Annotated in this window: 31 protein-coding genes, 2 tRNA genes and 2 pseudogenes (1 of these 35 only partly in view); 9 read left to right on the top strand and 26 right to left on the bottom strand. The window is 47.7% G+C overall.

The genetic code is table 11. The features are described from left to right. Positions 1-10 precede the first annotated feature (10 nt). A tRNA-Met gene (locus tag Q1A40_RS12125) sits at positions 11-87 on the top strand. A gap of 54 nt (positions 88-141) precedes the next feature. Then, positions 142-218 (top strand) — tRNA-Met (locus Q1A40_RS12120). A 108-nt stretch (positions 219-326) separates the two neighbouring features. On the opposite strand, the gene amiC is transcribed toward Q1A40_RS12120, so the two are convergent. Next, a complete protein-coding gene (amiC, locus tag Q1A40_RS12115; protein ID WP_300000406.1) occupies positions 327-1,577 on the bottom strand; it encodes an N-acetylmuramoyl-L-alanine amidase AmiC in 1,251 nt (416 codons plus the stop codon). Between the two features lie 223 nt (positions 1,578-1,800). On the opposite strand from amiC, the gene argA reads away from it, so the two are divergent. After that, positions 1,801-3,132 (top strand): amino-acid N-acetyltransferase, encoded by a 1,332-nt coding sequence (gene argA, locus Q1A40_RS12110; RefSeq protein WP_300000404.1) that lies wholly within the window; start codon positions 1,801-1,803, stop codon positions 3,130-3,132. 69 nt (positions 3,133-3,201) lie between these two features. Here argA and recD read toward each other — a convergent pair whose 3' ends face one another. From recD to rppH, 12 genes are all read right to left on the bottom strand, one after another. After that, complete coding sequence (gene recD / locus Q1A40_RS12105; protein WP_300000402.1) at positions 3,202-5,043, bottom strand: exodeoxyribonuclease V subunit alpha; 1,842 nt, start codon at positions 5,041-5,043, stop codon at positions 3,202-3,204. Next, a complete protein-coding gene (recB, locus tag Q1A40_RS12100; RefSeq protein ID WP_300000400.1) occupies positions 5,044-8,586 on the bottom strand; it encodes an exodeoxyribonuclease V subunit beta in 3,543 nt (1,180 codons plus the stop codon). Continuing rightward, positions 8,586-11,474 carry a pitrilysin gene (gene ptrA, locus Q1A40_RS12095; protein ID WP_300000398.1) on the bottom strand — a complete coding sequence of 963 codons (2,889 nt, stop codon included), beginning with the start codon at positions 11,472-11,474 and terminating at the stop codon, positions 8,586-8,588. The genes recB and ptrA overlap by 1 nt, the downstream gene beginning before the upstream one ends. Before the next feature lie 144 nt (positions 11,475-11,618). Beyond that, on the bottom strand, positions 11,619-14,993 hold the full coding sequence (recC, locus tag Q1A40_RS12090; protein WP_300000396.1) for an exodeoxyribonuclease V subunit gamma: 3,375 nt from the start codon (positions 14,991-14,993) through the stop codon (positions 11,619-11,621). Positions 14,994-15,000: 7 nt separating this feature from the next. Beyond that, positions 15,001-15,321: a prepilin-type N-terminal cleavage/methylation domain-containing protein gene (locus Q1A40_RS12085; RefSeq protein WP_300000395.1), complete on the bottom strand. Its 321-nt coding sequence runs from the start codon at positions 15,319-15,321 to the stop codon at positions 15,001-15,003. Between the two features lie 2 nt (positions 15,322-15,323). Next, positions 15,324-15,758, bottom strand: coding sequence for a DUF2509 family protein (locus tag Q1A40_RS12080; protein ID WP_300000393.1), 435 nt, complete (start codon positions 15,756-15,758; stop codon positions 15,324-15,326). Then, a complete protein-coding gene (locus Q1A40_RS12075) occupies positions 15,755-16,306 on the bottom strand; it encodes a prepilin peptidase-dependent protein (RefSeq protein WP_300000391.1) in 552 nt (183 codons plus the stop codon). Before Q1A40_RS12075 ends, Q1A40_RS12080 begins: the two co-directional genes overlap by 4 nt. Then, entirely contained in the window at positions 16,306-16,770 is a 465-nt protein-coding gene (locus tag Q1A40_RS12070) for a prepilin peptidase-dependent protein (RefSeq protein ID WP_300000390.1), read from the bottom strand. Before Q1A40_RS12070 ends, Q1A40_RS12075 begins: the two co-directional genes overlap by 1 nt. A 204-nt stretch (positions 16,771-16,974) precedes the next feature. After that, complete coding sequence (thyA, locus tag Q1A40_RS12065; RefSeq protein ID WP_300000388.1) at positions 16,975-17,769, bottom strand: thymidylate synthase; 795 nt, start codon at positions 17,767-17,769, stop codon at positions 16,975-16,977. Between the two features lie 6 nt (positions 17,770-17,775). Next, complete coding sequence (gene lgt / locus Q1A40_RS12060) at positions 17,776-18,651, bottom strand: prolipoprotein diacylglyceryl transferase (RefSeq protein WP_300000387.1); 876 nt, start codon at positions 18,649-18,651, stop codon at positions 17,776-17,778. A 297-nt stretch (positions 18,652-18,948) separates the two neighbouring features. Beyond that, positions 18,949-21,195, bottom strand: coding sequence for a phosphoenolpyruvate--protein phosphotransferase (ptsP, locus tag Q1A40_RS12055; RefSeq protein ID WP_300000386.1), 2,247 nt, complete (start codon positions 21,193-21,195; stop codon positions 18,949-18,951). Between the two features lie 12 nt (positions 21,196-21,207). Next, positions 21,208-21,738: an RNA pyrophosphohydrolase gene (gene rppH / locus Q1A40_RS12050; RefSeq protein WP_300000385.1), complete on the bottom strand. Its 531-nt coding sequence runs from the start codon at positions 21,736-21,738 to the stop codon at positions 21,208-21,210. Positions 21,739-22,425: 687 nt separating this feature from the next. On the opposite strand from rppH, the gene mutH reads away from it, so the two are divergent. The 3 genes from mutH to Q1A40_RS12035 all read left to right on the top strand — a co-directional run bounded on the left by mutH (position 22,426) and on the right by Q1A40_RS12035 (position 24,884). After that, positions 22,426-23,112, top strand: a complete 687-nt coding sequence (mutH, locus tag Q1A40_RS12045) for a DNA mismatch repair endonuclease MutH (RefSeq protein ID WP_300000423.1) — start codon at positions 22,426-22,428, stop codon at positions 23,110-23,112. Positions 23,113-23,389: 277 nt separating this feature from the next. Continuing rightward, positions 23,390-23,608 (top strand): YgdI/YgdR family lipoprotein, encoded by a 219-nt coding sequence (locus Q1A40_RS12040; protein ID WP_300000383.1) that lies wholly within the window; start codon positions 23,390-23,392, stop codon positions 23,606-23,608. A 232-nt stretch (positions 23,609-23,840) separates the two neighbouring features. Next, a complete protein-coding gene (locus Q1A40_RS12035) occupies positions 23,841-24,884 on the top strand; it encodes an NADP(H)-dependent aldo-keto reductase (RefSeq protein WP_300000381.1) in 1,044 nt (347 codons plus the stop codon). A 46-nt stretch (positions 24,885-24,930) separates the two neighbouring features. Here the strand turns inward: Q1A40_RS12035 and lplT are convergent, their stop codons facing one another. The 5 genes and pseudogenes from lplT to Q1A40_RS12010 all read right to left on the bottom strand — a co-directional run. After that, a complete protein-coding gene (gene lplT, locus Q1A40_RS12030) occupies positions 24,931-26,145 on the bottom strand; it encodes a lysophospholipid transporter LplT (RefSeq protein ID WP_300000379.1) in 1,215 nt (404 codons plus the stop codon). Next, complete coding sequence (gene aas, locus Q1A40_RS12025; protein ID WP_300000377.1) at positions 26,138-28,297, bottom strand: bifunctional acyl-ACP--phospholipid O-acyltransferase/long-chain-fatty-acid--ACP ligase; 2,160 nt, start codon at positions 28,295-28,297, stop codon at positions 26,138-26,140. Before aas ends, lplT begins: the two co-directional genes overlap by 8 nt. A gap of 20 nt (positions 28,298-28,317) precedes the next feature. Continuing rightward, positions 28,318-28,503 carry a hypothetical protein gene (locus tag Q1A40_RS12020; protein ID WP_300000375.1) on the bottom strand — a complete coding sequence of 62 codons (186 nt, stop codon included), beginning with the start codon at positions 28,501-28,503 and terminating at the stop codon, positions 28,318-28,320. Positions 28,504-28,580: 77 nt separating this feature from the next. Next, positions 28,581-29,396: pseudogene (locus tag Q1A40_RS12015) on the bottom strand (RNA-guided endonuclease InsQ/TnpB family protein); the annotation flags it as partial. Between the two features lie 122 nt (positions 29,397-29,518). After that, positions 29,519-29,836: pseudogene (locus tag Q1A40_RS12010) on the bottom strand (helix-turn-helix domain-containing protein); the annotation flags it as partial. Between the two features lie 515 nt (positions 29,837-30,351). Between Q1A40_RS12010 and galR the strand changes: the two are divergent. Further along, a complete protein-coding gene (gene galR, locus Q1A40_RS12005; protein ID WP_300000373.1) occupies positions 30,352-31,365 on the top strand; it encodes an HTH-type transcriptional regulator GalR in 1,014 nt (337 codons plus the stop codon). Here galR and Q1A40_RS12000 read toward each other — a convergent pair. Both Q1A40_RS12000 and lysA read right to left on the bottom strand, forming a co-directional pair. Further along, on the bottom strand, positions 31,307-31,807 hold the full coding sequence (locus Q1A40_RS12000) for a GNAT family N-acetyltransferase (RefSeq protein ID WP_300000371.1): 501 nt from the start codon (positions 31,805-31,807) through the stop codon (positions 31,307-31,309). The genes galR and Q1A40_RS12000 overlap by 59 nt on opposite strands. Positions 31,808-31,882: 75 nt before the next feature. Beyond that, entirely contained in the window at positions 31,883-33,145 is a 1,263-nt protein-coding gene (gene lysA, locus Q1A40_RS11995; protein WP_300000369.1) for a diaminopimelate decarboxylase, read from the bottom strand. A 113-nt stretch (positions 33,146-33,258) separates the two neighbouring features. On the opposite strand from lysA, the gene Q1A40_RS11990 reads away from it, so the two are divergent. Beyond that, positions 33,259-34,194, top strand: a complete 936-nt coding sequence (locus Q1A40_RS11990) for a LysR family transcriptional regulator (RefSeq protein ID WP_300000367.1) — start codon at positions 33,259-33,261, stop codon at positions 34,192-34,194. Positions 34,195-34,464: 270 nt separating this feature from the next. Here Q1A40_RS11990 and Q1A40_RS11985 read toward each other — a convergent pair whose 3' ends face one another. From Q1A40_RS11985 to kduD, 3 genes are all read right to left on the bottom strand, one after another. Beyond that, a complete protein-coding gene (locus Q1A40_RS11985) occupies positions 34,465-35,631 on the bottom strand; it encodes an MFS transporter (RefSeq protein WP_300000365.1) in 1,167 nt (388 codons plus the stop codon). A 194-nt stretch (positions 35,632-35,825) separates the two neighbouring features. Beyond that, positions 35,826-36,533 carry an amino acid racemase gene (locus Q1A40_RS11980; RefSeq protein WP_300000363.1) on the bottom strand — a complete coding sequence of 236 codons (708 nt, stop codon included), beginning with the start codon at positions 36,531-36,533 and terminating at the stop codon, positions 35,826-35,828. Between the two features lie 263 nt (positions 36,534-36,796). After that, positions 36,797-37,558 carry a 2-dehydro-3-deoxy-D-gluconate 5-dehydrogenase KduD gene (gene kduD / locus Q1A40_RS11975; protein ID WP_300000361.1) on the bottom strand — a complete coding sequence of 254 codons (762 nt, stop codon included), beginning with the start codon at positions 37,556-37,558 and terminating at the stop codon, positions 36,797-36,799. A gap of 107 nt (positions 37,559-37,665) precedes the next feature. Between kduD and Q1A40_RS11970 the strand changes: the two genes are divergently transcribed. Next, a complete protein-coding gene (locus Q1A40_RS11970; protein ID WP_300000360.1) occupies positions 37,666-37,956 on the top strand; it encodes a hypothetical protein in 291 nt (96 codons plus the stop codon). Here Q1A40_RS11970 and Q1A40_RS11965 read toward each other — a convergent pair. The 3 genes in view from Q1A40_RS11965 to mdtN are tightly spaced (each overlapping or abutting the next) and all read right to left on the bottom strand, a layout consistent with a single transcriptional unit that may run on beyond the window. Next, positions 37,910-39,412, bottom strand: coding sequence for a TolC family protein (locus Q1A40_RS11965; RefSeq protein ID WP_300000358.1), 1,503 nt, complete (start codon positions 39,410-39,412; stop codon positions 37,910-37,912). The genes Q1A40_RS11970 and Q1A40_RS11965 overlap by 47 nt on opposite strands. After that, positions 39,409-41,301 carry an FUSC family protein gene (locus Q1A40_RS11960; protein ID WP_300000356.1) on the bottom strand — a complete coding sequence of 631 codons (1,893 nt, stop codon included), beginning with the start codon at positions 41,299-41,301 and terminating at the stop codon, positions 39,409-39,411. The genes Q1A40_RS11965 and Q1A40_RS11960 overlap by 4 nt, the downstream gene beginning before the upstream one ends. Then, a protein-coding gene (gene mdtN / locus Q1A40_RS11955; RefSeq protein WP_300000353.1) for a multidrug transporter subunit MdtN crosses the window boundary here: on the bottom strand, positions 41,285-42,316 show its 3' portion. 18 nt of this gene lie beyond the right edge of the window; the window shows 1,032 of its 1,050 coding nt (coding positions 19-1,050); its start codon lies beyond the right edge, outside the window — the gene reads right to left on this strand; the stop codon is at positions 41,285-41,287. The genes Q1A40_RS11960 and mdtN overlap by 17 nt, the downstream gene beginning before the upstream one ends.

The raw sequence follows: 42,316 nt of genomic DNA, 5'->3' as shown, positions 1-42,316 counted from the left end.
AGTAGACGGACGCGGGGTGGAGCAGCCTGGTAGCTCGTCGGGCTCATAACCCGAAGGTCGTCGGTTCAAATCCGGCCTCCGCAACCAATTTATGCCACGGCATAGACAGCAGTAAAAATAGCAGTAACAGCAGTAGACGGACGCGGGGTGGAGCAGCCTGGTAGCTCGTCGGGCTCATAACCCGAAGGTCGTCGGTTCAAATCCGGCCCCCGCAACCAATAATCAAGGCACCGAAAGGTGTTTTTTTATGCCTGTTATTAACAGATGCTCAATATATAGCCAGCCCTGGCCATTGAACTCCCTTTTTCATATTTTCTCTATTGGGTCTATCCAAGCCGTGCCAGTGTGGATTGGTCAGCAAAGTAGGCTTTGATTCCTGCCAAAATCGACTCTGCAACTTCCTGCTGAAACTTTGCGGTACGCAGTTTACGCTCTTCCTCACGATTGCTCAGAAAGGCGGTCTCTACCAAAATAGAAGGAATATCAGGCGCTTTAAGCACCGCAAAACCAGCCTGATCGACACTGCTTTTATGTAGTTTATTTACGCGCCCCATACGCTGTAAGACTTCTTTACCAAACTTTAGGCTGTCGTTAATAGTCAGCGACTGCACCATATCGAACATCGTGTGGTCAAGATAGCGATCGCCACTTTTACTCACCCCGCCGATTAAGTCAGCAGCATTCTGGGTCTGAGCGAGATATTTTGCAGCAGTACTGGTTGCCCCTTTAGTGGAAAGAGCAAATACCGATGATCCACGCGCTGCTTCAGAGGTAAAAGCATCCGCATGGATAGAGATAAACAGGTCAGCACGCTGCTTCTGAGCCTTGGCAACACGCACTTTTAATGGGATAAAGATATCTTCATTACGCGTCATATAGGCTTTCATATTGCCTTCTTTATCAATCAGCGCTTTCAGCCTGCGTGCGATACTCAGGACAATATCTTTTTCTCGCGTTTTATTCGGACCAATGGCTCCAGGATCTTCACCACCGTGACCAGGATCGAGCATGATAACAATAGGTCTGTCACGCCCTGCTTTACCGGGCTGTGGTCCCTGCTGAGCTGGCATTTTTTTCTCCAGCTGACCGCTATTGTAATCTTCCAGCAAGGCTAACAGCGGATCTTGCTGATTATTCATATTGGCAGGATAAAGATCCATCACCAGCCGCTCTTTAAATTCCGCTACCGGTGCCAGGGCAAAGACTTGTGGTGTTACATTTTGTTTCAATTCAAACACCATGCGGACAGTCTTAGGGTCAAACTGCCCGACTCTTGCCGACCGAATAAAAGGATCGTCCGCCCTGATTTGGCTGCCTAATCCCTTCAGAACGGAGTTCAAATTTACCCCTTCGATGTCCACCACGACGCGTTCAGGATTACTGAGTGCAAACTGGCGATATTTAAGCAACTGGGTCGATTCCAGTGTAACCCGCGTGTAAGTGGATGCCGGCCAGACGCGCACAGCCACCACCTGGCTTGAAGCCGCAAAGCCAACTTTGCTGACACTCAATAGCCACACGGCACCTGCCCCCTGAAGTAAACGGCGACGACTAACGAACGAATTGGAATCTGACATAGCTCCCCTGAACAAGAGTGGGCATCTGATAATAATTTTTTGAGCCGAAAACTTTAACGAAACACGGTATTACTGTCATCTATAAAAGGGTAAACATTCGGAAAAGGATCTGCATGGATAATGAAAATAAATTTACGCTTTGAGGGAAATTGCTGCTTGCACCCGAGGTCACAATAGAATAAAAATACATTAAATACGAATATTCATGCAGTGAGGTTGTGTTGTGGTAAAGGAACGTAGAACCGAGCTAGTCCAGGGTTTTCGCCATTCTGTTCCCTATATTAATGCCCACAGAGGTAAAACCTTTGTCATTATGCTTGGGGGTGAGGCCATTGCACATGAGAACTTCTCCAGTATCGTGAATGATATTGGTCTGTTACATAGCTTAGGAATACGATTGGTCGTGGTGTATGGCGCACGTCCACAGATTGATGCCAATCTTGCCTACCATCATCATGAACCGGTTTACCATAAGCAAACACGCGTGACCGATGCCAAAACACTGGAGCTGGTAAAACAAGCGGCAGGTTTATTACAGCTCGATATTACCGCCAGACTTTCTATGAGCCTGGGTAATACCCCATTACATGGGGCTCATATCAACGTGGTCAGTGGTAATTTTATTATCGCTCAACCGCTTGGGGTTGATGACGGGATTGATTACTGCCACAGTGGCCGTGTACGCCGTATTGATGAAGAGGCCATTCATCGCCAGTTAGATAACGGAGCCATTGTTCTGATGGGCCCGGTGGCCGTTTCGGTAACAGGCGAAAGTTTTAACCTGACGTCAGAAGAAATTGCCACTCAGTTAGCGGTCAAACTCAAGGCAGAAAAGATGATCGGTTTCTGTTCATCTCAAGGGGTAACTGACGAACTGGACAATGTCATTTCCGAACTCTTCCCAGCCGATGCAGAGGCGCGCATCAAGACTATCGAAAGCACAGGTGATTATCACTCTGGTACCGTGCGTTTTCTTCGCGGTGCAGTAAAAGCTTGTCGTAGTGGGGTTCGCCGCTGCCATTTGATTAGCTACCAGGAAGACGGAGCGTTGTTACAGGAGCTGTTCTCCCGGGAGGGTATCGGTACCCAAATCGTGATGGAAAGTGCCGAGCAGATCCGCCGCGCCACCATCAATGATATTGGCGGTATCCTGGATCTCATCAGCCCGCTGGAACAGCAGGGTATTTTAGTCCGTCGTTCGCGCGAACAGTTGGAAATGGAAATCGATAAGTTCACCATTATTCAGCGTGATAACCTGACTATTGCCTGTGCTGCACTCTACCCGTTCCCGGAAGAGAGCATCGGTGAAATGGCCTGTGTTGCCGTTCATCCTGATTATCGCAGTTCGTCACGCGGTGAAGAGCTGTTGCAGCGTATAGCAATGCAAGCACGCCAAATAGGCCTGAACAAATTATTTGTACTGACAACGCGCAGTATTCACTGGTTCCAGGAGCGGGGCTTTATGCCAGTTGACGTAGACCAGCTTCCAGCCAGTAAAAAAGAAATGTATAACTATCAGCGTAAATCAAAGGTATTGATGGCAGATTTAACCTGAAAAACATGCGAGTAAAAGAGGGAACCCTGTTCCCTCTGAGATTGTCGACAAAGAGAACCCTGTATTCTCTTAAATGGCAGAAAAAATGGCCATCAGTCCGCTACGTCGTTCCGTTCCTGTCACGACAGCCTTATTCAGCACTTTTTTGTCCGCATACAGTGACAGACGTTTTTTAGCCCGGGTGATGGCGGTATAGACCAGCTCGCGGGTCACTACAGGAACAAACTGATTCGGTAGCACCAATGCTGCATGGTCAAATTCAGAGCCCTGCGATTTATGAACGGTCATCACCCAGGCCGTATCGTGCTGCGGCAGCCGACTGGGCTGCACCGATTTCACCGTACCATCTGGCATCGGGAACCAGACACGCAGCTCTTCCCCACTTTTCAGAGCGATACCGATATCGCCATTAAAGAGCCCGAGGGCACTTTCATTACGGGCAATCATCACCGGGCGACCGCTATACCAGCGACTCGCGGATTTTGCTGGCAAATGAATCAAATGCTCGCGCATCAAGGCCAGTTCAATGCGCTCATTCAAACCACTGACACCAAAGGGACCTTCACGCAGTGCACAGAGCAATTGGTAACGGCTAAAAGCTTCGAGGATAGCTGAGGGTTCAGCCCGAGCGTTAACCAGTTGCAAATAGCGACGATAACCCTCAACCACATCCTCTATCATCCCTGCATAGTCTTCGGTTTCCAATAAAATCCGATGAGAAATATCCTCGAAACCTGCGGAAAAAACGGCAGCAACACGTGGCAAATCACTATTATTCACAGCCAGAGCTAACTGACCAATACCTGAATTGTCACCAAACCGATAACTCTTACGCAGCAAACACAAACCGTCCTGGAGCCCACCTTCAGATACAGTTTCTCCCACGGGCACTTCACAACCCGTCAGGCGCCATAACTGCCCGGCACGTCCGGCTGAATAACCTTTATTCACATAATGGCAAATATCACCGAGTACCGCACCTGCCTCTACCGATGCCAGCTGATCCCTGTCACCCAAAAAAATAACCTGAGCATGTTGTGGTAAGGCGGCAATTAAACGAGCCATCATTGGCAGGTCAACCATTGACGCTTCATCTACTACCAGCACATCAAGATGGAGTGGGTTGCCAGCATGATAACGAAACTTCTGGCTTTGACGCTGTGCTCCGAGTAACCGATGTAAGGTACATGCGTCCCCCGGTAACAGATTTTTCTGTTTATCATTAAGCGGCAACTGACGCAGCGAAGAACCTAATGATTCAGTCAATCGGGCTGCCGCTTTACCGGTTGGTGCAGCCAGTTGAATGCGTAATGGCTTATCCACAGAGAGCTGTACCAGAGCGACCAGTAGCTTAGCAACCGTGGTCGTTTTACCGGTTCCCGGCCCACCAGAAATAACAGATATTCTTCGGGTTAAGGCGACAGCCGCCGCAACTTTCTGCCAGTCTGTTTGTTCGCTGGAGCCAAATAGCGTATCCAGCACAGCCCGCACCCTGGATTCATCCCACATAATTGCGCGGTTATGCGTTCCAAAAAAATCAGCCACTCGCTGTTCATTACGCCACATCCGGTTCAGATAGAGACGGTTATTAACAAGTTTAATCGGTGTTGCACTGTCATCATCGCTTACGGCATGGGAAGCCAGTAGCAGCGGAGCCCAGTCCTGAGGGTTGCCAGCCTCAGCAAATAGCTGAGAAGCCAGCTCAGGGGCACGTCCGGCAAACAGATACTCAGGGCAAAGACGAGACAGAGGCAGGCAAACGTGCCCCTCACCCGCATCACTGCTTAACAGCGCAGCGGCCAGCATCACCGCAGGTTGATCATCACTGGCCACCATCATGGCAAACTGTTCGTCTAATGCACTCAGCAGTTTGAGTTCTACGGCCTGATTAAGTAACTGCGACAGACTCATTTATACGACCTCTTCGCTATTACCAGCAAATAAACGATCCATTGCCTCGACCAGCGCCCAGTCCGGGCAGGTGGTAAAAATCCCTTGGCCTGGTTTATCTTGCTCTATTCCCCGTAAGAACAGATAAATGACCCCACCAAAATGCTGCTGATAGTCATATCCCGCAAGGCGATGGCGTAGATAACGATGCAGTGCCAGACTATAGAGCTGATATTGTAAGTCATAGCGATGAGACTTCATGGCCTGCTCCATTGCCTGCGGACTATAGGCACTTCCCTCTTCACCTAACCAGTTGGATTTATAGTCCAGCAGGTAATATTTACCTTGCCAGCAGAAAACAAGGTCAATAAACCCTTTCAACATGCCTTTCACTTCACGGAAATCCAGTGCCGGACAATCAGCCGACAGAGGATCATAATGCCTTATCAGTCTGTCGAGTTTGACTGACTGTAGCTCGCTGACAATCGGCAGATAAAACTCAAGTTCAGCATGTCGCTGTCGGGAAGTTAACTGTTGCAGGCTGACTCCGCTCGCATTCAACGGAGCCTTAAGAATCTCTGCCAGCCACCGGGTCATCATCGGTTGCCATTCATCACCGAACCCTTGATTACGTAGCTGTTCGGCAACCCATTCGCTGTCTACTGGTTGGTTAAAATCAATATTTTCAAACAGGCTATGTAAAAAAGTACCAGGTGAAGCTCCGCGTGGGAACGTATGTACCGTCAGTAACTGCGAACCTTCAGCAACGACATCACTCGCGGCATCAACATCAAGACGAGGCATTAGCTCCAGCAGTGAATGTCCGCCACGCTGCTGAAGCCCTGAATAACTGGTAACACGCCAATTATCGGCGACTGGTCGAGTTAAATAACGCACTGCCAGTTCTGGCCGTACTGTGACAATCGGTTGCCAGGGGGTATCATCCGGCGAGGATAACGTTTCAACGCTAATGGCATCACCTTCCAGTTGCTGTAACTGACTCGCAAGCCCTGAAGCATCCATCGCCGTGCCTTGTTGCAGTAAATATCCCAAAGCACTGAGATGCACATCAGTCAGTCCTTTTTTAGATCGAGAACCACGGAATAAAGGCGCGATACCGATACTGCAGTGCCAGACTGAGCGCGTCATCGCAACATAGAGCAAACGTAAGTCTTCCGCCAGACGCTCTTCTTCCACCATACGCTGGCTTTCTTCATCATCACTTAAGTCGAGCAGAGAGTTATAAGTGCTGCGATCGTGGTAGATACCGCTCTGTTGTTGGCGATAATTCGTCACAAAAGGTAGCCAGACCAGTGAATATTCCAAACCTTTTGACTTATGTATCGTCACCACTTGCACCAGATGTTTATCACTTTCAAGGCGCAATTGTTGGCTGGAGGCATTGTTATCGGGCTCAGCAATATGCTGACCCAACCAACGAACCAATGCATGTTCACTTTCAAGCTCAATGGATGCTTCTTGCAGTAATTCGCTGATATGCAAGATATCGGTTAAACGCCGCTCCCCGGCGGGAGTAGCCAGCAAATCTTCGGCAATTCTTCGTTTTTTAATTAAGGCCCGTAACATCGGCATTACGCCACGCTGATTCCAGAGCTGACGATAAAATAAAAACTCTTCAACCAACCTGTCCCAGTCAGTCTCACTCTGATTCAGTGCATCCAGCTCATGGGCATCCAGTCCCAGCATGCTGGTTGCCATTGCACTGCGCAACGTAGACTCAACCTCCGGGGCCAGTACCGCCTGTAAAATCCATAACAACTCACGAGCTTCCGGGGTGGCAAACACCGAGTCACGGCTGGAAAGATATACCGAAGGGATATTCAAGCGGCTTAACGCATCGCGGATAATTGTTGCCTCATGGCGGCTACGAACCAATACCGTAATATCAGAGGCAGCAACGGCAGCGGCGGTATCACCTTGCCACAACAACGCTTCCCCCTGCTGGCCCGCGGTCAGCCAGTCACGTATTTGTCTCGCACACTGCATAGCCATTGCTTGCTGATAGTCATTAACCCCTGTCCCTTCCCCTGGCTGGAGCCAGAATTTAAGCGCAGGCTGTGTTTCACCATACAGAGTAAATCGCGCTTTTTCGTTTTTCTTTGCAGATAAGACAGGTAAAAAAGGGATCTGGTTAAACAAAAAAGGCGATTCCACTTGCTGAAATAACCTGTTTACTGCCGCGATCATCGCCGGTGATGATCGCCAGTTGGTATCCAGCGTATAGTGCACACTTATCTCATTTCGTGCTTTGATATAGGTAAAAATATCAGCACCACGGAAGGCATAAATAGCCTGTTTAGGATCGCCTATCAGTAACATAGCGGTCTGCGGCTGTTGCAGATACAGGGAACGAAAAATACGGTACTGCTGTGGATCGGTATCCTGAAACTCATCAATCATTGCCACCGGGAAACGCTGGCGAATAGAGGCGGCCAGCCCCTCACCTCCCGGTTGATGCAAGGCGTTATCAAGACGACTGAGCATATCATCAAAGCCTAGCTCTCCCCGACGTGCTTTCTCGAACTGTACCTGGTCACGAATTTCTGCCAACGCACGAGTAATAACCAGGTTACGCAGCGTCAGTGGCTGAGCCAGCAAACTTTCTACCGCCACAAATAGAGGATGGCTGGGCACATCCCCCTTTTTCGTTTTTTCCGCAAGCGTTGCCTGAGAGAATTTTGCCAGTGCGTCCGGAAGCTGATAACTCAGCGTTTCTGCCTGCGCCCAGTCACCGACGATAGTAAGCCAGTTCGGCAAATGTTTACTGCTGTAACTCCGTTTATCCACACCCGAGTTTTCAATCAACGCCTGTAATTCGCCTGCAGCAACAAGCCACTGTTGTTTCAACGCATCGATACTGGCAATAATTTTGTTATGCAGACTGATCAGAGTTTCATCATCTGACGGACGCTGTTTAAGCGCCGGTTTTTCACCCTGTAGCCAGTGACTGATATCCCGTAATAAGGCATCAGGCCCGGACCACTCTTCACTGACGGCCAGAGCCACAGCTTTCGGTAACGGATAACAATGACGACGCCAAAAATCAGCACAAGCCTGGCGACGTAACGACGCTTCATCCTCCAATAGCTGCTGTTCAAACAGCATCCCTGATTCAAAAGCATTCAGACTCAACATGCGCTGACAAAAACCATGAATAGTAAAAATTGCCGCTTCGTCCATCTGTTGTTCCGCTAACAACAGCGTTCTCGCCGCCAGATTTTTATCTTCGATTTGAGCCAATAAACTGACCAGTAGCGGATTCCGGGTATGATTACGAATACAGGCGATTCGCAATTCATGAATATTCGAACGAATACGGCCACGTAACTCTTCAGTTGCGGCCTCAGTAAAGGTTACTACCAGCAACTCCTCCACCGAGAGGGGGCGTGGAAAGGCCTGAGTGCCCCCTAAGCCCAAAATAAGTCTTAGATAGAGTGCAGCGATAGTAAATGTCTTTCCTGTTCCTGCAGAGGCTTCTATTAACCGTTCACCGTGCAGTGGCAAGACTAAGGGATCAAGTGACTGAACGGTGATATCGGACATTATTTTTCTCTGGCCTCAGGTAAAGTTTGTTGTAACTCACTGACGGTATCCCACACTTTCCAGCCTTCAGGCTTGGCATAATCTGCAACACCACCTTCGCTACCAGAAACTTGTGACAGCATCGCCATACCCTGTCGGGCAATCACGGCTGAGTGGAAAAAATCAGCCAATTTTTGTGGTGTCAGCGTTTTAATTTGCTCGACTATTTTTTCCCTGGAGTCATAGGCGCTGTTACGTCTGTCGAAATCTCTGCTCAACTGAGACGCTTCTTCCGCCAGAGTTTGCGGAGCCTGTTGAATCAGGCCAATGACACTCTGCTTAATTTGTGCAAAATCCTCCGGGCTGATATCACGTAACCGTTGTTCAATCACCGGATAAAACTCAGTAAAACGCTGGTAGAGGTAGGCTGGCTGTTTATCACTGCTTTGAAGGACAAACCCCACGCCCCACTGCTGACCGATAGCCACAGGAAAAGCAGAGGCCACATAACCCAGCTGTTCTTGAGTTCTGAGCTGATTATAGAACCATGGCTGGATAATCTGACCAATCATTAAGCTGTAGGCTTCGCTGGTCGCTTCATCATAACCTGTTGGCACATAAACAGCCGACAGAGCAGAATCACTGCTGCTTCCTGGCTGCTGAAAAATAACCTGATTCTTTTTATCGATAAGAAGAGTTTTGTTTCGAGTCCATTCAGACCCCTTCAGCTTCAGCGCATCTCTGACATTAAGTGCAAGTGCTTTTGTCTGTTCCGGGGTGATATTACCCACTATCAGGAACTCTGCACGTGAGTTACTTTTTAAATTTTCACGATACTCCAGGAGGTCTTTCAACGTTAATGTCGGTAATAACGCTTTGCGATCCTTGCGTTGAAAATAGGGTAACTGAGAGATAACCTGGGCTGGAAGCAAAGCTTGTTCATAGGCTTTGCCTTTATCCGCGGCATCCAGTATCTGAGCGTACCAGGACTTGGCCTGGGTGAATTGCTCTTCTGTTGGAGTATAAGAAAAGTACCCACTCACTAACTCTTCAAAAAGCTTGGGTAACTGTTGGGTATAACCATTAGCAGTAATCATTAATCCACTATTGGCATGCGAAGAAAAACCAATTCCACCCACCGCAGCCCGCTGGCTCAGTTCATCCAGAGCTAAACCGGCCAGATAGTCATTCAGGGCAAACAGAACCTGGTGTTTCATCGTGTTCATGGCATCAGGGTTACGCAATATCATGGTGACATCCACCTTCGGCTCCCCCGAAAAATAATGACTTGGCATATACATCACCCTGACATTATCTTCATTCAGCAACATTTCCGGGTGCGAGTACTGTTTATCTGCATGATAGACGGTGAAATTATCCGGAATATAGGGGTTCAGCACCGGCAAGTCGAACTTCAGAGCATCTGCTTTTTGCTGCCATGTCGCCATAGTCTGGCTCGAAATTTTATCGACTTTATAGGGCGCATCAACGAAATAAGCGGTTTTATCATGGGGTTCTTCAGGGCTGATATACCAGATGCGTGCATTCTGCGGTGTCATTTCCTCCATGCGAGCGTGGATTGACGCAGGGTCAAATTTATCTGCAATATTTACCGCATCAAGAGCATGAGATACCGGAACACGCAACATCATATCGCCCAACCATTCGACATAATCCATATCACGCGTAATAGAAGGATATCGAAAGTCCAAATCCAGAACATGAGAAAGCTCGTTGAAATAACGCTTATCAATGCCTTCTGTTTTTAACGTATTAATATAGGAGAAAATGGCTGCCACAACGTCATCACGATTAGCCTGTCCTTTATCAGTCAGGGAAACAGTGATAGAAAATACACCGCTATTACCGGTTGCCATAGGATCAGCACTGGCACTAATGCTGTCAGCAAGTCCCTGCTCTTGTAGCCAGTCAGAGAGTGTATTATGGCTACGATTACCTATCATATAGCCGATTAGCTCGTCGGTTTTACTCCGAAATTTATCGCTATTGTTATCGATACGAAATTCAACACGTATTGCTTTGCGCGGTACGGCTGGCACATAGTGAATAAAAATCCCTTTTTGGGCCTCAGTAACCACAGGAACATTAATCACAGGTGGTTCAATATTTTTATTCTCCACCAAACCATAAGTATTTGCGGCAATTTCAGCCAGTTCTGGTAAGGGTTTATTGCTATAGATAATCGCTCGCATCAAATTTGCAGAGTAGTATTTATCCCGGAAAGTTAATAATGCATCCCGCAGTAAGCTGTCTGGTTTATCACTGAGCGTTTCTAGATTTCCACCGGAAAAACGTGAACCAGGATGTGCCGGATTCAACGTTTCAGCACTGACCTGAGCCATACGCATTCCGTCGCGAGAACGCGCCATGGTTAATTCTGAATTAACAGCGTTGCGTTCGCGATCGGCATATTTTTGATCCAGAGTCGGTTCTGCAATAGCATCAGCAAGGCGCTGAACCGCTCCCGGCAAGGCATCATTTTCCACTTCCAGATAATACGCAGTGCGATAAGGTGCAGTACTGGCATTATGGCTGCCACCGTGTTTTTTGAGATATTCAGCCAGACTATCCGGGTCCGGATACTTTTTAGACCCCATTAACGTCATATGTTCAAGATAATGAGCAAGCCCGGGATGCGCATCCGGATCGGCGAGCGATCCTACCGGAACCACTAAAGCAGAAAGTGATTTAACGGCCTGAGAGTCCGACACCAGCAGCACTATCATGCCATTATCTAAACGAATTGCCTGATACTCGCGAGGATCTTTTTCGCTTTTTCGAATGGTGTCAGGAAGCACCTGCCATCCACTCTCCGCATAGGAACTGGGTGCCCAAAGGGCAAAAATAGACAAACAAATAACAGTAAATCTCTTGATGCGTTTCGGCATAAAAAAACCTCGTCTTACGTACCTATTACTCTCAAATTTTGTCGAGTCAGCCGACTGAAATTTTGACTACCTGACATAGACACGAAGTATCAAAATGCATCATAGATGAGCTACAAGCGCTAAATTATCATGACTCACTTTTGTTTAGCTTTGGTTGAAACGAAAAACCGGTAACAGATAGTTTTCAGCCTCACTGATAATCGCTTTGTAGTAATTCTCATCCAATGAGCGATGCAAGCGTTGTAACCAGATATCGGCACCTTCCCCCTCAACCAGGGTATTTCCTTCCCACGTAGAAACAAGCTTGTTTCTTGCTTTTAGCTGAGTCTGTTCATCCCATAGAATGGCATCTTGTTGCGGGTCATAACAAGTCTTTAACCATGCTCCACCACTTTGCGGCAATAGCAGCAGCGGCTGATTAACGCCTTTTTTATAACCTTCAATTAACTGCTCCAGGTAATACTTCGCCTGCTCTTTTTTCATCAGTGGAAAGCTCCACTGTGACTCTTTACGCCCAAACATGTGGCTTTCGCCATTTCCCCCTGATGCAGACCAGACAAGATGTTCAAGCCATAATTGTAAGCCGTGACCAACCGTCAGAATCGAAGGCCGCCAGCGTAACAAACCATGCGGCTGAACATCAGACAGCCATCCCGTAAAACGAACACCGGCAATAGACAGATCCACTTCCCAATTTTCTGTCGGCTGGCGTGCAGCAATGATTTTTTCTGCCAAAACCTGCATTTCTGCTTGCTGTTTTTCCCAGATAATTTCACCGAATGCCCCATAGGGTAACTCGCCAGCAGCCCGATATCGGGTGAAGAGCTGCTGGGGATCGCCCTGTTCAATTAGGGTATTAAGTACCTTTTGATTGAGTAAGAAACTTTCAAGTGAATCAAGCGTAAAAGGCTCGCTATCGGGTAATTCAGTTTCATCAATATGGAAATTAACGCCTAATCTGGTTTGGAAAAATGCGCGTACCGGATGCCGCCAGAAACGCTGTAATTGTTCCAGAGATATTTCATCTAACGGGAGCGTGGGTAAGGGCTCAACAATAAAGGGAACATGCGCATCGCCTTGTTGATTAGCAGCAGCAAACCATTCCTCAGCAAAACTTTGGGCTGCGTCTTCAGGCAGGTAATTTTCACTGGCAAAAGGAGTACGGGAATGCTGCACAACTAAATGTTGTTTCACTCGCTGGCTGCTGGCATCAATATCCAACAGATCATCGCCCGGTAAATAGTGACTATTAACGATATAGTCCAGTAACTCCTCAACTAATACTGAAGGGTAGCGGCGGCTGTTGTCCTGAATAGAACGGCCAATATAGCTGATATATAAACGCTGCTCTGCGGAACTCAGCGCTTCAAGAAACAGATAACGGTCATCATCACGCCGGCTTCGGTCACCACGCTGCGGATTCTGACCTATTAAATCAAACCCTAATGGGGCAAGAGTACGAGGATAAACGCCATCATTCATCCCCAGCAGACAAACCACTTTAAACGGAATGGCACGCATCGGCATCAAGGTACAGAAATTGACCTGCCCGGCCAGGAAGCGCTGACTCATTCTTTGTTGATCCAGCCGCTGTGAGAGCGCACCACGTAACAGAACCAGTGATACTGGCTGGTTATAAGCAGCCTCAACTCCCTGCTCAAGCATCTCCTGCCACTGGGATTCAATTAACGCTAAAGCCTCTTCAGATTCGCTATCAGTCTGGAAGAAACAGGCCAGCATCTCTTTGCATAATGGCAACCACTCTTCCAGTGTTCTCGGTTGAGCCAAAACGTGTCGCCATTGATTAAGGCGCATTAATAACTCAGCCAGCTGCCCGACCAGACGGGCAATTAAACCGCTCGACTCATCAAACGGCAGGACGGAATCCCAGACGCCAGTCTCACTTTCCATGGCATAGCCCAGCAGCATACGTGTCAGACCAAAACGCCAGGTATGTTGCCCTGTTGCCGGTAATGCTTGCTGCCGAACATTGTCGTCATCCAGCCCCCAACGGATGCCGGACTCACTAACCCATTGACGTAAATAACGCAGACCTTCTTCATCAATGGAAAAGCGGTTAGCCAAAGAAGACACCTCCAGCAGCGCCAGTACATCTTCAGCCAGGAAGCGGCTTTCCGGTAACGAAAGTAAACTGATAAAGGCCTGCAGCGCCGGGTGAGCGTGACTGGCACGACGATCGGAAAGAGTAAAAGGTAACCAGCGATCGTCACGAGCGTTACCAAAAACAGCCTGGATAAAGGGGCTGTAGCTGTCGATATCTGCAACCATTACAATGATATCGCGTGGTTTTAAGTTCGGATCATCCTGTAGCATTGCCAGGAGTTTATCATGCAGGATCTCGACTTCACGCTGAGGGCTGTGGCACTCATGAAAGGTCACAGAGCGATCGTTTGGATCCAGCAGTTGCTTACTGTCACTGCGATTAAACTCTTCCTCTGTCAGCCCCAGCACGGCACTATTTTTTAACTCCAGCAGATCGTATTGCAGTTTGTGTAGCAAATTGTCTGGATCAACATCGACAAAGACATCGATCTCTTCAAACTGCTCCAACTCTGATAGCAGATAAACATAATCCCTTCCCAGCTTACCCCATGAGGCCAGCAGTGGATTAGCCGTGTCCTGTTCTCCAAGAATATTAAAGAGTGCTGCCGCACTGTCATTATTTTTAAATAATGCATGCTCATTGTCAGCTAAATGACGACGACGACGGCGCTGAGTCAGGCGCGCCAGAAATGCAGAGTCTTTAATATCCCCCCAGTAATAGCGGCAAGGATTAGTAAATAAGACATGAATATCAATATGTTTACCCAGTGCCTGCAGAGCCTGAAGATAAACGGGAGGAAGTGCAGAGATACCGCAAAGAAAAATACGAGAAGGCAGTCCCGGGGGGCAGGTATCACTCTCCTCAAGTTTGCTGATAAAACGCTGATAAAGATTAGCACGGTGCCATTCAGGATGACCTAAATCGGCAGTATAACGAACTAAAGCCGCCCACAGCGGCGCCTGCCACTGTTGCGCTTCTCCTGCATTATCGACCCACTCTCCCTTTTCCCAGTGACTTAACCAAGCGGGGCGATACACCAGATACTGATCGTAGAGGTCTGCAATACGTGACGCGAGCTGGAAAAGTTTACGGTTATTATCATCTGCCTGGAGATAGTGCTTTAATTGAGCAAAGGGCGCTTCAGTAAGCATCTCCGGGATAAGCGTCATCAATTTCCAGCTCATACTCTGTTTATTAAAAGCACTCTGCTCAGGAATGCCCGGCAAAACAGCGCTGAACATTTCCCAGATAAAGCTCGCCGGTAATGGAAAATGGATATTCGCAGCGATGCCAAATTTTTGTGCCAGCGTCATTTGTAACCATTGCGCCATCCCCGTGCTTTGCACCAGTACGACCTCTGGATCCAGAACATTTTCCAGGGGCTGGCGTTCAACAATGAACTCCATAATTTCTTCAAGCACATCAAGGCGATTGGAATGGTAGACACGCAACATAAAATCGCTACTCCTGATTAGAATGAGGTAACGGACATATCCGTTTTGATAACTGCCCGAAACGTCTCTGGGGGCTGGTTATCGTGACACTGATACAAAGACAATCCCCACAGGATATCTGTTGTTTCTGAACTAGCCACCCGTCCGGCAATGGTGGAGATTCAGGTTCCGTTTGCTCAAGTGCATAGCGCCAAAGTTGCCGGGTCTGCCATTGGGCCTCTCCCCCTTGCTGCAGTCCGCGGTGATAATTCAATAGTAAAATAATGACTACGGCAAACAGCACCAGTGAACATAATGTTTCGGGTAAGCTAAAACCGCGCTGCTGCATGATTATGATGCCAGATTACAGCGTGTTTTATCGCTTAAGGGACAATAATCCAGCCATCCATGGGCGTTTGCTATAAATTTACCTTTTTTCAACCATCCCCATTGCCAAAAAACCAAACTTTCAGACAAATTGCCATCCATTAAGGTTCCTGCCAGTAATACTTCATTCCCTTTTACTTGATACAAACAAGCATGCAGCCCAGAAGATGCTTCAGTCTGGCATTGCCGGTGTTTCTGCGGCGACCAGTGAAGCCCTGTCCCCCATGCCAGTGCCGACTGCGCACCAGCATGGCGGACTATCAATCTGACTTCCTTTATTCCCCACTGCCGTTCGGCAGCAAGATAAGACGATAATCCGGCCAGCATCATCAACCCTAAGAGCAACAGCATCAATACCATCAGGACTGTGCTCAGCCCGGCTTCGCGGGATAAATTCATAAATTTTCGCCTCTGACAATATGCCGCACTGTAATTGATGACGAGCTATGCTGTTGTCTGGCGGTCAGATTAATAACCAGCAATGGCGGCCCCACTTCGCGTAACAGCTTTATGACGGAGAAATGAGTCAGTGTCATCAATTCAGGATCAGAGATGTTTTCCCATAACTCACCGGTAAATTCTTTCGTTCCTTTAAGAATTTGCAACGCTCCCTGGTGTAAACGATAACCTGTCTGTGTGTACTCACCGACGATTGAATTCCCCGGTTCGGGTGCTTGCCACTGAATCAGCACTCGGCTCCCGCCTTGTTCTATTTGCAGAGCCGGGATCCTGCAGACGCCCCGGCAGTATCCTGCTCGTTGAAGATGCTTACCGATACGGTATGCAAGCTGCCACACAGACTCACGCACACAGGCAGACTGATAATCACGCAGAATATTCCGTTGCTGCATGGGGATAAGGCGCATCACCCCCAGCAGCAGTACGCTACTGAGCGCTAATGCCACTAAAACTTCAATGAGCGTAAAACCCTGCTGCCTGAGTCGCATTATGTCTGCTCCGCCAGAGCAAGGATGCGGATACGCCCCCAGACCGAAAGGATAATCTTTCGCCGCCCTGCGGTATTGCTTAAAATAATATGTCCGGGCTTTGCTGTATTCATCACCCCATAAAACCCCAGTCCGGGGGTCATTTCGGTTATCAATACATCTTTAAAGCGTGGAATGAATTGCCGCGGGCTTGTCGTTATACAAGGCTTGTCAGCGTACTGTTCTGTCGTGAGGCACCAGCGATCGCCTTGCTGCCAAAGAGTCAGTATATGGTCACGATTCAATCCGTTAGCATCGCTACGCAAATGGCGCAGAAATTGGCTGAGCTGATGCGCGGTTTGCCAGAGCCGCTGATGGTGCTGCCATTGCTGAAAGCCATAAATAGCACCGGAGCTCAAAATGGCAATCATCACCATAACAACCATCATTTCTATCAGGCTGAAGCCCTGTATCATCTTGTTCATGGCATCAGTATGCCTGTTATGAAATAACTGACCAGTCACTAAACCACAGACACCGAATATCCTCGAAATAACTCGATGCCGTTGCAGAAAATTTCATCATCTTTCTAGGTTTTCTCGAAAAAAAACCCATAAGCCGCTACAGGCTTATGGGTTTTTATACCCGTCATTTTCGGGTGACTTGATGTGGTTCAGAACATCAACAGCTTAAATCGCCACAGGTGCTTTAATCGCAGGATGTGGGTCGTAACCAGTAATGTCAAAGTCTTCAAAACGATAATCAAACAGGGATTCGGGTTTACGTTTGATAACCAGCTGCGGCAGAGGACGAGGTTCACGGGTCAGCTGCAGACGCGTCTGCTCAAGGTGGTTGAGATATAAATGCGTGTCTCCCCCTGTCCAGACAAAATCGCCCACTTCAAGGTCGCACTGTTGGGCTATCATATGCACCAGTAACGCATAACTGGCGATATTAAACGGCAGGCCGAGGAAGATATCGCACGAACGCTGATAAAGCTGACAAGACAGCTTGCCATTCGCAACATAGAACTGGAAAAAGGCATGGCAAGGTGCCAGTGCCATTTGCTCCAGTTCACCAACATTCCATGCGGAAACGATAATGCGTCTGGAATCCGGGTCATTCTTTAGTTGCTGAATAACGGTGGTGAGCTGATCAATATGACGACCATCTGGTGCCGTCCATGAACGCCATTGCTTACCGTATACCGGACCTAAATCGCCGTTTTCATCCGCCCATTCGTCCCAAATCGTCACATTATTCTCATGCAGATAAGCAACGTTGGTGTCCCCTTTTAAAAACCACAGAAGCTCATGAATAATCGAGCGCAAATGACATTTTTTAGTGGTGACTAAAGGAAAACCTTCCTGCAGATTAAAGCGCATCTGATGGCCAAAAACAGACAAGGTTCCGGTGCCGGTACGGTCATCTTTGGGAGTGCCCTCTTCAAGCACCATCTTCATCAAATCAAGATACTGTTTCATATCACCTCAGGATAATTGTGGTTGTGGACGACGGCGATAGGCCCAAACCATCATGATAGCACCCGCCACCACCATAGGAATCGAGAGGATTTGTCCCATGCTGATATATTGTACCCACTCCCCGGTAAACTGGGCGTCAGGTTGACGGAAGAATTCAGAAATAATGCGGAAGATACCGTAACCGATTAAGAACAAGCCGGATACCGCGCCCACAGGGCGGGATTTACGCACAAACACATTCAGAATGATGAATAAGACAACGCCTTCCAGTAACAACTGATACAACTGTGAAGGGTGACGTGGCAAGCTACCGTATTGATTAAACAAGGATTGCCATTCAGGATGGCTGGCCAGCAGACCGATATCTTCTCTGCGTGATTCCGGGAACAGCATTGCCCATTTAAAGTTTGGATCAACGCGGCCCCAGAGTTCGCCGTTGATAAAATTACCCAGACGCCCGGCCCCTAGACCAAAAGGGATCAGGGGAGCAATAAAGTCAGACACCTGGAAAAATGAACGTTTGGTTCGACGCGCGTAAATGATCATCACACAGATGACACCGATAAGCCCGCCGTGGAAAGACATTCCGCCATCCCATACTTTGAATAAATAGAGCGGATCGGCAAGAAACACCGGGAAATTGTAGAAAAAGACATATCCCAGTCGTCCACCAACGAATACGCCGACAAAACCAGCATAGAGCAAGTTTTCAACTTCATTTTTTGTCCATCCACTACCCGGACGGCTGGCACGACGGCCGGCAAGCCACATCGCAAATATGAAGCCGATAAGGTACATCATGCCGTACCAGTGCAGGGAGATTGGCCCGATGGAAAAAAGTACCGGATCAAATTCAGGGAAACGCAGATAGCCACTGTTCATCTGTCACCACAAGCCATTGTTACACCACCAAAAGTGGATGGCGGAATTACAAATACGCATTATATCTCCAAAATAATTCGAGTTGCTTGTAAGCACAGAGCGAGGCGTGACGATGAGCATAGACAAACTATGTAATTCAGCACGCGGAGCTCCGGCAACCCCAGGCAACTTGAAGTATGACGGGTATTAAAGAATGCGCTCCGAAAGCAACGCATCATAGCATAAAGGCTGGAAGTGATTGATTAACGAAGTTGTAAAAGATGTGTAATGCTATTTTTTATAGCCAGACAAACGTACTTAACGGCCACCACGAATCAGGCCGCCCATACCTCTTTTTTCCATAAATTCAGTCACCTGATGACTCACTTCAGCCGTCGTCTGAGCGTTAATACTGGCTATGGCCAATGCTTCAGCGTCTTCTCTTTCAATATTGCGTAGCAAGTATTTAACACGCGCCACTGAGCGACCATTCATGGATAAATGTCGATATCCCAGTCCGACCAGCAGGGCGACACAGCGTGGATCTCCCGCCATTTCACCACATAAAGCGAGATCGATACCGTAGCGTCTGGTTTCTTTAGCTATCATATCTAACGCCTGCAACACTGCCGGATGCAGGCTATCGTAGAGACTCGCTACTCGTGTGTTATTTCTGTCCACCGCCAACAGGTATTGGGTAAGATCATTGGTTCCAACAGAGATAAAATCAACACGGCCAGCCAGATGCTTAAACATAAACAGCATCGAGGGAACTTCAACCATCACCCCTAAACGCAATTCAGGTAGCGCATAACCCAAAGAGGCCTCAACTTCCTGCTCTGCTCGCTGGATAAGTTTGCGTGCCTCATCGAGTTCTTCAATGCTGGTTATCATCGGTAAGAGGATACTAAGGTTACTGGTCGCCGCATTCGCCCTGAGCATTGCCCGCACTTGAATTAAAAAAATCTCGGGTTGATCGAGCGTGATACGGATTCCGCGCCAGCCAAGAGAAGGGTTTTCTTCGCTAATCGGCATATAGGGAAGTGGTTTGTCGGCCCCGACATCAAGCGTACGTAAGGTCACAGGTTTATCATTAAACAGCTGTAGCATGCCCTGATACTGCGCAATTTGCTCTTCTTCGGAAGGGAAACCACTCTGTAGCATAAACGGAATTTCAGTACGATACAGGCCAATACCGTCAATGCGTCGCCCCAGTTTACCTTCATGTTCAGGACTTAAGCCTGCATTAAGCATCACCTGAACCCGTTCACCGCTTTTCAACTGACCAGGTTCATCGGCTTTATCCTCGACCAGGCGACTGAGTTCATTTTCCTCACTCACCAGGCGCTGATACTCTTTTAGCAGTATCTGTTCCGGCTCAACCAGTAATTCACCGCGATAACCATCAACAATCAGCATGCGGCGATGCAAGAGCGAAGGCTGAATATCCGCTCCCGTTATGGTAGGAATACCTAATGCACGCACCATGATCGCAGCATGGGAATTCACCGCACCATCGCGCACAACTATTCCGGCAAGACGATTTTGCGGTAATTCAGCAAGCGTTGCCGCTGAGAGTTCATCTGCCACCAGAATAAAACGTTCAGGCCACGTGTTAGGGCTTTGAATGGTGTCGTCGAGATGAAACAGAACCCGCTGTCCCAGCGCTCTTAAATCACCGGAACGCTCTTTTAAGTAACTGTCCGTCAGACTGGCAAACTGAGCTGCAAATTTTTCAATGACCTTTTTTACTGCCCATTCAGCAACAGAACCGCTGTCAACTTCTGCAAAAAGTTCTCGCCGTAACCGGGTATCACTGAGTAAGTGAGAATATAAGTCAAAGATAGCCGCCGTTTCTTTCTGTGCTCCGGCCGCGAAACGCTTACTATAACGCCGAAATTCGGCCGCCGACTCCTCTAATGCCGTCATCAGACGCTCACGCTCAGAGACAATATCCAGCGTCGAGGCTTCGGATACCTGTTCTATCAGTGGCAGTGTGGCATCAACCCAACCTTCCGCAATGGCCACGCCCGATGAGGCAGGTAGTGCACGAATACGCGTGTGCCGGTACTGCCTGAACAAACCAGTTAGCTGAGACTGAGATAAAATAGCAGCAACTTGGGTCGCAAGCGTAACCAGAAATGACTCTTCGCTTTCATCATATTGGCGTAGCTCACGTTGCTGTACCACCAAAACGCCCAGCAACTGTCGCCGCTGGATAACCGGAACCCCAAGAAAAGCACGAAAATGTTCTTCTTTTACGGAAGGAATGTATTTAAAGCTGGGATGCTTTTGGGCATCAGCCAAGTTAATAGGCTCTGCAAGCCGCCCAACCAGACCAACAATACCCTCATCGAATGCCAGCGTCACCGAACGGCCTCGTGGTTTTTTTAAACCACGTGTGGCCATTAGATAAAAACACTGTCTGTCATTATCGGCTAAGTAGACGGAACAGACTTCTGTATCCATCGCCTCGCAGATTTCAGTCACCAGTGTATCCAGCGCCTCATTAAGGCGCGGGGCACTGGCAACCTTTTCGACAATTTCTCGCAAACGAGTTAGCATCTTCGGCGTAACTTAACCTCTTTTACGTCGCCATACTGGCGCATTATTACGTGGTGGAGTCACTTCCTGCAGTGGCATAACAGAGCTGGAAAACTCTTTCATTACCCGCCGATAGACATCGCGTTTAAACGAAACGACTTGCCGTACCGGATACCAATAACTGACCCAGCGCCACCCATCAAACTCAGGTGTACTGCTGGTTTGCATATTGATCGCGGAGTCATTACTCACCAACTGCAAAAGAAACCATTTTTGTTTCTGGCCGATACAAACCGGCTTTGTGTCCCAACGCACCAGACGTTTGGGTAATTTGTAACGCAACCAATTTCGGGTCGAAGCAAGAATGCGCACATCTTTTCGCTGTAAACCGACCTCTTCGAAAAGCTCCCTGTACATTGCCTGTTCGGCTGACTCGCCGGAGTTAATGCCCCCCTGCGGAAATTGCCAGGAATGTTGACCAAAACGACGAGCCCACATCACCTGTCCTTGCCGATTACATATTACGATCCCAACGTTTGGGCGGTAGCCATCATCATCGATCACCGGACTACCCCAAAACAAACTTAGATTATGATGATTGTTTCATACAAGTGTCAGGCGGTAAACCACTCTATAAATATGCTGCAAACAGAATAACATTTGAATAACTCACAAAAAAACGCAAGGTTATAAACAGGGGGAGACGATTACATGGGGTTTTATTCACTTTTTCTGTGGATATAACTGTGCAGAACCCTAGAATTACATAGGGACAACTTTAAATGAGCTTAAAATTTCCTCGCGTAAAAAAAATAATAAACACATATAAATCATAACCATAAAAAACCAACGCAGTATAAAAAAACCAATATAGTGACACTAATCACATAGCATCACCACTGAGTGATGAAAGATCGTACAACGTTGTTTTTATCCACAGTTTGTGCCAACAAGTTAGGCAAATATTGCTGAAGTATTGTATTTTGTCCCTTCGTCAAGGCTGTAAATGAAACCAGTAGTCTGTCATTTTGTCAGTTATCCCATTTTTCTGTGGATAACTGGGTGTAAGATCCTGTTCATTGCCAGTGACCAGATTGGGAAAAGGTTTTGTTATCTTCCAAGAGCAACGCAGAAACAATAAAAAAAATTCTATAAATCATTATGTTGTCATTTATCTGTAGATAGTGTTTTATAGTCTGTCTATTGTGAATAACTTACGCTTATTTTTTGACCAGAAGTGTCATGTCCATCATGTTATCGATACAACCCTTTACTTCACCTCCAAACAGTGAAAATGCGCTGTTCCATCAAGCCCAGTCGATTGCGGGTTATACCCTGGGCGAACTGGCGGCCAAAGCTTGCATAACTATCCCCAATAATCTTAAGCGGGATAAAGGCTGGGTCGGTGGATTACTGGAATTATGGCTGGGAGCCAGCGCAGGCAGTAAACCTGAACAAGATTTTGCGGCCTTAGGTATTGAGCTAAAAACTATCCCTGTCGATGCGCTTGGCCGCCCGCTGGAAACCACTTTTGTCTGCGTCGCGCCACTGACTGGCAACAGTGGAGTCACCTGGGAAACCAGCCATGTCAGACATAAACTGAAACGCGTCTTATGGATACCCGTTGAAGGTGAACGCCAGATCCCGCTCGCTGAGCGTCATGTAGGTTCGCCTCTGTTATGGAGCCCTAATGCAGAAGAAGAGAAGCAGCTGTGTCAGGATTTCGAAGAACTGATGGATTTGATTGTGCTCGGGCACGTAGAACGCATTACGGCTCGTCACGGAGAAGTATTACAGTTACGCCCTAAGGCCGCCAACAGTCGCGTGCTTACTGAAGCCGTGGGGATCGATGGCAGTCCGATTCTGACCCTGCCTCGTGGGTTTTATCTGAAAAAAAACTTTACTGCCGCTTTACTCGCCAGGCATTTCTATTGCTAAGGTATTAGTACCTGTTTTTTCCCCCATTAAGCCGAGAAAAAGACAGGTGTCTGTACCCAAAATCATTCGAGTTGCTTGTAGGCTTCCAGTTCAGCCCGTCGATGAGTACAGATAAAGCTATGTGATTCGGGTGACTCGGCGGGCTGGACGCTGGCAACACCCAGGCAGCTTGAAATATGACGGAGATATACGTAATCAGAATTAACTGCTTTTCTTACTCGCTTTATTCTATTACTACTAGAGTAACAGGCTTTTAATTCCAGAAAGAGGCTTAAAAATGACAAAATGGGCAGTAGCAATCTCAGCCATTGGTCTGGTATTTGCTGTTTCAGGCTGTAGCAGTGATTATGTGATGGCAACTAAAGATGGCCGCATGATTCTGACCGAAGGTAAACCAAAAATCGACGATGAAACCGGACTGGTAAGCTATCAGGATACTGAAGGCAATGAAATTCAAATCAACCGCCAGGAAATTTCACAGATTATCAAACGTTAATCATACTCAATTCACCTTCAGAGACGTCGATGAACACAGACAGACTGTGTGATTCGGCGTGTTTTACACTCCAGCCCCCCATAGCTTGAAACACAAATACCGATAAAATCCGTTTTTTACAATGATCTCAATGTTTTCTTTCCTTGCCCCTTTTTCTTTGCTCCCGCCTCTGCCATGTTATAGGCCTTAGTCAGGGATATTTCCCGACCGTACACCATTAAGGAAGCTCACTATGCTCTATCATCGTATTCCCTGGAGCTCACTTGAAATAAGTACTTTGGGATTAGGCACCATGACATTTGGCGAGCAGAATAGCGAAGCAGATGCCCATGAACAACTCGATTATGCCGTCAGCCAGGGTATTAATTTAATTGATGTCGCAGAGATGTACCCTGTTCCTCCTCGGCCAGAAACCCAGGGACTCACAGAAACCTATGTCGGTAATTGGCTGAAAGCGCGCGGAAACAGAGAGAAGCTGGTTATTGCTTCAAAAGTAAGCGGCCCGCCACGAAATACCGATGCGGGCATCCGTCCTCACCAGGTCCTTGATCGTAAAAATATTCGCCAGGCACTCGATGCCAGCCTGAAGCGTTTACAGACAGATTATCTCGATCTTTATCAGGTTCACTGGCCCCAACGGCCGACCAACTGTTTTGGACAGCTGGGTTATACTTGGGCCGATACAACGACCTTTCCGGTGACGATTCTGGAAACACTGGAAGCACTGACAGAGTTACAGAGAGCAGGAAAAATCCGCTATATTGGTGTTTCCAATGAAACGCCGTTTGGCGTAATGCGCTATCTGAAGCTTGCTGAGAAACACGATTTACCACGCATTGTCACCATCCAGAACCCATACAGTTTGCTGAACAGAAGCTTTGAAGTAGGCTTGTCTGAAATCACTCAGTATGAAGGTGTCGAGCTACTGGCCTATTCTTGCCTGGCATTTGGAACTCTCAGTGGTAAGTATCTTAATGGTGCCCAGCCCGCTGGCGCACGTAACACATTATTCAGTCGCTTTACTCGCTACAGTGGTGAGCAGTCACAGAAAGCGATAGCCGCTTATGTTGATATCGCCAGACACCATAACCTGGATCCTGCACAAATGGCGCTTGCTTTTGTGCGTCGCCAACCCTTTGTTGCCAGTACCCTGCTGGGCGCAACAACGCTCGAACAACTGAAAAGTAATGTTGGAAGCTTACATCTTGAATTGAGTGAAGATGTGCTGAAAGAACTGGAAGCAGTACACCGCGTGTATACCTATCCCGCACCTTAAATCTCAGTAAAAAGACTACCCGTTTAATGGGTAGTCTTTGCGGCTATCAAAGGTATGCAGAACGTTTTTTCTGATTGTGTTGCCAGATCCATAACGCGGCAATCGCCAGGGCAAAAATCAAACCAAAGCCAATGCCTATCCCGACTGCAGGTAAACCCACTTTCACGGCCAGTGAATAAAGACCCAACATCAGTAACATGGCGGTATTTTCCCCCAAATTCTGAACAGCAATAGCATGGCCTGCTCCGACAGTTTCCTTCCCTTTTTCTTGTAACAGAGCGTTAAGCGGCACGACAAAGAATCCACCACATATCCCAATCAAGGTCAGAAGCAGGTAAGTGGGCAGTAATGACTGTTGTATTGCAAAGAAAGTGACGGCAATGCCCAGCAAAATGCCAGCAGGCATACAGCGCGCAACGCTCTTAAGCGTTACCAGTTTTGCCGCCAGCCCGGCTCCCACTACAATCCCGACGGCAACCATTGCATTAAGATAGGTCGGCGTAGCGTTATCGGTAATACCGAGTGCGACCGGCACCCACAGTACCAGTAAAAAACGCAGAGTCACTCCTGCTCCCCAGAACATGCTGGTTCCTACCAGGGTAAGTCGTGTTTCAGGGTTCTGCCACAATATACGACAGGCTCCGACAAAATGGCGGAACATTGCAGGAAGATGCCAGGACTCGCCGGAACGTGCCGGGGCAAGCTTAGGAATAAACAGGTTAGCAACCACTGCCGCAGCATAAACCGCCACGCAAACCAGTAATGCTGCAAACAGATTTAAATCAGCCAGTATGCCACCAATCACAGACCCTAACAGGATAGCGACGATCGTTGATGCTTCCATCAGCCCATTTGCTTTCACCAAATTAGGACCCGTCGTCAGTTCACCGAGAATACCGTATTTCGCCGGGGAATAAGTGGCAGCCCCAACGCCAACCAGGGTGTAACCAATAAAGGGATCAAGGCCAAAACAGATGCAGGCTGCACCGAGTAATTTCAGGCTGTTAGCCATCATCATTACTCGACCTTTAGAGAAACTATCCGCAACCTGACCAACAAATGGAGCAAATACAATATAGGCTCCAACAAATACCATCTGTAATATCGGCTGACTCCAGTCAGGATAAAATTGCTGTTTCAGCACCGCCAAGGTAACAAAAAGTAGCGCATTGTCACCAAATGCGGAGAGAAACTGAGCCCCCGTTACCGCCATCATGCCGCGAGAGCAAAGCGAGCTATCCTTAACCGTTGATTCAGCCATGTGTATTCTCCGCCTCATCAAGTTGCGCTTTCAGTGTGATAAAATCAGGCTTACCGCTGCCCAGCACCGGGATCTGTTTCAAAAAGCGAATATCACGCGGCACGGCAAGTTCCGGAATACCTTTGGCCCGGGCATAGCTTAGTAAAGCTTCGCGCTTTAGCTCAGCATCACTGGTAAAGAGCACCAATGCTTCGCCTTTCGCCGCATCCTGACGTACCACGGTGGCATGGAGTTTTTCAGGTGATACGCCAATTGCCATCTGCTCAACCATTTCCAGTGAGACCATTTCGCCTGCAATTTTCGCAAAACGCTTAGCGCGCCCCTGGATAATACAGTAGCCTTGTGAATCAAAAGTGACGATATCTCCCGTGTCATACCAACCGTTTTCTGACTCGCCATTCGCATTTTCCGCAACAGGAACTTCCAGCACGCCAGGATTTTCGACTCGCAGATAGCCATTCATAATATTTGGCCCTTTTAACTGCAACCGTCCCCCCTCTTCAATGCCTGGCACCGCCATTAAACGGGCATCCATAGCGGGTAAAATACGCCCGACAGTGCCTGTTTTACATGCCATTGGCACATTAATAGAGACGACCGGAGCACATTCCGTCACGCCATATCCTTCAAGAACTCGTAAGCCAAATTTTTCCTGCCACAGCTGCCGGGTGCTTTCCTGCAGTTTTTCAGCTCCGGCAACAACATAACGAATACGGAAAAAGTCATACGGATTGGCAAAACGGGCATAGTGGCCGAGGAAGGTAGAAGTACCAAACATCACGGTACAGTTGCGGTCATAAATCAGCTCAGGTACGACACGGTAATGCAGCGGACTGGGATAGAGGAATACCTCTGCCCCCGTAAAGAGAGGGGTAAATAAACCGACTGTCAGACCAAATGAATGGAACAAAGGTAAAGCAGACATAAAACGGTCATCAGCAGTAAAATCAGCGATAGTGCGAATTTGCTCTACGTTCGCCAGGATACTTTTATGACTATGCACCACGCCTTTTGGATGGCCTTCTGAACCAGAGGTAAAAAGAATGATAGCGGCCTGTTCCGGTTGCTGTTTGACTTGTGCCAGACGAGGCACAAACAGGTGAGCCAGAATCCAGAGTTTATCCCCTGTGGTTACGGTAGATTTTAAATCTTCTAAGAAAATCCAGCGGACTTGGGTTAATTGCTCAGGCAAGTGCCATAGTTTGCCCTTATCAAGAAATTGTCGTGAGGTGAAGACGGTCTTAATTTGTGCTGCAGTAATTGCACTCGTCAGGCCTTTAACGCCTGCACTGTAGTTCATCATTGCCGGAACACGGCCACGTAATGATGCCCCAAAGATAACCGCCGCACTGATAGCCGCATTAGGAAGCATCAGTCCGATACTTTCCCCTGGTGCACTGTATTTATCCAGAATTCGTCCAACAGAGAGGCTCTTTTTCAGTAACGAGCGGTAGCTGTCGGGCTTAAAATTAATATCTTCAATACAGTGCTTTCCGGCACCGTAGCGATATTTAGCCGCCAGCAGAGCTTCAAACAATGTTTCCCGTGGCCGCACCGCCATACGCGCTTCCATCATTATCTGATGCAGCATTTCTCCGGCAATTTTACGTCGCTCACGAGGACGGGGAGCGACCGGCATCTCAAGATTTGTAGGCGGCAGGACATGCAGGGTAATCCTGGGAAACAGCCGCTGTTTAACCAACCCCTTCAGTCGGCTAAAAAAGGTCAGTTCAGCTCCGTCAATTCTGACAGGAACGACGACCGCTTTTGATTTAGCGGCCACAAATCCTGCTCCGTCATAAATTTTCATCAGTGAGCCGCTCACCGAAATACGACCTTCAGGAAAAATTACGACAGGGCGCCCCTGTTCTACCAGACGTACCAAATGTTTGATAGCCAAAGGACGAGTTGGATCGAGCGGAACAAAATCGATAATCGATTTTAGCCAGCGCATATACCACTTTTCAGTAATAGCAGAGTACACCGCAAATACCGGGCGTACCGGTAAAAACAGGGCCAGCAGAATACCATCAATAAACGAGACATGGTTCGGTACAATCAGTACACGTGACTGTTTAAGGCTTTGCGTGTCGCCATAAAGGCGTACCCGGAAAAGTACGCGAAATACAGCGCGCAAAAATGTAAAGAACATGGAAACTCCCTTTATTATCGTTAGAGCCTGTCCCGCCTGGCATCATTGCTACTGCGATTTTGTCCACGAGCAGCGCGGAAGAACCCCGGCGTACCACCCGGTACGTGAGGATTCTGAGCACCACCCAGAGACAAAATGGCAAATAAAATAGCCTGCAAGGAGAGTCTTTGAGTCAGTAACAGCATTCGGCCCACAGAGTACACCATGTTTTACGCTCTCGAAAAAGGGACATTTGACACTCCCTTCCCTAAAGGAAGGGGATTCTTGTTTCGCGGAGTCGAACCTAAGCCGCATTAAGCGGTTCAGGATTTACAGACTCTCCACAAGCTAGCACGGTCAGCCCGACCGCTCTTATATTAATAGCCGCGTTAACGTCACGATCATGGTCTGTGCCGCATTCAGGACAGTGCCAATGTTCAGCGCCTTGCGGCAATGCTTTATATATATATCCGCAACAATGGCAACGTTTTGAGGACGGGAAAAAGCGGTCAATTCTGACCACGCTACGCCCTGCCCATTCGCCTTTATATTCAAGCTGGCGCATGAATTCACCCCAGCTCGCGTCTGCTATCGCTTTGGACAGTTTTGGGTTGCGGATCATGTTCTTTACTGCGAGGGATTCAGCGCAAACAACTTGGTTTTCGTTAATGAGTTTGCGGGATAGCCAGTGGAGGCGATCCGAACGACAATCGGCAATTTTAGCGTGAATACGGGCAACTTTTAAGCGGGCTTTGGCACGGTTCTTTGAGCCTTGCGCCTTTTTGCTTAAACGGCGCTGGAGTAGCGCAAGTTTAGCCGCGTATTTAGCGCTGTGACGGGGATTGTCGTATTTTTTCCCAGTATCAGTGATGAACAAATCTCTTAAACCAACATCAATGCCGACCATTTTCGAACTCATCGGCTGTGATGCAGGTTCAAAATCGCAGAGGCAGGACACGAAATATCGTCCGGCAGCATCTTTGGAAAGGGTTACAGTCGATGGCGTAGACGGTAATTCACGGCTCCAGCGTATGTCTAATGGCGCTTTGCTCTTTGCCATATACAACTTGCCGTCGCGGTATTTAAACGCGGCATCGGTGAGCGTGGCGGACTGTTTATACCCTAAATAATTCAAGTTGCTTGTAGGCGCAGAGTCAATCCTGGCGATGAGCATAGATAAACTATGTGATTCGGCAGGATTGACGAAGGTAACGCCCAAGCAACTTGAAGTATGACGGGTATATGACGCTTGCTTTTAAATGTCGGGTATTTGGCACGGCCTGCAAAGAAGTGAGAGAATCCGGTTTGTTGGTGGCGCAAGGCTTGCTGTAGAGGCACGCTAGAAACGTCATTGAGCCATGTAAATTCAGGTTCTTTTTTCAGTGCGGTTAATCGTGAACTGGCTTGTGTGTAACCTATTTTTTCCTGACGGTCATAATACGCGTCAGTACGCCAGCGAAGAATGCTGTTATAGACAAAACGCACACACCCGAACGTCTGAGCCAAAAGCTCAATCTGATCGGGTGTTGGATAGAATCTGTATTTGTATGCACGTTTTATGACTTACAGAATACACCATAAAATGTAAAATGCATTGAAGAAGATCAATAAATTGTTGGCTGGCAGGTCAACGGCACGCCTTATATCCCCGACCTAAAAGGACGGGGTTTTACGACGCTTCCCGATAAAAATAAAACGCAGAGCGGGGAATGCAGGCAAAAAAAAGCCTGCGCATCTGCGCAGGCTGGTGCAAATGAACTGTACTCAGTTGAGTATCAAGAATTCTCACCAATCAATACCTCTGGGATTTAAACTGTAGCAGTGGGATGCAGACTTCATCTATGGGTAAATAGAAACAGTGGGCTGCAAAATGTAAGCAAAGGTTTGCCTTGCAATATATTCTTGACGAGAAGCTAAAAAACAAACAAAAAAAGACTAATTATTGAACTTGTTTTTCTTTTATCATCTTAATACTGTGAATTATCAAGCAGCCTGAGGGTGAGTTTCTTGAAGTAAGGGACAATTTCCGCAACACTGGGCCTCAATGAAACATCTCGCGGATAAAAAGGTAGTTAATGGCGACAATTAAGGATGTAGCACAACTTGCCGGAGTCTCGGTCGCCACGGTCTCCCGTGTCATAAATCACTCACCGAAAGCCAGTGCTGCTTCTCGTGAGGCAGTTAATCATGCCATGAAGTCCTTGAACTATCATCCCAATGAGAATGCCCGTGCACTTGCTCAGCAAAATACTAAAACCATTGGACTGGTGGTGGGTGATGTCTCAGATCCATTTTTTGGTGCGATGGTAAAGGCAGTAGAACAGGTCTCTTACCATAGCGGTAATTTCTTGCTGATTGGCAATGGCTATCATAATGAACAAAAAGAGACTCAGGCGATTGAACAGCTTATACGTCATCGCTGTGCGGCCCTGGTAGTTCATGCCAAGAAAACGCCTGATGCCCGACTCATTCCCTTAATGGAACAAATACCTGGAATGGTATTGATTAATCGTATTCTTCCCGGTTTTGAACAACGTTGTATCGCACTTGATAATCGTTATGGTGCCTGGCTTGCAACACGACATCTTATTCAGCAAGGCCATCGCCAAATAGGCTATCTCTGTTCTAACCATAAAATCTCTGACGCCGAAGAACGTTTACAGGGCTATCTTGATGCCTTGCATGAACATCATATTGTTGCCGATGAGCGGCTGATAACCTACGGTGAGCCCGATGAGAGTGGCGGCGAACTGGCGATGACCGAACTATTAAGCCACGGTAAAAACTTTACTGCGATAGCTTGTTACAACGATTCGATGGCTGCGGGTGCCATGGGGGTATTAATCGATAATGGCCAGGATGTGCCGAATGCGGTTTCACTGATAGGTTTTGATGACATTTTAATTTCGCGTTATACACGTCCGCGCCTGACAACCGTCCGTTATCCGATAGTTAATATGGCAACACAAGCCGCTGAACTGGCACTCGCGCTGGCCGAAAATACGCCGTTACCGGAAGTGACGCATATGTTTACACCGACGCTGGTCCGTCGTCATTCAGTTCTGATGAACAATCACCACAAGCCGTAGTTCGCTGGTAAAGATGGACCTTATGCGACGGATAGTCCAGTCCGTCACCGATATAATACCAGCCAAACTGCTCGTAATAGTCTTTACAGGCTGAATAGAGATAGAGCGTTTCAAAACCACATTCACGCGCATAGTGAATAACATGGCGTTGCAGTTTTCCACCCAGTCCTTTGCCGCGCTGACTTTCATCAATATAAAGAGCTGCCAGCCAGGGCCAGAGATCCTGACGACTGATAAGATCACAGCGCCATAATCCCACAGTACCGAGTAATCTATCCCCCTCAAGGGCAATAAATGTCAGAGGAAGTGCCCCTTCTTTCTGGCTTGAAGCCACGACAGAAGCAAAAAAATCCCGGCTATCGGCGCTTCCAAACTCTTGCCATATCCAGTCAGTAACCTGTTCAGCGTGATGCGGAGCCTGATATAAGGGGATAATTTGCATAGTAGCCTCAAATAACGACTGGTAAAGGCATCTTTACCAGTCAGATAACAGAAGTGTAGCGGTATCTCGGGAAGATTACAGAATCTCTAGCGCCAGGAGCTCGGCAATAGTCTGGCGGCGGCGAATCAGGCGTGCCTGGCCGTTATCAAACAAGACTTCAGGTAATAATGGACGGGTATTGTAATTGGAAGACATCGATGCGCCATAAGCCCCGGTATCATGTAATACAAGGTAGTCACCGACTTCAACCGCAGGTAGCAGACGGGTCTCTACCTTACCGCCTTCTTGCTGGGTAAAAACATCGCCAGATTCACAAAGCGGACCCGCAACTACCGTTTCAACCAGTCCGGCAGACTCCAGGGAACGGCCATCATGAGGGAGTGCAGAAATATGATGATAGCTACCGTACATAGACGGACGCATTAAGTCATTAAATCCGGCGTCAATCAACACAAAGTGACGTGACCCCATCTCTTTGACTGCCCGAACCTGGGCAACCAACACACCTGATTCAGCAACCAGGAAGCGACCGGGTTCAATTTCCAGCTTGACTGGATGGCCCAAATGAGAAGCAATCACTTCCCTGGCAGCATTCCACAAACCAAAATAGTGTTGAGTATCAATAGTCTCATCACCAATATGATAAGGGATAGATAATCCACCACCTGCCGAGATAGCTTCCAGATCCTGACCAAAATCAATCACCTGGCTTACCATAGCTCCACAGACTTGTTCCAGATGCCCATAATCAACGCCAGAGCCGATATGCATATGCATACCAACTAACTGTAGCTGGTAACGTTGCATCACTTCTAAAGCCTGCGGCAGATCAGTGTGCCAGATACCGTGTTTACTGTTCTCACCACCCGTATTGGTTTTCTGGCTGTGACCATGGCCAAAACCTGGATTGATACGTAACCAGACCCGATGACCCGGTGATGCCGCTCCAAGCTGATGCAGCATATCAACAGAGCCAATATTGACGGCAATTTTATGCTCTGCGACCAGCGCCAACGTCGCGTCATCAATCACATCAGCAGTAAAAACGATATCGTCCGGGTTTTCTAAAGGCTGGTAGCCCGCGGCCAGAGCGCGTTCAATTTCCCCCTGAGAAACAGAGTCCACTTTAACGCCCTGCTCACGCATCAGTTTAAGGATATGAATATTTGAGCAGGCTTTCTGCGCAAAACGAATCACATCAAACTGACGTAATTGTTCAATTTGGTGGCGAATAATATCTGCATCATAAGCCCAGACCGGGCAGCCATATTCGCTTACCAGGGTCAGTAAACTCTGCGCATTCAGCGCTGTAGTGGTATCCGTCAACAGACGAGGCATAGTGAACTCCAATAAAAAATGGTTTTCAGTATTACGCCACAATTAATATACGATAAAAAATATCGTTTTCTTGTCAGTCTATTCAAATATGATATAGGCAAAAGGAGAACTCTATGCCAGCCATTACTCTGCGTCATATTGAAATATTTCGGGCCGTCATCACTGCGGGTAATCTGACCGAAGCCGCATCACTGCTGCACACTTCCCAGCCAACCATTAGCCGGGAACTGGCACGCTTTGAGAAACTCATTGATTTACAATTATTTGTACGTAGCCGGGGGCGTTTACATCCGACGGTGCAAGGATTGCGATTATTTGAGGAGGTACAACGATCCTGGTATGGCCTGGACCGTATTCTTAATGCGGCTGAAAGCCTGCGCGAGTTTCGTCAGGGCGAACTTTCTGTTGCCTGTTTACCAGTATTTTCTCAGTCATTTCTGCCGCACTTACTCCAGCCCTTTCTGAGCCGCTATCCTGACCTGAGTCTGAATATTATTCCCCAGGAATCGCCGCTGCTTGAAGAGTGGCTCTCTGCTCAAAGACATGATTTAGGTTTAACCGAAAATACCTTAACTCCTGCGGGAACTGAACGCCTGACCTTACTCACGCTCAATGAAGTCTGCGTTCTGCCTGCCGGGCATCGACTGGCGAGTAAAAAGGAACTGATCCCTCAGGACTTTGCAGCAGAAAATTATATCAGCTTGTCACCAACAGACAGCTACCGCCAGTTACTGGACTCGTTATTTCAGGAATTCAACATTAAAAGGCGTATGGTCGTTGAAACCCACAGCGCAGCGTCGGTATGTGCCATGGTCAAGGCGGGTGTAGGGATATCCATTGTTAATCCCCTGACAGCGCTGGACTATCAGAGACAGGGACTGGTAGTAAAACGTTTCAGTGAATCAGTTCCCTTCACGGTCAGTTTGATTCGTCCTCTACATCGCCCTGCCTCTGCGCTGGTTAATGCTTTTAGTGAGCACTTACAAAAATACAGTCATCAGTATTCTGATTCTCTTGATGCCCTGCTTGATGAAGAGAAAGAGCTATAGACATAGAATGAAGGCGATCGCCGGGATCATATTGCTGGTTAAACCGCGGTGCAGTCAGGATCGAGGGGTATGCTTCATCAATGAGGTCACTTCGTAACAGAAAAATGTCCGGAGCCATTAATGGCTGAATTGCTCCCTTTTTTACGGTAGTAAACGCCTGATCCCCTAATCAGACCAGAGTTTACCTTTCCTCTGACACGATATGGATGAGTACATCTAGCGGGCATTTATCCGTTAAATACCCGCTTAATGCGCCATCTGATAGAAAATTTACGACTCGGTTACGGGCCGGGTTTGACGCGTTGTACTATTAAAGGTTATCAGACAGACAATCAAGCCGATAATCGCCAGACCGGCTGCCGCAACGGGTACGACTGTCAGACCAAAACCACCCTCAATGACCACGCCCCCGACCCAGGCGCCGAGAGCATTGCCAACGTTAAAGGCAGCGATATTCAACGTTGAGACCAAATTAGGTGCATTTTTGCCATGGGCCAGGACATTAATTTGCAGCGCAGGTACAGTAGCAAAAGTCGCAACAGCCCATAAAAATAACGTAATTTCTGCAAGCCAAGTATCATGGCTGGTCCAGCGAAATAGCAGCGAAAACAGCGCAATAAGACTGAAACTCAACAGTAAACTGAATGAAACCCGCCAGTCGGCCAGTCGACCGCCGAGGATATTACCGATAGTCAGACCGCCACCAATCAAAAACAGTGTCCAGCTCACTCCTTCAGAGGTGATACCGGTAATATCTAACAGCATCGGGGCAATATAGCTGAATAAGGCAAACATCGCCGCGGCAAAAAAGACCGTCATACACAGAGATAACCAAAGCTTGCCATTCGCCAGCGCTTTAATCTCTGCTTTAATATCGGTATTTTCAGCATTCTTTTGTGTCGGCAAGCTGACTATCAGGCAGATAAAAGCCAGGATACCGATAGCCGCAACTCCCCAGAAGGTCGCTCGCCAGCCATATAGCTGACCAAAAGCGGTGCCTAACGGTACACCTAACACATTTGCCAGTGTCAGACCGGTAAACATCAACGCCACGGCTGAAGCTTTGCGTCCTTCCGGAACCAGACTCGCAGCGACCACAGCGCCAATACCAAAGAAGGCACCATGACAAAGGGCGGTAATAATACGCGCCAGCATCAGGAACTCGTAACTCAAGGCAATAGCACACAATGCATTACCGACAATAAAAATAATCATCAGTAGCGTTAATGATAACTTGCGTGGGAGACGTGCGGTAAGTAACGCCATAATCGGAGCGCCAATCGCCACTCCTAATGCATATCCACTGATTAACCAGCCCGCTGTCGGTATCGAAATACTCAGACTATCGGCCACCTCAGGCAGTAAACCCATAATAACAAACTCAGTGGTGCCAATGGCAAAGGCACTGATTGCCAGCGCCAGTAAAGAAACAGGCATAGAATTCCCCCGATTTCAGTCAATGAAAAAGCGGTAGTCTGATGCCTGTCCGCCTGGATTAAGATCTGCGTGTTTTAGCGCTTAACCCTTCTGCTCGCCCTGAATAACCGGCAAACAATGTTGCTAAAACGTGATTTTACTCACGGTTTTATAACACAGGTAGTATTGGTCAGGAAACTGATGACTGTAGTAAATCACCGTCGAGGTGACTCACTCAGCATAAAGTCGACCGCAGCCTGGGCATGAATGGCTGTGGTATCAAAAACCGGTATTGAGCAGTCATTTTGACTGAGCAACATCCCTATTTCAGTACAACCGAAAATAACCCCCTCGGCGCCTAACTCCTGCAACTCATTAATAATTTGCTGGTAGTAATGTTTTGATGCCGGATGAATAATGCCATGACAGAGTTCATCAAAGATAACCTGATTAATTTTCATACGCTGAATTTCATCGGGAATAAGTGAGGTTATATCGAAGGTATCTTTCAGTCGCCCACGATAGAAATCTTGCTCCATTGTATAACGGGTACCCAGCAGCGCGACTTGCCTTAACCCGGCATTATGAATCACCTGGCCAGTAGCATCGGCAATATGCAAAATAGGTAGCGAGCAGCGGGCTTCAATATGTGGAACAATTTTATGCATGGTATTAGTACACAGCATGATGCCATCAGCGCCTGCCTTTTCCAGCCCCAGAGCTGCATCAGCCAGTATCTCACCCGCTTTATCCCATGCACCTGTTACCTGGCATGCTTCTATTTCATAAAAATCAACGCTATGCAGTAAAATCTTCGCCGAATGCAGGCCACCTAAATGATTATTAATTCCTTGATTAATGAGTCGATAATATGGAATTGTTGATTCCCAGCTCATACCGCCTAACAGTCCGATTGTTTTCATCGTATTCACCTTTATTATGACGCGGTTTCTATACAAATTAAGAGGCTATCAAAGCACTTTCAGGCCTGCAATTACCTTGAACTAATTATTATCAGAGTTTTTATATATACCCAAAATAATTCGAGTTGCTTGTAGACAGCCAGTTCAGCCCGTCGATGAGCACAGATAAACTCTGTGATTCGGCGGGCCGGACGCAGGCAACACCCAGGCAACTTGAAGTATGACGGGTATAAGCATGCCTGTATTCAAGCGACGCTTTATTTTTAGCGAGATAACCAGCCACCATCAACAGCCACAGTATAACCATTAACATAGTCTGAGGCAGAAGAGGCAAGAAAGACCACTGGTCCTTTAAAATCAGAAGGTTTTCCCCAGCGTCCAGCCGGAATACGATCGAGAATTTCGCCGTTACGTTGCTCATCCTCACGCAGTTGTTGGGTATTATTAGTGGCAATATAACCTGGAGCAATGGCATTCACGTTGATACCGTGTTTTGCCCATTCGTTTGCCAGTAAACGTGTCACTCCCATAACGGCACTCTTGGAAGCAGTATAAGAAGGAACACGGACTCCTCCCTGGAAAGAGAGCATAGAAGCAATATTAATGATTTTTCCACCCGTTCCTTGGGCAATAAAATGTTTCGCCGCAGCCTGGGACATAAAGAAGACGGATTTAATATTCACATTCATTACGTCATCCCAGTCTTGCTCACTGAATTCTAACGCATCCTGACGACGAATCAGTCCGGCATTATTCACCAGAATATCGATATGGCCAAATTCAGCAACTGCGGCATCCAACAGCACCGAAATACCATCGATATGACTTAAGTCTGCTTTCAGACTCAGAAAACGACGCCCCAAAGCGGTAACTCGCTCAATGGTTTCTGTCGGCTCTGATCTATTCAGCCCGACAATATCACAACCCGCCTCAGCCAAACCAATAGCCATATCCTGGCCTAAGCCTGTGTTACAACCTGAAACTACCGCGACCTTACCCGCTAAAGAAAATGAATCCAGAATCATAAGAGTTTCCTTTGCTGGGCCTCTGTTTAAGGCCTTATCTGTGAGATGAAGAGACCGGATGACGCTCTATTATCTGACAATAAAATAACAAATAGAGATCAGTGAATATGAATGATATTTCTTTTGAAACTGCATTTCAATTAAACAGATCGGTTGTTTTATTTTTATTTCATGGTTTCTTTTTTGAGCTTTACACTTGCCATGTAAAGCAGAAAAAAGATGCTGATTCCCTTGGCAGAAACAGCCTTAACACATTAAAAAAGAAATTATTTATCAACTGGCTACAAATAACACATGAGGACCTGACTGAATGCCCTGCTTCAGCAAGAAACATTCAGCCAGGCTATCTGATTAGAGAACAGGTTGAGTCATCTCTCCCATCACAAACGCCAGATTAGCGACGGCAACCAACACGGATGTGCGGGCATCAATCTCAAGTTGTTGAGCCTGCAGTAGATTGTTCGCCGCTTCATTCACCAGCGTAATCGTGCCGACGCCGTGCTTATAGGCATCAAACGCAGCATCATAGGTGATTAAGGCCGTTTTAACTAAATTAGCTGCAGCGGTATTAGAGGCGATTGCTGATTCCAGGGCATCACCAGATACCACAATTTCTCGCGCCGCCATCTCACGCGTTTTTTCAAAAGTTTCGTGCGCACTGGCAGCACGAGACTGCGCTTCCTGGACACGTATCGCACGCATTCCGCCATCATATAAAGGCAAACTGATACCTAACAGAATATTTGATGATGAGGTTTGCGGTCCGATCGTTGGAAGCCCCTGAATATCAAAACGGGTACGTGCATGGGCCAGCCCACCCGCCATAACTATTTTTGGCATATAGCTGGCTTCTGCGGCGGTAATCCCTTCTTTCGCAGCCTGGGCCAGAGCATAGCTGGCCAGTACGTCCGGACGACGGGCAAGGGCCTGCTCTACCATCTTCTGGCTGGGATGAATCACTTTCAGCGAGGGGACTTTATATTCAGGGGTATCAACATCCAGTTTTGAGTTAGCAGGCAAACCGGTAGAAGCGAGTAAAGCCTGTTTAGCATCCCGTTGCAGACCTTGAGCAACAACACGATTAAGCTCCGCCTGAGCCACCAGCTGCGTCACTTGCGCCACTTCCAGCGAAGTACCGATACCCTGCTGCCTTTTCGCCTCGGCGGCTGCGAGAATATTTTTGCTGTTTTGCAGCATTTCTTCTGTTTTTTTGTAACGGGCCTGAGCGGCACCATATTGATAATAAGTCCGGGTAACATCATAAATGATTTTTTGATGTATACCGTTGAAACCAATATTAGCCGCGAATGATACCTGCTCGGCAGCATTGGTTAATGCCCTGCGCTGACCAAAATCAAACACCAACCACTGTAGTACTAACGCAGGGATCACCGCATGAGTATTGGTTTCCAGATTATTGTGCCCAAGCACGCCCAACGATAAGGGGGTGCGAGTATGTTGATAACCACCTATCACATTGGCTGAAATCATCGGCAAGAATAATGTTTCACTTAAGCCCACCGCTAAAGCAGCCTGACGCGCTTGCTGCCAGGCGATTCGCGTATCCGGATTTTCTAACTGAGCAATATTAATGAGTTCCGGCAGTGAGTAAGCATGGTTTTGCTTAATTTGGGGTGAGACTGGACTCTCCAGGATCTGTTTATTTTCAGGGACTGAAAATGAATCGGCCACCGCCTGACTTGTTTGCCCTGAAGGCTGCCAGGGGGTCGAAGGTGACGCGGGGGCACGTTCTGACGAGTCTGCCACACAGGCACTCAGCAGCGAAGCAATGATGATTATCAGCAGTCTCTTTGCGGTTATTTTTTTATCCATATGCACCATGGGTCCCTTCATTTTAGAAGCCCCTCAAGTCTGGTTAAACTGCGTTTCAGGGCATCTTGCACAACCAAAGGTTCAGGCGGAAATTCAGCATCGACCACTCCGGTATTTTCGTTTTTTTCCAGTGATACCGACTGACTTATGCACAACGCTTTTAGTCTCTCTTTATCGGCCTCGTCCCTCGCCATCGGTAAGAATAGCGCCCGACAAGTCACGTCTATTTCCAGTAATATTTTCGTTAACCGCTGATATTCCTCGGTTGATGGACGTAAGTTTTTAGGTTCAAAAGGAACTAAGCGGAGTGATTCTATTGTTCTGGCAATTGACTGTTCGATACGGGCGGCCTGCAAGGTTACCTGCATTCTGGCCTGTAACGGTAATTCAGAAAGAATTGATAAATCTTTTAAGTTGTTTCGAATACTGGAACGGACGGAGTCAACAATACCCACCGGCCATAGATGGGTGAAGATAACATAAATAACCACATTTCCCAGCAAGATACCAAGAATACGCCCGGTTGCAACATCCAAATCATCACTGGGAGCAAAGCCGTGTAACACCGTCAGCAGAAAAGCCAGCCCAACCTGAATTCCGGCGTACGCAATGCGCTCATTTCCGGTTGAGATCCAAGCCGAAAGAAGCAGTGCGATAAAGACTAAAATCATTAACTGACCAATATCATCCATACCGGGAACAATAAAGATAAGCGATAACATTCCCATCGTGGCACCAATCAGGCATCCGGTAATGCGTAGTACTAACTTATGTACCGTCTCTCCCGTCGTACCAAGCACCGCAACATAGCAGGTTATCATGGCGGTATGAATGCTCTGCCAGTCAAGCAGGGTATAGGTGAGATAACAAATCACACTTGCCAGGGTGGTTTTTAAGGCAAAATAACGGTGAACCGGATTGGTCAGTGCATCCGGTGCGAAGAAAGGCGTTTTTATCCCTGCTGGCAGGGGCTTATCATCAGGTGTCGCAAATGCAATTAAAGCATCAGCAATCTCGTTATTCAGCTCCTGAGACGACCACTCGGGCAAAGCGGGCATACGTTTCACTGCCAGTTGTTGTGCTGCACTGCTGCACCAGTCGGCCATTTTCAGACGTATCGGCTCAGGTAACGTTTCGGCCAGTTCAGAGACTGCCATTAATACCCGATAACTGTTAATTACCGCCGCCGGCAGCCACTTATTTTCAGCGCCTCGTCCAAGATGAAATACCTTCACAAACATCGCTCGCTGTGCCAGGTCATTCTGATCATCCAGTAACTGCAAGCGTACTTGTCTTATCTGAGTGACATCCGGATCGCGCAATGCAGCAGCAGCAATTTGCAAACGTTCCGTCAGGCTTTCATAAACCAGCATCACCGGTGAACGGCCAAAAAGATAGTTAAAGATAAACAACAGTAGCATCGGTGAGGCAGTCATCAACCAGGCATAAAGTATTGCCCGGGTTGCTATTTCACCGGTAGGCGCAAAGCCAATCAGCCCCATAATAAAAGCGATAACCAAGGCGATAATACTGCCGACTTCTCCCAGCTGACTTGCCGAACCTAGCCATAAAAAGAAAAAGGAGCTGGCTATCAATATTGTCATGCGCAGAGGACCATATTCGAGGGTCATCGGCAGAATCAAAATAATTAAGCCCACGACAATAGTAACCAGTATGATAATAGCCACCGCCATTATCATACTGGTTACTGCATCTGGCTTCATGATGAACAAAATAAGATAACAACTGATAGCAGACTCAGGAATACCGTAGAACATCGCGACAAAGCTCATCAGCGCCGTTAAGGCACCAATGCGCCATGCCATTGCAAAGCGGCCAGGAAAATAGCGCAGATCCGCCTTGACCTGGCGAAACATAGAGTGGCCCAGATTATCAGCAATCATTGTCATTTCGCACAATAGCGACAGCCGTTGCCCCCACCCGCATTAAGTCAGGCGGCGGATTATCCAGCACAATTCTTACCGGGAAACGTTGTTCCACACGCACCCAATTCAATGATTTAGGTACATAAGGTAAGCTACGCGGGATATTCAGCTGATCTTCTGACATCACGCCCCAACCAATGCCTTGTACTCGCCCTTTCATGGTTCTACTGCGATCGGCCAGAACATACACCATGGCACAATTGCCAATTTTGATATGCTGAAGCTCGGTTTCCCTATAGTAAGCCGCAGCATGCCATTGCTGTGTATCAATCAAAGTGAAGATAGCCTGATCCGGCACCACAAACTCACCCGAAGAGGTTCTGAGTCCAACGATCAGTCCATCATGGGGGGCGCGTATTTCAGTATGAGCCAGCATTCTTTCTGCTATCGCCAGCGCAGCACGACGGGCACTGACCAAAGCTTCGGTACTGTCGGTATTACTGACTAAAGCTTCGGCTGCTACCGATTGCTTTAATGCCTGCTGTAACATTACCTCAGCATTACGTTTTATCGTCGTGGCATCATCCACTTGTTGCTTGGTCACATAGCCTTTTGCTTCAAGCGGCTGCAGACGAGCCAGCGTCTGGGTTGCCAGCTGCAAATTGGTACGCGCTGCCGTTATCTGATCATTAGTGATACCCGAATTAGATTGTTCAGCAATCACGGTACGATGCTGTGTATCCATAGCGGCTTCCGCTATTTTCAAGTCAGCGCGTGCCTGTTCGACTTGCAGTTGGTAGATATAGGGGTCAATAGTAAATAACAGATCGCCTTTTTTAACCCGGCTATTTTCCACAACATTAATGGACGCGATACGTCCAGGAATTTCACTGCTGATCCTCACAACATTGCTACCGATAACCGCATCTTCCGACATCGGATTGTGCGCACTTTGTCTCAAAATAAACCATCCTGAGATAATAGCGGCGAGAACAATGATAATGCCAATAGCAATAGCTATTTTAGATTTCGACCCTGA

Origin of the sequence: uncultured Cedecea sp. (assembly GCF_947498825.1) — a bacterium.
In the GTDB taxonomy this organism is placed as follows: Bacteria; Pseudomonadota; Gammaproteobacteria; order Enterobacterales; family Enterobacteriaceae; genus JGM124.
Note: the sequence above shows the minus strand (reverse complement) of the source record. Positions and strands in the feature narration are given on the sequence as shown.

Bases quoted from the DNA above. Each gene is read 5' to 3' on its own strand.
- aas (WP_300000377.1), bottom strand. From the start codon at position 28,297: ATGTTCTTTACATTTTTGCGCGCTGTATTTCGCGTACTTTTCCGGGTA.
- mutH (WP_300000423.1), top strand. From the start codon at position 22,426: ATGTTATCGATACAACCCTTTACTTCACCTCCAAACAGTGAAAATGCG.
- Q1A40_RS12000 (WP_300000371.1), bottom strand. From the start codon at position 31,807: ATGCAAATTATCCCCTTATATCAGGCTCCGCATCACGCTGAACAGGTT.
- Q1A40_RS12020 (WP_300000375.1), bottom strand. From the start codon at position 28,503: ATGGTGTACTCTGTGGGCCGAATGCTGTTACTGACTCAAAGACTCTCC.
- recB (WP_300000400.1), bottom strand. From the start codon at position 8,586: ATGTCCGATATCACCGTTCAGTCACTTGATCCCTTAGTCTTGCCACTG.
- recD (WP_300000402.1), bottom strand. From the start codon at position 5,043: ATGAGTCTGTCGCAGTTACTTAATCAGGCCGTAGAACTCAAACTGCTG.
- lplT (WP_300000379.1), bottom strand. From the start codon at position 26,145: ATGGCTGAATCAACGGTTAAGGATAGCTCGCTTTGCTCTCGCGGCATG.
- amiC (WP_300000406.1), bottom strand. From the start codon at position 1,577: ATGTCAGATTCCAATTCGTTCGTTAGTCGTCGCCGTTTACTTCAGGGG.
- Q1A40_RS12040 (WP_300000383.1), top strand. From the start codon at position 23,390: ATGACAAAATGGGCAGTAGCAATCTCAGCCATTGGTCTGGTATTTGCT.
- Q1A40_RS11970 (WP_300000360.1), top strand. From the start codon at position 37,666: ATGAATGATATTTCTTTTGAAACTGCATTTCAATTAAACAGATCGGTT.
- Q1A40_RS11980 (WP_300000363.1), bottom strand. From the start codon at position 36,533: ATGAAAACAATCGGACTGTTAGGCGGTATGAGCTGGGAATCAACAATT.
- recC (WP_300000396.1), bottom strand. From the start codon at position 14,993: ATGTTGCGTGTCTACCATTCCAATCGCCTTGATGTGCTTGAAGAAATT.
- Q1A40_RS12080 (WP_300000393.1), bottom strand. From the start codon at position 15,758: ATGAATTTATCCCGCGAAGCCGGGCTGAGCACAGTCCTGATGGTATTG.
- thyA (WP_300000388.1), bottom strand. From the start codon at position 17,769: ATGAAACAGTATCTTGATTTGATGAAGATGGTGCTTGAAGAGGGCACT.
- lysA (WP_300000369.1), bottom strand. From the start codon at position 33,145: ATGCCTCGTCTGTTGACGGATACCACTACAGCGCTGAATGCGCAGAGT.
- ptrA (WP_300000398.1), bottom strand. From the start codon at position 11,474: ATGCCGAAACGCATCAAGAGATTTACTGTTATTTGTTTGTCTATTTTT.
- Q1A40_RS11985 (WP_300000365.1), bottom strand. From the start codon at position 35,631: ATGCCTGTTTCTTTACTGGCGCTGGCAATCAGTGCCTTTGCCATTGGC.
- Q1A40_RS12070 (WP_300000390.1), bottom strand. From the start codon at position 16,770: ATGAACAAGATGATACAGGGCTTCAGCCTGATAGAAATGATGGTTGTT.
- lgt (WP_300000387.1), bottom strand. From the start codon at position 18,651: ATGAACAGTGGCTATCTGCGTTTCCCTGAATTTGATCCGGTACTTTTT.
- kduD (WP_300000361.1), bottom strand. From the start codon at position 37,558: ATGATTCTGGATTCATTTTCTTTAGCGGGTAAGGTCGCGGTAGTTTCA.
- Q1A40_RS11990 (WP_300000367.1), top strand. From the start codon at position 33,259: ATGCCAGCCATTACTCTGCGTCATATTGAAATATTTCGGGCCGTCATC.
- Q1A40_RS12085 (WP_300000395.1), bottom strand. From the start codon at position 15,321: ATGCAGCAGCGCGGTTTTAGCTTACCCGAAACATTATGTTCACTGGTG.
- Q1A40_RS12035 (WP_300000381.1), top strand. From the start codon at position 23,841: ATGCTCTATCATCGTATTCCCTGGAGCTCACTTGAAATAAGTACTTTG.
- galR (WP_300000373.1), top strand. From the start codon at position 30,352: ATGGCGACAATTAAGGATGTAGCACAACTTGCCGGAGTCTCGGTCGCC.
- Q1A40_RS12075 (WP_300000391.1), bottom strand. From the start codon at position 16,306: ATGCGACTCAGGCAGCAGGGTTTTACGCTCATTGAAGTTTTAGTGGCA.
- Q1A40_RS11965 (WP_300000358.1), bottom strand. From the start codon at position 39,412: ATGAAGGGACCCATGGTGCATATGGATAAAAAAATAACCGCAAAGAGA.
- Q1A40_RS11960 (WP_300000356.1), bottom strand. From the start codon at position 41,301: ATGACAATGATTGCTGATAATCTGGGCCACTCTATGTTTCGCCAGGTC.
- ptsP (WP_300000386.1), bottom strand. From the start codon at position 21,195: ATGCTAACTCGTTTGCGAGAAATTGTCGAAAAGGTTGCCAGTGCCCCG.